Annotated in this window: 57 protein-coding genes (1 of these 57 running past the window's edge); 32 read left to right on the top strand and 25 right to left on the bottom strand. The window is 63.3% G+C overall.

The window, feature by feature from the left end:
- From M2396_RS17130 to M2396_RS17155, 6 genes are all read left to right on the top strand, one after another.
- Window positions 1-4611 (top strand): immunoglobulin-like domain-containing protein (locus M2396_RS17130; protein WP_259076242.1); only part of this gene is annotated, 4611 nt, incomplete at its 5' end.
- Window positions 4612-4777: 166 nt separating this feature from the next.
- Window positions 4778-5119 (top strand): tryptophan synthase subunit beta, encoded by a 342-nt coding sequence (locus tag M2396_RS17135; RefSeq protein ID WP_101323136.1) that lies wholly within the window; start codon window positions 4778-4780, stop codon window positions 5117-5119.
- 183 nt (window positions 5120-5302) lie between these two features.
- Entirely contained in the window at window positions 5303-6202 is a 900-nt protein-coding gene (locus M2396_RS17140; protein WP_409035107.1) for a TauD/TfdA dioxygenase family protein, read from the top strand.
- 18 nt (window positions 6203-6220) lie between these two features.
- Complete coding sequence (locus tag M2396_RS17145) at window positions 6221-7240, top strand: ABC transporter substrate-binding protein (protein WP_150573223.1); 1020 nt, start codon at window positions 6221-6223, stop codon at window positions 7238-7240.
- A gap of 6 nt (window positions 7241-7246) precedes the next feature.
- Window positions 7247-8110 carry an ABC transporter ATP-binding protein gene (locus M2396_RS17150; RefSeq protein ID WP_259076247.1) on the top strand — a complete coding sequence of 288 codons (864 nt, stop codon included), beginning with the start codon at window positions 7247-7249 and terminating at the stop codon, window positions 8108-8110.
- Window positions 8111-8123: 13 nt separating this feature from the next.
- Window positions 8124-8987 carry an ABC transporter permease gene (locus tag M2396_RS17155; RefSeq protein WP_259076249.1) on the top strand — a complete coding sequence of 288 codons (864 nt, stop codon included), beginning with the start codon at window positions 8124-8126 and terminating at the stop codon, window positions 8985-8987.
- Between the two features lie 22 nt (window positions 8988-9009).
- Here M2396_RS17155 and M2396_RS17160 read toward each other — a convergent pair whose 3' ends face one another.
- Window positions 9010-9567: a WYL domain-containing protein gene (locus M2396_RS17160; RefSeq protein WP_101322654.1), complete on the bottom strand. Its 558-nt coding sequence runs from the start codon at window positions 9565-9567 to the stop codon at window positions 9010-9012.
- 205 nt (window positions 9568-9772) lie between these two features.
- On the opposite strand from M2396_RS17160, the gene M2396_RS17165 reads away from it, so the two are divergent.
- From M2396_RS17165 to M2396_RS17190, 6 genes are all read left to right on the top strand, one after another.
- Complete coding sequence (locus tag M2396_RS17165) at window positions 9773-10585, top strand: tetratricopeptide repeat protein (RefSeq protein ID WP_259076253.1); 813 nt, start codon at window positions 9773-9775, stop codon at window positions 10583-10585.
- A gap of 112 nt (window positions 10586-10697) precedes the next feature.
- On the top strand, window positions 10698-11150 hold the full coding sequence (locus M2396_RS17170) for a MarR family winged helix-turn-helix transcriptional regulator (RefSeq protein ID WP_150571430.1): 453 nt from the start codon (window positions 10698-10700) through the stop codon (window positions 11148-11150).
- The gene (locus tag M2396_RS17175; RefSeq protein WP_259076255.1) at window positions 11147-13234 is read left to right on the top strand and encodes an FUSC family protein; all 2088 of its coding nucleotides are present in this window, start codon (window positions 11147-11149) and stop codon (window positions 13232-13234) included. Before M2396_RS17170 ends, M2396_RS17175 begins: the two co-directional genes overlap by 4 nt.
- Entirely contained in the window at window positions 13231-13443 is a 213-nt protein-coding gene (locus M2396_RS17180; protein WP_101322650.1) for a DUF1656 domain-containing protein, read from the top strand. The genes M2396_RS17175 and M2396_RS17180 overlap by 4 nt, the downstream gene beginning before the upstream one ends.
- Window positions 13440-14315: an HlyD family secretion protein gene (locus tag M2396_RS17185; protein ID WP_150571428.1), complete on the top strand. Its 876-nt coding sequence runs from the start codon at window positions 13440-13442 to the stop codon at window positions 14313-14315. The genes M2396_RS17180 and M2396_RS17185 overlap by 4 nt, the downstream gene beginning before the upstream one ends.
- A complete protein-coding gene (locus M2396_RS17190) occupies window positions 14312-15730 on the top strand; it encodes an efflux transporter outer membrane subunit (RefSeq protein ID WP_188036883.1) in 1419 nt (472 codons plus the stop codon). The genes M2396_RS17185 and M2396_RS17190 overlap by 4 nt, the downstream gene beginning before the upstream one ends.
- 20 nt (window positions 15731-15750) lie before the next feature.
- Here M2396_RS17190 and M2396_RS17195 read toward each other — a convergent pair whose 3' ends face one another.
- Complete coding sequence (locus M2396_RS17195) at window positions 15751-17238, bottom strand: YifB family Mg chelatase-like AAA ATPase (protein WP_188036882.1); 1488 nt, start codon at window positions 17236-17238, stop codon at window positions 15751-15753.
- A 110-nt stretch (window positions 17239-17348) separates the two neighbouring features.
- Window positions 17349-17648: an accessory factor UbiK family protein gene (locus M2396_RS17200; protein WP_181109146.1), complete on the bottom strand. Its 300-nt coding sequence runs from the start codon at window positions 17646-17648 to the stop codon at window positions 17349-17351.
- 404 nt (window positions 17649-18052) lie between these two features.
- Here M2396_RS17200 and glnK point away from each other — a divergent pair, with 404 nt between their 5' ends.
- The 3 genes from glnK to sutA all read left to right on the top strand — a co-directional run bounded on the left by glnK (window position 18053) and on the right by sutA (window position 20514).
- On the top strand, window positions 18053-18391 hold the full coding sequence (glnK, locus tag M2396_RS17205) for a P-II family nitrogen regulator (protein WP_002555808.1): 339 nt from the start codon (window positions 18053-18055) through the stop codon (window positions 18389-18391).
- A 48-nt stretch (window positions 18392-18439) separates the two neighbouring features.
- The gene (locus M2396_RS17210) at window positions 18440-19762 is read left to right on the top strand and encodes an ammonium transporter (RefSeq protein ID WP_259076592.1); all 1323 of its coding nucleotides are present in this window, start codon (window positions 18440-18442) and stop codon (window positions 19760-19762) included.
- A gap of 428 nt (window positions 19763-20190) precedes the next feature.
- Entirely contained in the window at window positions 20191-20514 is a 324-nt protein-coding gene (gene sutA, locus M2396_RS17215; RefSeq protein ID WP_101322644.1) for a transcriptional regulator SutA, read from the top strand.
- A gap of 54 nt (window positions 20515-20568) precedes the next feature.
- Here the strand turns inward: sutA and M2396_RS17220 are convergent, their stop codons facing one another.
- From M2396_RS17220 to lptM, 6 genes are read right to left on the bottom strand one after another with little or no spacing between them, the layout of a single operon-like run.
- Entirely contained in the window at window positions 20569-21264 is a 696-nt protein-coding gene (locus tag M2396_RS17220; protein ID WP_188036881.1) for an HAD family hydrolase, read from the bottom strand.
- Complete coding sequence (gene xerC, locus M2396_RS17225; protein ID WP_101322642.1) at window positions 21261-22160, bottom strand: tyrosine recombinase XerC; 900 nt, start codon at window positions 22158-22160, stop codon at window positions 21261-21263. Before xerC ends, M2396_RS17220 begins: the two co-directional genes overlap by 4 nt.
- A complete protein-coding gene (locus tag M2396_RS17230) occupies window positions 22160-22870 on the bottom strand; it encodes a DUF484 family protein (RefSeq protein WP_101322641.1) in 711 nt (236 codons plus the stop codon). Before M2396_RS17230 ends, xerC begins: the two co-directional genes overlap by 1 nt.
- A gap of 13 nt (window positions 22871-22883) precedes the next feature.
- The gene (dapF, locus tag M2396_RS17235) at window positions 22884-23714 is read right to left on the bottom strand and encodes a diaminopimelate epimerase (protein ID WP_101322640.1); all 831 of its coding nucleotides are present in this window, start codon (window positions 23712-23714) and stop codon (window positions 22884-22886) included.
- Between the two features lie 4 nt (window positions 23715-23718).
- Entirely contained in the window at window positions 23719-24966 is a 1248-nt protein-coding gene (gene lysA, locus M2396_RS17240; RefSeq protein WP_150571421.1) for a diaminopimelate decarboxylase, read from the bottom strand.
- A gap of 9 nt (window positions 24967-24975) precedes the next feature.
- Window positions 24976-25179 (bottom strand): LPS translocon maturation chaperone LptM, encoded by a 204-nt coding sequence (gene lptM / locus M2396_RS17245; RefSeq protein WP_103435382.1) that lies wholly within the window; start codon window positions 25177-25179, stop codon window positions 24976-24978.
- A 221-nt stretch (window positions 25180-25400) separates the two neighbouring features.
- Here lptM and cyaY point away from each other — a divergent pair, with 221 nt between their 5' ends.
- From cyaY to rnk, 3 genes are all read left to right on the top strand, one after another.
- Window positions 25401-25733, top strand: a complete 333-nt coding sequence (gene cyaY, locus M2396_RS17250) for an iron donor protein CyaY (RefSeq protein WP_101322637.1) — start codon at window positions 25401-25403, stop codon at window positions 25731-25733.
- Between the two features lies 1 nt (window position 25734).
- Complete coding sequence (locus M2396_RS17255) at window positions 25735-25947, top strand: DUF1289 domain-containing protein (protein ID WP_101322636.1); 213 nt, start codon at window positions 25735-25737, stop codon at window positions 25945-25947.
- Window positions 25948-26082: 135 nt separating this feature from the next.
- A complete protein-coding gene (gene rnk, locus M2396_RS17260; RefSeq protein WP_101322635.1) occupies window positions 26083-26493 on the top strand; it encodes a nucleoside diphosphate kinase regulator in 411 nt (136 codons plus the stop codon).
- A gap of 15 nt (window positions 26494-26508) precedes the next feature.
- Here the strand turns inward: rnk and M2396_RS17265 are convergent, their stop codons facing one another.
- From M2396_RS17265 to M2396_RS17275, 3 genes are all read right to left on the bottom strand, one after another.
- Window positions 26509-29364 (bottom strand): class I adenylate cyclase, encoded by a 2856-nt coding sequence (locus M2396_RS17265; protein WP_259076597.1) that lies wholly within the window; start codon window positions 29362-29364, stop codon window positions 26509-26511.
- A gap of 151 nt (window positions 29365-29515) precedes the next feature.
- On the bottom strand, window positions 29516-29761 hold the full coding sequence (locus M2396_RS17270; RefSeq protein ID WP_101322633.1) for a TIGR02647 family protein: 246 nt from the start codon (window positions 29759-29761) through the stop codon (window positions 29516-29518).
- A 73-nt stretch (window positions 29762-29834) separates the two neighbouring features.
- A complete protein-coding gene (locus M2396_RS17275) occupies window positions 29835-30134 on the bottom strand; it encodes a hypothetical protein (protein ID WP_101322632.1) in 300 nt (99 codons plus the stop codon).
- Window positions 30135-30279: 145 nt separating this feature from the next.
- Here M2396_RS17275 and M2396_RS17280 point away from each other — a divergent pair, with 145 nt between their 5' ends.
- Window positions 30280-30939, top strand: coding sequence for a glutathione S-transferase (locus M2396_RS17280; protein ID WP_150571419.1), 660 nt, complete (start codon window positions 30280-30282; stop codon window positions 30937-30939).
- A gap of 39 nt (window positions 30940-30978) precedes the next feature.
- Here the strand turns inward: M2396_RS17280 and argH are convergent, their stop codons facing one another.
- Entirely contained in the window at window positions 30979-32373 is a 1395-nt protein-coding gene (gene argH, locus M2396_RS17285; protein ID WP_101322630.1) for an argininosuccinate lyase, read from the bottom strand.
- Between the two features lie 313 nt (window positions 32374-32686).
- On the opposite strand from argH, the gene M2396_RS17290 reads away from it, so the two are divergent.
- The 7 genes from M2396_RS17290 (at window position 32687) to rsd (ending at window position 39078) form a co-directional block, all read left to right on the top strand.
- Window positions 32687-33436, top strand: coding sequence for a LytTR family DNA-binding domain-containing protein (locus tag M2396_RS17290; RefSeq protein WP_101322629.1), 750 nt, complete (start codon window positions 32687-32689; stop codon window positions 33434-33436).
- Window positions 33437-33563: 127 nt separating this feature from the next.
- Window positions 33564-34505: a hydroxymethylbilane synthase gene (gene hemC / locus M2396_RS17295; protein ID WP_101322628.1), complete on the top strand. Its 942-nt coding sequence runs from the start codon at window positions 33564-33566 to the stop codon at window positions 34503-34505.
- Window positions 34502-35269: a uroporphyrinogen-III synthase gene (locus M2396_RS17300; protein WP_224785571.1), complete on the top strand. Its 768-nt coding sequence runs from the start codon at window positions 34502-34504 to the stop codon at window positions 35267-35269. The genes hemC and M2396_RS17300 overlap by 4 nt, the downstream gene beginning before the upstream one ends.
- Before the next feature lie 45 nt (window positions 35270-35314).
- Entirely contained in the window at window positions 35315-36415 is a 1101-nt protein-coding gene (locus tag M2396_RS17305) for a uroporphyrinogen-III C-methyltransferase (protein ID WP_224785570.1), read from the top strand.
- Window positions 36412-37650 (top strand): heme biosynthesis protein HemY, encoded by a 1239-nt coding sequence (locus tag M2396_RS17310; RefSeq protein WP_150571418.1) that lies wholly within the window; start codon window positions 36412-36414, stop codon window positions 37648-37650. The genes M2396_RS17305 and M2396_RS17310 overlap by 4 nt, the downstream gene beginning before the upstream one ends.
- Window positions 37651-37872: 222 nt before the next feature.
- The gene (locus tag M2396_RS17315) at window positions 37873-38379 is read left to right on the top strand and encodes a disulfide bond formation protein B (RefSeq protein ID WP_101322626.1); all 507 of its coding nucleotides are present in this window, start codon (window positions 37873-37875) and stop codon (window positions 38377-38379) included.
- Between the two features lie 228 nt (window positions 38380-38607).
- A complete protein-coding gene (rsd, locus tag M2396_RS17320) occupies window positions 38608-39078 on the top strand; it encodes a sigma D regulator (protein ID WP_101322625.1) in 471 nt (156 codons plus the stop codon).
- A gap of 9 nt (window positions 39079-39087) precedes the next feature.
- On the opposite strand, the gene M2396_RS17325 is transcribed toward rsd, so the two are convergent.
- The gene (locus tag M2396_RS17325) at window positions 39088-39726 is read right to left on the bottom strand and encodes an FKBP-type peptidyl-prolyl cis-trans isomerase (protein WP_259076603.1); all 639 of its coding nucleotides are present in this window, start codon (window positions 39724-39726) and stop codon (window positions 39088-39090) included.
- Between the two features lie 188 nt (window positions 39727-39914).
- Here M2396_RS17325 and M2396_RS17330 point away from each other — a divergent pair, with 188 nt between their 5' ends.
- On the top strand, window positions 39915-40916 hold the full coding sequence (locus M2396_RS17330; RefSeq protein WP_259076605.1) for an AlgP family protein: 1002 nt from the start codon (window positions 39915-39917) through the stop codon (window positions 40914-40916).
- Here M2396_RS17330 and M2396_RS17335 read toward each other — a convergent pair.
- Window positions 40892-41374 (bottom strand): TIGR02444 family protein, encoded by a 483-nt coding sequence (locus M2396_RS17335; protein WP_259076607.1) that lies wholly within the window; start codon window positions 41372-41374, stop codon window positions 40892-40894. The two genes, M2396_RS17330 and M2396_RS17335, sit on opposite strands and share 25 nt — an antisense overlap.
- Window positions 41375-41424: 50 nt before the next feature.
- On the opposite strand from M2396_RS17335, the gene M2396_RS17340 reads away from it, so the two are divergent.
- The 5 genes from M2396_RS17340 (at window position 41425) to M2396_RS17360 (ending at window position 45755) form a co-directional block, all read left to right on the top strand.
- A complete protein-coding gene (locus M2396_RS17340) occupies window positions 41425-43335 on the top strand; it encodes an ATP-binding cassette domain-containing protein (protein ID WP_101322621.1) in 1911 nt (636 codons plus the stop codon).
- Window positions 43335-43922: a mechanosensitive ion channel family protein gene (locus M2396_RS17345; protein WP_101322620.1), complete on the top strand. Its 588-nt coding sequence runs from the start codon at window positions 43335-43337 to the stop codon at window positions 43920-43922. The genes M2396_RS17340 and M2396_RS17345 overlap by 1 nt, the downstream gene beginning before the upstream one ends.
- 99 nt (window positions 43923-44021) lie before the next feature.
- Window positions 44022-44654, top strand: coding sequence for a LysE family transporter (locus M2396_RS17350; RefSeq protein WP_150573204.1), 633 nt, complete (start codon window positions 44022-44024; stop codon window positions 44652-44654).
- A gap of 149 nt (window positions 44655-44803) precedes the next feature.
- Window positions 44804-45046, top strand: coding sequence for a DUF2789 domain-containing protein (locus tag M2396_RS17355; RefSeq protein ID WP_101322618.1), 243 nt, complete (start codon window positions 44804-44806; stop codon window positions 45044-45046).
- A gap of 70 nt (window positions 45047-45116) precedes the next feature.
- Window positions 45117-45755, top strand: a complete 639-nt coding sequence (locus M2396_RS17360) for an NADH:ubiquinone oxidoreductase subunit N (RefSeq protein ID WP_188036872.1) — start codon at window positions 45117-45119, stop codon at window positions 45753-45755.
- Window positions 45756-45763: 8 nt separating this feature from the next.
- On the opposite strand, the gene M2396_RS17365 is transcribed toward M2396_RS17360, so the two are convergent.
- The 10 genes from M2396_RS17365 to M2396_RS17410 form a co-directional block, all read right to left on the bottom strand.
- Window positions 45764-46201, bottom strand: a complete 438-nt coding sequence (locus M2396_RS17365; RefSeq protein WP_101322616.1) for a CBS domain-containing protein — start codon at window positions 46199-46201, stop codon at window positions 45764-45766.
- Window positions 46202-46348: 147 nt separating this feature from the next.
- Complete coding sequence (locus M2396_RS17370) at window positions 46349-47632, bottom strand: VWA domain-containing protein (RefSeq protein ID WP_259076614.1); 1284 nt, start codon at window positions 47630-47632, stop codon at window positions 46349-46351.
- Between the two features lie 8 nt (window positions 47633-47640).
- Window positions 47641-48870, bottom strand: a complete 1230-nt coding sequence (locus M2396_RS17375) for a hypothetical protein (RefSeq protein ID WP_259076617.1) — start codon at window positions 48868-48870, stop codon at window positions 47641-47643.
- A gap of 45 nt (window positions 48871-48915) precedes the next feature.
- Window positions 48916-49419, bottom strand: coding sequence for a hypothetical protein (locus tag M2396_RS17380; protein WP_101322613.1), 504 nt, complete (start codon window positions 49417-49419; stop codon window positions 48916-48918).
- Window positions 49420-49429: 10 nt separating this feature from the next.
- Window positions 49430-50170: a hypothetical protein gene (locus M2396_RS17385; RefSeq protein WP_409035108.1), complete on the bottom strand. Its 741-nt coding sequence runs from the start codon at window positions 50168-50170 to the stop codon at window positions 49430-49432.
- 20 nt (window positions 50171-50190) lie between these two features.
- Window positions 50191-51639, bottom strand: coding sequence for a formylglycine-generating enzyme family protein (locus M2396_RS17390; protein WP_262500185.1), 1449 nt, complete (start codon window positions 51637-51639; stop codon window positions 50191-50193).
- A 91-nt stretch (window positions 51640-51730) separates the two neighbouring features.
- The gene (locus tag M2396_RS17395) at window positions 51731-52954 is read right to left on the bottom strand and encodes an ABC transporter permease (RefSeq protein WP_101322610.1); all 1224 of its coding nucleotides are present in this window, start codon (window positions 52952-52954) and stop codon (window positions 51731-51733) included.
- Window positions 52938-53636 carry an ABC transporter ATP-binding protein gene (locus tag M2396_RS17400; RefSeq protein ID WP_103435361.1) on the bottom strand — a complete coding sequence of 233 codons (699 nt, stop codon included), beginning with the start codon at window positions 53634-53636 and terminating at the stop codon, window positions 52938-52940. Before M2396_RS17400 ends, M2396_RS17395 begins: the two co-directional genes overlap by 17 nt.
- Window positions 53637-53642: 6 nt before the next feature.
- Window positions 53643-55601: a vWA domain-containing protein gene (locus M2396_RS17405; protein ID WP_259076623.1), complete on the bottom strand. Its 1959-nt coding sequence runs from the start codon at window positions 55599-55601 to the stop codon at window positions 53643-53645.
- A protein-coding gene (locus tag M2396_RS17410) for a hypothetical protein (protein WP_150573752.1) crosses the window boundary here: on the bottom strand, window positions 55598-55973 show its 3' portion. The gene runs 665 nt beyond the window's last position; only the last 376 of its 1041 coding nucleotides appear in the window; its start codon lies beyond the right edge, outside the window; its stop codon occupies window positions 55598-55600. Before M2396_RS17410 ends, M2396_RS17405 begins: the two co-directional genes overlap by 4 nt.

Raw genomic sequence — 55973 nt, forward strand, 5'->3', positions numbered from 1 at the left:
GATGCGAACCTCACCTTCAACTTCCAGCTGAGCAATCCGCCGCAGGCGGGTACCACTGCTACCTTGACCGTTAACGTCGGTGGCACTGATTACACCGTCACTGTTGGCGCTGATGGCAAGGGCACCTTGTCGGTCCCGAATACCAACGTTGAAGACGTGTACAAAGACGGTAGCGAAGTCACCGCGACTGTAACCGCGGTCAACGGCGGTGACTTCGAAGCCGTCGATCTGACCGGCGCGACCACCACTGTTGCCGTCGAAGACACCATCGATACCACGACTGTGACAGTCACCGGCGTACCGGCGAAAGAAGGCGATGCCAACGTCACCTTCAACTTCGAGCTAAGCGACAAGCCTCAGGCTGGCAGCGATCCGGTCGTCCTGAACGTACGCATCGGCAGCACCGACTACACCGTCAACATCGACAGCAACGGCAAGGGCTCCATCCAGGTCCCGAACCCGAACAGCGAAGACGTGTACAAGGACGCCAGCCAACTGGTCGCCACTGTCACCGGCGGCACTGGCGGCAACTTCGAGAAGATCGCCACTGGCGCGACCGGCACAGCGCAAATCGCTGACACCGAGACCCCAGTCACCGTCAAGGTCACCGGTGTTGCGGCCACCGAAGCAGATGCCAAGGTCACCTTCAACTTCGAGCTAAGCGACAAGCCTCAGGCTGGCAGCGATCCGGTCGTCCTGAACGTACGCATCGGCAGCACCGACTACACCGTCAACATCGATAGCAACGGCAAAGGCTCGATCCAGGTCCCGAACCCGAACAGCGAAGACGTGTACAAGGACGCCAGCCAACTGGTCGCCACTGTCACCGGCGGCACTGGCGGCAACTTCGAGAAGATCGCCACTGGCGCGACCGGCACAGCGCAAATCGCTGACACCGAGACCCCTGTCACCGTCAAGGTCACCGGCGTTCCGGCAACCGAAGCTGATGCCAAGGTCACCTTCAACTTCGAGCTGAGCGACAAGCCTCAGGCCGGCAGCGCGCCAGTCGTACTGAACGTGCGCATCGGCAGCACCGACTACACCGTTAACATCGACAGCAACGGCAAGGGCTCGATCCAGGTCCCGAACCCGAACAGCGAAGACGTGTACAAGGACGCCAGCCAACTGGTCGCCACCGTCACCGGCGGCACCGGCGGTAACTTCGAGAAGATTGCCACTGGCGCGACCGGCACAGCGCAAATCGCTGACACCGAGACCCCAGTCACCGTTAAGGTCACTGGCGTTCCGGCTACCGAGGCTGATGCCAAGGTCACCTTCAACTTCGAGCTGAGCGACAAGCCTCAGGCCGGCAGCGCGCCAGTCGTATTGAACGTGCGCATTGGCAGCACTGACTACACCGTCAACATCGACAGCAACGGCAAGGGCTCCATCCAGGTCCCGAACCCGAACAGCGAAGACGTGTACAAAGACGCTAGCGAGTTGGTCGCCACCGTCACCGGCGGCACCGGCGGTAACTTCGAGAAGATCGAAACCGGCGCGACTGGCACAGCACAAATTGCTGACACCGAAACCCCTGTCAGCGTAATCATCACGCCGCAAGCTGCGACTGAAGCTGACGCCGACGTCATCTTCAACTTCCAGATGAGCAAGCCGCCGCAGGCTGGCAGCGACCCAGTGGTACTGGTCGTCAAAGTCGGCGCCAGCAACTACAACGTCTCGATCAACAGCCAAGGCCAAGGCACGCTGAGCGTACCTAATCCGAACACCGAAGACGTCTTCAAGGACGCCAGCAAGCTGGTTGCGACCGTGGTCAGCGGCACCGGTGGCAACTACGAGAAGATCGAAACCGGCGCAACCGCGATTGCCGATATCGCCGACACCATCGATACCGTCTACGCCAAGATCAGCATGGTCGGTACCGGTTCGGTCAACGAAGGCGGCAACCTGACCTACAAGGTCGAGCTGGTCGACAAGTCGGGCAACTCGATCAGTGTGCCAACCGGCAAGTCGGTTTCGGTCAACCTGGAATGGTCCGGCAATGCTGATGCCAGCGACATTGAAGGTACGCTGCCAACCAGCGTGACCATCAATGGTGGCAAGAGCAGCGTCGAGTTCAACGTCAAGACCTTCGACGACACCAAGATCGAAAGCAGCGAGACGCTGACCGCCACCATCAAGCAGGTCAACGACACCAATCAGGTGTTCGAGAACCTCGCGGTGGGCAGCCAGAACGTCGCCACCGGCACCATCATCGACAACGACAAAGGCCCGGTCATCACCGCGCCTGGCAGCGCTTCGATCATCGAGAGCGGCACCGGGGGTGGCGCTGATGTGGTCCTGGTCCTCGACCGCTCGGGCAGTATGGGGCCGAAGGGCAACGGCGACGGCGGCAGCGACCCGGATGGTAGCGGGCCGTATACCTCGCGCCTGCAGATGCTCAAGGAAGCGGTGAAGAACCTGTTCGACTCCGGTACCGTGCATTCGGTGTTTATCGTGTCGTTCGGCTCCAGTGCCACCTTCCACAGTTCCGGTAAAGATGGCGGCTGGTTCACCAACCTGGATGACGCCTATGCGGCCATCGACGCCCTCAAGGCTGGCACCCAGACCTACTACAACAGTGCCCTGAACACGGTCATCAACAACTACACAGCGCCGCCGCCGGGCGGCAACAAGCTGGTCAACATCTTCATGTCCGACGGCGTGCCTACCAGCGGCCAGGGCGCCAATGAAAACAACTGGATCAACTTCCTTGACCAGAAAGGCTTCAATGACTCCTTCGCTGTGGGCTTCGGCGGGCTGAGCAATACCGACAAGAACTACCTCGAGCCGATCGGCTGGAAGCCAGGTGAAACCGCCGGTTCCATCACTCAAGGTGTGAATGACAACCATGTGCTGGTCGTCGATACCTCGCTCAGCGCCCTGACTCAGGCGCTGGTGGGTAGCGTTGGCGGCAGCGCGGTGTCCGGCAACGTCACCGACAACGCCACCAGCGGTACCGCTGGCTGGGCCAGCAACGGCTGGAAGCTGACGTCGGTTGAGTACAACGGCGTTACTTACTCGTTCACCAGTGCCACCGACTCCAAGACCCTCGACCTGGGCAATGTCGGCAAGGTAGTGATCAAGTCCGATGGCAGTTACACCTTCTCGGGCAAGGACAACTTCGACACGGCCGATTCGCTGTCGGCAGTGGTCAAGTTCACGGTCAAGGATGCTGCTGGCAACACCGCGTCCTCGTCGCTGACCCTGACTGTCAACGACCGCAGCGACCCAATCGCTGGCAACGACGACGTGACCGCCACACTGACCTCGAAAACGGTCATGGGCGCGCCAACCGACGTTACCTTGGCCAGCTTCACAAGCGGCGAGAAGAGCCAGTGGCGGTTCGAGAACGCAGTTGATCGCGACACGCCTAACCCGGCAGCCGACACCGGCCGCTGGCAGGTGAGTTCGGTGGTCGGCACCACGGCGGATGCCAGTGTCAGCAGCGGCAGCAATCCGACCCTCGTGCTGACGGATCGCAACGGTAATAGCAACGGCGATGCCTCGATCCTGACCCCGCTGTACAAAGCGGTGGGCGGCGAGACGATGTCGTTCAAGGCGGTAGCTTCGCTGTCGACAGTGAATTACTGGTTTTCGACCGAGAAAGACACTGCGGCCTGGACGCTGTTCAAGAGCACCGATGGCGTCAACTGGACCGTGGCCGGAGGCGGCTCGATCGCCAACGGTACCTCCACCATCACCACCGATGCGCTGGAAGCGAACGCCCAGTACCGCGTGCAACTGAGCGTGCATGACGACACCAGCAGCTTCTACACGGGTAATGCCTCGGTCAGCTTCGACGACTTCAAAGTCACCGTACCTGGCGCCCCCGTGGTCGAGTGGACTGCCACCCCTGTCACTGGCACTGTGGCTGGCAACGACGTGTGGGGCACTGACGGCGAAGTCTCGACCCTGGCAATCAAGGTCAACGGCGCCTGGGTCGATGTACCAACAGGCGGCACCACCGTCGACGGTCAGTACGGCAGCCTGGTGATCGCCAAAGACGGCTCGTACACCTACACCCCGACTGCGAGCAAAGACGGCGTCGGCCACATGGATCAGTTCGATTACAAGCTGACCCAGCCGGACGGCGATACCGACACCGCGCACCTGTACGTGACCATTCAAGGTACCGGCCCAGGCGCAGCTGGCCTGGCGGCACCGGCGTGGACCAGCGGCAATGACACGCTGCTGGGCGGCGACGGTAACGACAACATCTTCGGCGGTGCCGGCAACGACACGCTGATCGGCGGCAAGGGCAACGACACCCTCACCGGCGGCAGCGGTGCCGACCTGTTCGTCTGGAAAGCGGGCCACACCGGCAACGATGTGATCACCGACTTCAAGGCTTCCGAAGGCGACCGCATCGACCTCAGCGAACTGCTCCAGGGCGAGAAGGGCAGCACCATCGACAACTATCTGAAGATGACCACCGTGCAAGGTGACACCGTTCTGCAGATCAGCAGCGATGGCAAGCTCAACGTTCAAGATGGCACCAATCACGTCGATACCACTATCACCGTGCAGGGCGTCAACTGGTCGAACAGCTCCATCAACTCGCTGATCAGCGGTGCCGATCCGTTGATCAAGGTCGACAACCACAACGGCTGATGTTCACCCGCCAGCAGCAGGCAACTGCTGCTGGCGTTGTGCACTGATTCAATTCCGGCCTCGTCGCAGCTTGCCTGCAACGAGGCCGGATTCGTGTTGGGCTACCTCAAGCGTTATCCTGCCCCTATCGCAACCAGAAGGATTCACCGTGACAACGGATCACAGCCTGTATTACGTGCAGCGCGACGCCGATGGGCGCCTGTCGCGGGTCGACGCCAAGGCTTTTGAAGGCCATACCGAAACCCTGCCGGGTGACCACGTCGAGGTCCTGCATTGGCTGGCCGACGATGTTGTCGGCAACAGCCTCAACCAGCTCAAACAGAGCGATCTGGACATGATCCGGGTGCTCGAGGACTTGATCGAAGTGCTGACCAACAAAGGCGTGCTGAGCATTACCGACCTGCCGGCCGGCGCTCAGGCCAAGCTGCTCAGCCGCTCCAGCGCACGGCGTGCATTGGGTGGACTGAGTAACCTGATCGAAGAAGAGCCTGAAGGCGGTTTGATCTGAGCAGCCGTTCATATGTATATGCACTAACGGTATTTAAAATAATGTTCTTATGACTTTATAGTCACTCCACTGCGTACCTGCCGACCAATCGGCGCGCCGCACGATGTGAATCCACACGGGAGTCCCGCGTGCGTTTCTGATCGTTGCGCGCCTTTTGCATCGCGCACTATGTGGGAGTGACACATGCCAGCCGTCTCCAGCGCCTTGTCGAGCAACGACAGCGCACCCTCGCAACCCTTCGAGGTTCGTCCATTTGCCGGCGCAGTCGGTGCCGAAGTCATCGGCCTGAACCTGGCTCAGCCGGTCAACAGCGAAGACTTCCAGCGTATCCATCGCGCTCACCTCGACCATCACGTGCTGGTTTTCCGTGACCAGCGCATCGTTCCCGAACAACAGATTGCGTTCAGCCGACGCTTCGGCGAGCTACAGATCCATGTGCTCAAACAGTTCCTGCTGCCGGGTCATCCAGAGATACTGATCGTTTCCAACATTGTCGAAAACGGCCAGAACGTTGGCTTGGGCGATGCGGGTAAATTCTGGCACTCCGATCTTTCCTATAAAGAACTGCCCAGCCTCGGTTCGATGCTGCACGCCCAGGAGTTGCCCAGCGAAGGCGGCGATACTCTGTTCGCTGATATGCACAAAGCCTGGGACGCCGTGCCCGATGCCCTGCGCAAGGTCATCTCCGGCCGTGATGCCGCGCATTCGTATACAGCGCGGTATGCCGAGACCAAGTTTGAAGGCAACTGGCGCCCGACCCTTACTGCCGAGCAGCTCGCGCAGGTTCAGGAGGTGATTCACCCGATCGTACGCACCCATCCGGAAAACCACCGCAAGGCGCTGTTCGTCAGCGAAGGCTTCACCACCCGCATCGTTGGCCTGCCGGCAGACGAGAGCCGTGATGTGCTGCAGCAGCTGTACGCCCTGAGTGTTCTTGAACAGAACATCTACCGCCATCAGTGGCAGCCGCATGATCTGGTGTTCTGGGACAACCGCTCGCTGATCCATCTGGCCGCCGGCTGCCCAGCACACCTGCGGCGCAAACTTTTCCGCACCACCATCCAGGGCGATGCCCCGTTCTGACGACCGAGAGAACTCACCATGCGCAAATCCATCAGCCGCCTGGCGGCAAGCATCACCCTGGGCGCGACCCTGGCCGTTGGCACCCTGGCAGCGCCGGTCGCGGCACATGCCGAAGGCAAGATTCGCATCGCCGAGCAGTTCGGTATCGTCTATCTGCTGCTCAACGTAGTGCGTGACCAGCAACTGATCGAAAAGCACGGCAAGGAAGAAGGCCTCGACATCAAGGTCGACTGGGCACAGTTATCAGGGGGCGCGGCGATCAACGACGCATTGCTGTCCGGATCGGTGGATATCGCCGGCGCCGGTGTCGGCCCACTGCTGACGGTCTGGGACCGGACCAAAGGCCGGCAGAACGTCAAGGCCGTGGCATCGCTGGGCAACTTCCCGTACTACCTGGTCAGCAGCAATCCGAATGTCAAAACCATCGCCGACCTCTCCGAGAAAGACCGCATCGCGGTGCCGGCCGTAGGGGTGTCAGTCCAGTCGCGCTTCCTCCAGTACGCTGCCGCCAAGCAGTGGGGTGACAAGGAATACAACCGCCTCGACAAATACACCCTCGCTGTCCCGCATCCCGATGCCACCGCAGCACTGCTGGCCGGCGGCACCGAACTGAACGGGCATTTTTCCAACCCGCCGTTCCAGGACCAGGTGCTGGCCAACAAGAACGTGCACATTGTCCTCAACAGCTATGACTTGCTGGGTCCCAACTCGCCGACCCTGCTGTTTGCCACCGAAAAATTCCGCAACGACAACCCGAAAACCTACAAAGCCTTTGTCGCCGCACTTGCCGAAGCGGCTGATTTTGCTCAGCACGACAAGGCGGCCGCAGCCGATACCTACATCCGCGTGACCAAGGCCAAGATCGACCGTGACGCGCTGATTCGACTGATCGACAACCCGCAGTACGAATTCACCATCACCCCGAAAAACACCTACCCCTTGGCTGAATTCCTCTATCGAGTCGGCGCGATCAAGAACAAACCCGCGTCATGGCAGGACTACTTCTTCGAGGACGCCCGTCCTCTGCAGGGGAGCTGATCGCCGATGAGCGTCCCTTTGCCAGGCCACGCGGCCAGCAAGCTGAGCCGTGTAGCCACGCCGGCGTTGCTGGCTGTGGATAACGTAAGCCTTGAATACCGCACCGCGCAGCAGGTGGTGCGCGCCACTCATCAGGTCAGTTTCGAGATCGACCAGGCTGATCGCTTCGTTCTGCTAGGCCCCTCGGGCTGCGGCAAATCTACCTTGCTCAAGGCAGTTGCCGGCTTCATCGAGCCCAGCGAAGGGCAGATCCGTCTGCAGGGCCAAGCGGTGCAAGGGCCAGGTCCTGATCGTATTGTGGTGTTTCAGGAGTTCGACCAACTGCCGCCCTGGAAGACCGTAAAGCAGAATGTCATGTTCCCGCTGCTGGTGTCCGGCCAGCTCAAACGCAACGAGGCTGAGCAACGTGCCTTGCATTACCTGGAGAAGGTGGGCCTGGCAGCGTTTGCCGACGCCTACCCGCACACGCTGTCAGGTGGCATGAAAGCGCGGGTAGCGATTGCTCGTGCGCTGGCCACCCAGCCGAAGATCCTGTTGATGGACGAACCGTTCGCTGCACTCGATGCCCTGACCCGTCGCAAGATGCAGGAAGAGCTGCTGCTGTTGTGGGAGGAGGTGCGTTTCACCCTCTTGTTCGTCACCCATTCGATCGAAGAAGCACTGATTGTAGGCAACCGCATTCTGCTGTTGTCGCCGCATCCAGGGCGAGTTCGCGCTGAAGTACACAGCCATCAGTACGACCTGGGCAGCCTGGGTGCCAGTGATTTCCAGGCCAGTGCCAAGCGCATCCATCGGCTGCTGTTCGACGAGGCATCAGAGCCTGAACACAGCGCCGAGCTGGGCTTCAACGACATTCGCATCGCCTACTGAGGGGAGACAGGGCATGACCACGACACCTGTTCGCCAGGAATATGAAGTGCAGCTGGAGCCTTTGCTCAGTGTGCCGCTGCAAAGGCAGTTACCGTTAAGCCAACGCTTGTGGCAGCAAGGCTGGCTGCGCAAGACAGTGATTCTGCTGGTGCTGGCAGTCGCCTGGGAGCTGGCTGCGCGCTATACCGACAACGACCTGCTGCTGCCCAGCTTCCTGCAGACGGCTGCGGCACTGTGTGATTCTCTGCTCAGCGGCGAACTGCCTGAAAAGGTCGGCGTCTCGTTGGTGGTACTGCTCAAGGGCTATCTGTTGGGCATCATGCTGGCCTTCGGCCTGACCAGCCTCGCCGTATCGACGCAGTTTGGCCGCGACCTGCTCAGCAGCCTGACCTCGATGTTCAACCCGCTGCCGGCAATCGCTCTGCTGCCATTGGCCCTGCTGTGGTTCGGCCTGGGCGACAACAGCCTGATCTTCGTGCTGGTGCACTCGGTACTGTGGGCACTGGCACTCAATACCTACGCAGGCTTCATGGGTGTATCCGAAACCCTGCGCATGGCCGGGCGCAACTACGGCCTGCGCGGCCTGCGCCTGGTCGTACACATCCTCGTGCCCGCAGCGCTGCCGTCGATCCTGTCTGGCTTGAAGATTGGCTGGGCGTTCGCCTGGCGCACGCTGATCGCTGCCGAGCTGGTATTCGGCGCCAGCAGCGGCAAGGGCGGATTGGGTTGGTATATTTTCCAGAACCGCAACGAGCTGTACACCGACAAGGTGTTTGCCGGGCTGGCGGTGGTGATCTTGATCGGCTTGCTGGTCGAGGGGCTGGTGTTCAACACGCTGGAGCGCGTTACCGTGCGTCGCTGGGGGATGCAACGCTAAGGGCTGCGCCAGGCGCTGTGGCTCAGTCCTGATATTGAGCCGCAGCGCTGCTCAAGGTACGCCCGATTTCCTCACGCAGTGACTGCGGCAGCTCGACCACCAGGCTGTCGCCCTGACTCAGCAGCCACCAGCGCAGCGGCCAGCCGTCGCTGACCGTCGCGCGCAGGCGGTGGCCGTGTTCCAGCGCGGTCAACTGCATGTCCGGGGTCAACGGCGCGTCACGCAACTGTCGAGCGAGCAGATCGCTGATCCACGCCTGCAGCTCAATGCCATCACCCTGCACCGGCTGCAGCGCATCCCCGCGCAGGTACGCCTGCAAATCGAAATTGCCGCGCAGCTCGCTTACCGCTGCCGCTGACCAGTGCCAGCCAAACGGGATGCTCTTGTCATTGCGCTCAAGCGGGAAGATCAACGCAAGCTCGTTGAGGTCGCGCTCGACCGTGCGCTTGCTGACGATAAAGCCGACGTCACGCAACCCCCAGACCAACTCGGCGCTGGTAATGCCGGGCGAGCGGCTAGGCAGCTGACGTAGCAGGGCCCATTGACGGCTGAGGGTGGCGCGAGTAGTGGCGAACGGCAAAGGTAAACGTCCTTGTCTAGGCTTGCCGCACCAGAATGGCGGCACAGGGCGCGCATGGCAATTAGCCACACCTCGCTCAGATCAATGAACCTGCATTTGGTTGCCTGGGTTCGGATCGTTCGCGACAGGTTTCGTCGTAGCATGCCGCAGAATCACGCCTCACCACGGCTGTGGTTGGGTTGTGAAGCGTTCAATGAGGATGAACATGTCTGCTGCCAGCAATATCCATTCGCTGCTCGCGCGTCTTTTACCGGCGCGGATAATCCCTGTGCCGATTCCTCCGCGCCAGCGTCAGCACCTGTTCACCGGTGTCGGTCTACCCAGCTACTGCGGGCAGTTGGGCGAGCGCCCTGGCCTGGTCAATCGCCTGGATGAAGCCGTCGACCTGCAGGCGGTGTATGCCGACCTGCGCCGGCTTGCGCTGGCGGGCAACATCGCTGCACTGAACGACCTTGGCTGGATCTGGCTCAACGGCAAGTACTGGCTGGCAGATACGGTCCTGGCTGGGCATCTGCTGCGCATGGCCGCGCTGCAGGGCAATGCTGCCGCCTGGTTCAATCTTGGCCAGCAGCACTACTTCGGCAAAGGCGTGGCGGTGTGTTACGAGCAAGCCGCCGAATGCTATCGCCAGGCATTCGAGGGCGGCCTGCTGCACGCTGCCGCAGCGTTGGGCGACCTGTTCGAAGAGGAAGTCTGCGACGCTGAGCAGGAATGGATGGTTGACCCGGTCGAGGCGCTGCGCTGGTTCATGCGCGGGGCCAAACTGGGCGAGGCACGCTGTCGGTTTGAGGTCGGCCATCGTTTTCTGCATGGGTTGTATGTCGAGGCCGATATCAAGGCCGCACTGTACTGGCTGGAGCTGGCGGCAGCCGCCGGGGTGATGCAGGCAGCAGAAGAGCTGGCGGTGCATTTCAGCAGCCGCAACATGGCCCGCTACAAGGGTTGGCGTGATCAGGCGATCCAGATGGGCAGCAACCTGGCCTTGACCATGAAGCTTGAAGACCAGGTTCAGCGCTGAAGTGTATGAATAACCTTTCATCCTCGCAGTTCATCGCCGGCGGTTGACGCGGGGGGTGGGGCAGGGCGTATATTGATAGTTAGCAAACTATGAATATATTTCCGGTTACTCCATGACACTCGATTCACTGCACCTGCAAGTCAGCAGCGGCATGGTGGTTGGCGCACGCCACTGGCGGCGTATCTGCCATACAGCCCTGACCAGCTATGGTATTTCCGAAGCCTGCGCGGTGCCGCTGCTGATGATCGTGCGCCTGGGCGATGGCGTGCATCAGGTCGCGGTGGCCAACGCTGCCGGGCTGGAGAGCCCGTCACTGGTGCGCCTGCTCGACCAGCTGTGCCGAGCCGGGCTGGTCTGTCGCAGTGAAGATCCGCTCGATCGCCGGGCCAAGGCGCTGAGCCTGACTGCCGAGGGCCGGGTACTCGCCGAGTCGATCGAAGGCGAGCTGGTGCGTCTGCGGCGTGACATCCTCAAGGGCATCAGCCAGGCTGATCTGGAGGCCTCGCTGCGAGTGATCCGAGCCTTCGAAGCCGCCGCTCAAGAGCCCATTGAGGGCCTGGCATGAACGGCTTCTTCAGCTCGATGCCGCCTGCCCGCGACTGGTTCTACGGCGTGCGCACCTTTGCCGCGTCGATGATCGCCCTGTACATCGCCCTGCTGATGCAGCTGCCGCGCCCGTACTGGGCGATGGCTACGGTGTACATCGTCTCCAGCCCTTTCGTTGGCCCCACCAGCTCCAAGGCCCTGTACCGCGCCCTCGGCACGCTGCTCGGCGCAGGCGGGGCGATCCTGCTGGTACCGCCGCTGGTACAGTCGCCGTTGTTGCTGTCGGGGGCCATCGCCCTGTGGACAGGGACCTTGCTGTTCCTCTCGCTGAACCTGCGCACCGCCAACAACTACGTGCTGATGCTGGCGGGCTATACCTTGCCGATGATTGCTCTGGCGGTAGTCGACGACCCGCTGGCGGTGTTCGACGTCGCCTCGTCGCGGGCCCAGGAGATCTGCCTGGGCATCGTTTGCGCAGCGGTGGTGGGCGCGATCTTCTGGCCGCGGCGGCTGGCGCCGGTGGTGGTCGGTTCGACCGGCAATTGGTTCGCCGAAGCGATCCGCTACAGCGACAGCTACCTGGCCCGTGATGTCGCGGTCGACAATGTCGCCGCCCTGCGCGCCTCGATGGTTGCCACCTTCAACAGCCTTGAGCTGATGATCGGCCAGCTCGGTCACGAAGGCGCCGGCCCGCATACCTTGAAGAATGCCCGCGAACTGCGTGGCCGGATGATCCACCTGCTGCCGGTCATTGATGCCCTCGACGACGCCCTGCGCGCCCTCGAAGGCCGCGCGCCAGCGCAGTTCAACCTGATTCAGCCGCTGCTGGCCGATGCTCGCGATTGGCTGCAAGGCAGCGCCGAGGATGCTTCGGTGCTGCGCTGGCGCACCCTCAGAGACAAACTCGAATCTCGGCAACCAAGCGCTGCCGCGCTCGATCAGCGGCCCGAACTGCTGCTCTCCAACGCGCTTTACCGACTGACCGAATGGGTCGACCTGTGGCAGGACTGCTGCGCCCTGCAACATGCTTTGCGCACCGATGACGCCGCGCCCTGGCGGGCGGTCTACCGGCATTGGCGGCTGGGCCGGCTGACGCCGTTTTTCGACCGTGGGCTGATGCTCTACTCGGTGTTCTCTACGGTTACAGCGATCATCGTCGCCTGCGCATTGTGGATTGGCCTGGGCTGGCACGACGGCGCCAGCGCAGTGATCCTCGCCGCGGTCGCCTGCAGCTTCTTCGCCGCCATGGACGACCCCGCGCCGCAGATCTACCGGTTCTTCTTCTGGACTATGCTGTCGGTGATCTTCTCCAGCCTGTACTTGTTCCTGGTCCTGCCCAACCTGCACGACTTCCCGATGCTGGTGCTGGCCTTCGCCGTGCCGTTCATCTGCGTCGGCACCCTCACCGTGCAGCCGCGCTTCTACCTCGGCACCTTGCTGACCATCGTCAACACCGCGACCTTTGTCAGCATCCAGGGTGCCTACGATGCCGACTTCTTCACCTTCCTCAATGCCAACCTGGCAGGCCCGGTGGGCTTGCTGTTCGCGTTTATCTGGACCTTGCTGATGCGCCCGTTCGGCGTCGAGCTGGCGGCCAAACGGCTGACCCGTTTTGCCTGGCGCGACATCGTCGAAATCACCCAGCCAGCGCCGCTGGCTGAGCAGCGCAAAGTCGGTGTGCAGATGCTCGACCGCCTCATGCAACACCTGCCGCGGCTGTCGCAGACTGGCCAGGACAGCGGCGTGGCCCTGCGTGACCTGCGCGTGGGCCTGAACCTGCTGGACTTGCAGGCCTACCTGCCGCGGACTGGCCTGCAAGCACGCAAGGCACTGCAAACGGTGATCGAAGAAGTCGGCGCCCACTACGCCCAGTGCCTGCGCGCCGGCGAACGCCTGCATGCGCCGCCAGCCCTGCTGCGCAACATGGAACGTGCCCGGCAAAGCCTGGCGCTGGACGATCTGCACGACCGTGGCGATGCCCGCGTGCATTTGCTGCACGCCTTGAGCGGCCTGCGCCTGGCCTTGCTGCCGGGTGTCGAGGTGATGCTTGAGCCCAGTGCCCCCGCGCAACTGCCTGATGGCATCGATGGAGCCCCGCTGTGATTGGTGAACTGGATATCAGCGGGGTGTTCCTGCCCACGCTACTGGTGATGATGATCGGCACCTACCTGCTGTTTCTTGGCGTGCACGCTGTGCTGGTGCGCCTGCATTTCTACCGCCTGGTCTGGCACCGGGCGTTGTTCAACGTTGCCCTGTATGCCGTGCTGCTTGGCGCGGTAGACCACTTTTGCCGAAGCCTGATGCTGCCATGAAAAAACCTTTGTTGACCTTGGGCCGTGTGGTCCTGACCCTGCTGGTAGTGACCTTTGCCGCCGTGCTGATCTGGCAGATGGTGGTGTACTACATGTTCGCCCCGTGGACCCGCGACGGCCACATCCGCGCCGACGTGATCCAGATCGCTCCCGATGTGTCCGGGCTGATCCAGCGCGTCGAGGTGCGCGACAACCAGGTGATCAAGCGCGGCGACGTGCTCTTCAGCATCGACCAGGACCGCTTCAGCCTGGCCCTGCGCCACGCCCAGGCGACCCTGAGCGAGCGTCAGGAAACCCTCGCCCAGGCCACCCGCGAAACCCGGCGCAATAAAAAGCTGGGCAATCTGGTCGCGGCCGAGCAACTGGAAGAAAGCCAATCGCGCGAAGCCCGCGCCCGCTCGGCGGTCAATCAGGCTCAGGTCGCGGTCGACAGCGCGCAACTCAACCTTGATCGCTCGGTAGTGCGCAGCCCGGTCGACGGCTACCTCAACGACCGCGCCCCGCGTGCCCATGAGTTCGTTACCGCCGGCCGCGCAGTGCTGTCGGTGGTCGATAGCGGCTCGTACCACGTCGATGGTTATTTCGAAGAGACCAAGCTCGGCGGCATCCATATCGGCGATGCCGTCGACATCCGCGTGATGGGTGACGACACCCGCCTGCGTGGCCACGTCGAAAGCTTTGCCGCCGGCATCGAAGACCGTGACCGTAGCAGCGGCGCCAACCTGCTGCCCAACGTCAACCCGGCGTTCAGCTGGGTACGCCTGGCCCAGCGCATCCCGGTGCGGATTGCCTTCGATCAGGTGCCAGCCGACTTCCGCATGATCGCCGGCCGCACGGCCACAGTGACTATCCTCGAGGGCCAGCGCCCATGAAACGCCTGTTGCTGCTTGGCCTGAGCCTGTCACTCGGCGCCTGCCAGATGGTCGGCCCCGACTATCAGGTACCAGAGGACGCTGCGGTCCAGCGCAGCGACCTCAACGGCGCCCTGCGCCAGGACGCCGACAGCGTGGTCTCGGCACCGGTGCCGGAGGACTGGTGGCAGCTGTACCAGGACCCGCGTCTGAACCAGCTGGTACGCCAGGCCCTGGCCAGCAACAGCGAACTGCGCGTGGCGGCAGCCAACATCGCCAAGGCCCGCGCCCAGCTTGAGGTCGCTGAATCGCAGGGCGGCTTTGGGGGTTCCGGCAAGCTTGCTGCGCAACGCCTGCAGGAGTCTGGCGAAGCCTTCCTGCAACCGGAAAAAGTCCCGGTCGCAAACATCGGCGAAGCGATCATCAGCGCCTCCTACCAGTTCGACCTGTGGGGCACCTTCAAGCGCGGCACCGAAGCCGCCCAGGCCAACGCCGACGCCGTCCAGGCCGCCGCCGACACTGCCCGCATCACTTTGGTGGCCGACGTGGTCAAGGCTTACACGCAGGTGTGCTCGGCCAACGAAGAGCTGCACATCGCTCGCCAGTCGCTGGACCTGCAACAGCAAGGCGTGCAACTGACTCAGCGCCTGCGTGATGCCGGCCGTGGTGATGAAACCCAGGTCACTCGCTCGCAAACCCAGCTCAAGTCGTTGAGCGCTGAGTTGCCGCGTTTTCAGGCTGAACGCGAGACGGGCTTGTATACCCTGGCGGCGCTGCTGGCGAAACCGGTCGAGCAACTGCCGGCAGGCACTGCCGACTGCGCCGAGCTGCCGCATCTGGGCCAGTTGATCCCGGTGGGTGATGGCGCTGCACTGCTCAAACGCCGGCCTGACGTGCGCCAGGCAGAACGTCAGTTGGCAGCCGCTACAGCGAGCATCGGTGTCGCTACAGGTGCGCTGTATCCGAACATCAGCATCGGCGCTCAGGTCGGCACCATCGGCATCCTCGACAACCTCGGCGAGCCGTCTACCAACCGCTGGGGCTTTGGCCCGCTGGTCAGCTGGACCATCCCCACCAACGGCACCCGTGCTCGCATTCGCGAGGCCGAGGCCTCTACGCAAGCAGCCCTGGCCCATTTCGACGGCGTGGTCCTCAACGCCATCCGCGAAACCCAGACCCGGCTGGCGCAGTACAGCGCACTGCTCGACCGCCGTGATGCGTTGGCCGAGGCCGAACGTTCGGCCCAGCAAGCGGCCGAGCAGACTCACCGCTACTTCCAGGCCGGGCGCGAGTCGTTCCTGGCGGACCTGCAGGCGACCCGCACCTACACCGACATGCGCGGGCAGCTGGCCGCGGCCAACAGCCAGGTGGCGATGGGGCAGATCAGCGTGTTTCTGGCGTTGGGTGGTGGCTGGAAAGACCCAGCCGGCAAGTGATGCCGGCACGCTGAGCTGATCTACGAACCTGGCCGGTACTGCAACGCCTCAGCCAGATGGGCGCGGCCTATGCTGTCCAACTGCTCCAGATCAGCCAAGGTCCGCGCTACCTTGAGCAGCCGATGGGCCGCGCGCAGCGACAAGGTCAGGCGCTCGCAGGCGTTCTCCAGCCAGCTCTGGTCCTCTGCACTCAAACCGCAATAACGGCGCAGGCCATTGAGGTCGAGAAACGCATTGGCACAGCCCTGCCGGCGTTGTTGGCGCTCGCGGGCCTCGGCCACCACAGCAGCGACGCCGGCACTGGTTTCGCCGCTGGGCTGGTTGGTCAGCACCGTGCTTTCCCGCGCCACGGTCAGGTGCAGGTCAATCCGATCGAGTAGCGGCCCAGACAGCTTGTTGCGGTAACGCTGGATCAGTTCGGTGCTGCAGCGACAGCGGCCGGTGGGGTCGCCCAGATAGCCGCAGGGGCACGGGTTCATCGCTGCCACCAACTGAAAGCGGGCAGGGAAGCGCACTTTGTCCTTGGCCCGCGCCACCACGATCTCGCCGCTCTCCAGTGGCTCGCGCAACACCTCCAGTACGCGCCGCTCGAACTCCGGTAGTTCATCAAGAAACAGCACACCGTGGTGGGCGAGGGTGATCTCCCCCGGCTGTGGCCGACTGCCGCCACCGACCAGGGCCGGCCCGGAGGCCGAGTGATGCGGATGTCGGAACGGCCGCTGCGGCCAACTGCTCAACGGCGTGCGCCCGCTCACCGATTGAATCGCCGCCACCTCCAGCGCCTCATGCTCATCCAGCGGCGGCAGCAAGCCAGGCAGGCGGCTCGCAAGCAAGGTCTTGCCGGTGCCTGGCGGGCCGGTGAACAGCAGATTGTGGGCACCCGCCGCCGCCAGCAGCAGCGCCCGTTTGGCCGCCACCTGGCCCTGCACTTCGCTCAAATCCGGGTAAGGCTTGCTCTGCAGCACCAACCCATTGGCCGCGTAAGGCGCCAACGGCACCTGGCCGTTGAGGTGGGCGACCAGCTCCTGTAGATGGGCAACCGCATACACCACCAATCCACTGGCCAGGCTCGCCTCCTCGGCATTGTCCCGCGGCACCACCAGTGCCCGGCCGGCATCGCGTGCCGCCAGCGCTGCAGGCAGTACCCCCTGCACCGCCCGCACGGCACCGGACAAGGCCAACTCGCCCAGGCACTCAATCTCGCTCAGCTGGGCAACCGGCACCTGCGCATCGGCCGCCAGAATGCCCAGGGCAATAGCCAGGTCGTAGCGCCCGCCGTCCTTGGGCAGGTCGGCAGGGGCGAGGCTCTGGGTAATGCGCCTGGCGGGATAGTTCAGGCCCGAGTTGACGATGGCGCTGCGCACCCGGTCCTTGCTCTCTTTGACGGTGGTTTCCGGCAGGCCGACCAGCGTCAGCGTGGGCAAGCCATTGGCGAGATGGGTCTCGACACTGACGGCAGGCGCCTCGACGCCGACCTGGGCGCGGCTGTGAACAAGGGCGAGGGACATGGACACTCCGTAGTCGCTGATGAAAGCCGCGTCCTGCGGCACGTCATCAGCGTAGCGGGGTGTTGTGTGGCTGCTTCGGGAAGAGTGCTTCGGGGTTTTACAGGGGGCCTTTAGGAAGCCGCTTGATCCGCCGCCGGTTCAGCCGCCTGCGCCGCTGGCGCCGCACTCATCCGTGCATCCAGCTCAGCAACCTGCTTCTCCAGCGCCTCAAGCCGCGCACGGGTGCGTGCAAGCACAACCATCTGGCTGTCGAATTCTTCCCGGCTGACCAGGTCGAGTTTGCTGAAGGCGCCCTGCATGAGCACCTTGAACTGGCTTTCCAGTTCAGCGCGGGGCTGGGCAGTGTCACCGTTGAACAGGCGCGAGGCCTGGTCGCTGAGGGCGTCTAGAAATGCTTTGGGCGCGAGCATGGTGGGCTGTCCGCTTGATCGAAAAAAGAGCCCAAGTGTAGCACGCCGGTATAAAGGCCCTTTGCCGCACGCTTTTCGCGCATTCAGGAGATAACCTGCGCACCAAAACCGTGCAGGTTTTCACTGATGGCGACTGGCCCAATCTGAACATTCCACGCAACTCGCTGTTTCCCGAGCATTTCCAGGTTTTGGCAAGGTTTCTGCAATGACCTTTACGAGCCATGCACTGATGCGGGTCCTTGTGACCAGGCAGTGCGCAGGCCGCGCCGCGAGGCGTTTGTTCAGCGTCACTTGCGAGATCGACGCCGAGCCATGCCAACGATGCGTTACAAAGCCGAGCACTGCGCTTAGACTTGAGACGGGTTTGTTTTCCTGGGGCAAGTCCACCAAATCGGGAGAGTTTCATGAAGCTAGTCACTGCCATCATCAAGCCGTTCAAACTGGACGACGTTCGCGAGTCGCTGTCGGAAATCGGCGTGCAGGGCATCACCGTCACTGAAGTCAAAGGCTTCGGTCGGCAGAAGGGCCACACCGAGCTGTATCGCGGTGCTGAATACGTGGTCGACTTCCTGCCCAAAGTGAAGATCGACGTCGCCATCGACGACAAGGATCTGGACCGGGTAATCGAGGCCATCACCAAGGCCGCCAACACCGGCAAGATCGGTGACGGCAAGATTTTCGTAGTCAATCTGGAGCAGGCGATCCGCATCCGTACCGGCGAAACCGATACCGACGCGATCTAAGCGACACAACAAAGCCTCACCAAACCCAACGCCCCAGGAGAAAACAACATGACTCTGCGTCAGATCGCAGGGCTAGGCGCCCTATTGTCCCTCGCAATGCCAGGCCTCGCGCTGGCCGAGGAAGCTGTCCCTACGCTGAACTCCGGCGACACCGCATGGATGCTCACTGCGACGGCGTTGGTACTGTTCATGACCATTCCAGGTCTGGCCCTGTTCTACGGCGGCATGGTCCGCTCCAAGAACGTGCTTTCGGTGATGATGCAGTGCTTCGCCATCACCGGCCTGATCAGCATCCTGTGGATGGTGTACGGCTATAGCCTGGCCTTCGATACCACCGGTATGGAAAAAGGCGTGCTCAACTTCAGCTCGTTCGTAGGCGGCTTCTCCAAAGCCTTCCTCAACGGCGTGACCCCAGCCAGCCTGACGGCGGCCTTCCCGGAAGCAGTGTTCATCACCTTCCAGATGACCTTCGCCATCATCACTCCCGCGCTGATCGTCGGTGCCTTCGCCGAGCGGATGAAGTTTTCGGCGATGCTGATCTTCATGGCAGTGTGGTTCACCCTGGTCTATGCGCCTATCGCGCACATGGTCTGGAGCGGCGACGGCGCACTGATGTGGGACTGGGGCGTACTCGACTTCGCTGGTGGCACCGTGGTGCACATCAACGCCGGTATCGCGGGCCTGGTCTGCTGCCTGGTGCTGGGCAAGCGTAAAGGCTACCCAACCACGCCAATGGCACCGCACAACCTGGGCTACACCCTGATCGGCGCAGCCATGCTGTGGATCGGCTGGTTCGGCTTCAACGCAGGCTCCGCCGCAGCTGCCAACGGCACCGCCGGCATGGCCATGCTGGTCACCCAGATCGCCACCGCCGCTGCGGCGCTGGGCTGGATGTTCGCCGAGTGGATCTTCCACGGCAAACCAAGCGCACTGGGCATCGCTTCGGGTGTAGTGGCAGGCCTGGTGGCAATTACTCCGGCAGCCGGTACCGTGGGCCCGATGGGCGCTCTGGTGATCGGCCTGGCCTCGGGTGTGATCTGCTACTTCTGTGCCACCAGCCTCAAGCGCAAGCTGGGCTATGACGACTCGCTGGATGCATTCGGTGTACACGGTATCGGCGGCATCGTCGGCGCCTTGCTCACCGGTATCTTCGCGGCACCGGCTCTGGGCGGCTTCGGCGCGGTGGACGACATCGGCGCGCAGTTCTGGATTCAGGCCAAGGGCGTGATCTTCACCGTGGTCTACACCGCTATCGTCACCTACATCATCCTCAAGGTACTGGATATGGTGATGGGCCTGCGGGTCACCGAAGAAGAAGAGTCGATCGGCCTCGACCTGGCGCAACACAACGAGCGTGGCTACAACCTGTAATCACGACGAAAAAAATTGCCCGGTTCGCCGGGCATTTTTTTGTCTGAATTTCGCAGTTTCGTGCAGAGCAAACGGTTTATCCGTTACGTTCGCGACGGATGCCAAAAACTTACAACCTGCAGTGCGTTTATGGAGCTTTGCTTTTTCTGCGAGCACGCTAGAATGCGCGCCGGAGAGTGCTGAAGAGTTAATCTCGCGCTTCTTCCAGCCTTTGCTAGGCTTGCCAATATCGTATGGCCAGCACCGGCTCAGGGATTTCGTCAGGCTCTGCCAGCAGCAGGGCCTGCAGGGTAGCGCTGCTCATCCAGCAGCGCATGCTCAAGGGCAGTGGCCAAACCCACGGCCAGTTGAATTTTCACTGGTGGCTGCCGGTCTACGGCAACACTGGTCTATAACCAACCTGCTTTTCGCAAGCCATGAGGTAGAACATGAGCGACGACGATCTGGAAACTGACGACCTCGAAGTAGGCGACGAAGACGAGGCTGATGAAGGTCTTGAGGCTGCTGCCGATGACGGCGTCGAAGACGCTGGCGACGACACCCCGGTACCTGCTGCCAAAGGCAAGTCCAAGGCTGCCGTGACGGTAGACGACATGCCGAGCATGGAGGCCAAGCAGAAAGAGCGCGACGCCCTGGCCCGTGCCATGGAAGAGTTCTTGAATCGCGGTGGCAAGGTGCAGGAAGTGGAGGCCAATGTGGTCGCCGATCCGCCCAAGAAGCCCGACAACAAGTACGGCAGCCGCCCTATCTGAGTGGTTGTCTGCAAAAAAGCCCGCCGTCGCTGCGGGCTTTTTTGTGGCTGCTGTTCAGCGCCAGCGGGCGAGTACGTCAGGCAGCTGCGACAGCCGCTGAATCTGCGCATCAGGCGCTTTATCGCCGGTCCAGGCCTTACCCTGCGGGTTGAACCATACCGCGCGCAGGCCGGCCCGCTGGGCCCCGGCGATATCGTCGCCAGGGTGATCGCCAACGTGCACTGCGGCTTCAGCCGGCGCATCACCGCGCTTCAAGGCCTCAAGAAACGGCGCCGGGTCCGGCTTGCCGATGCCAAGGTCCTCGGCGCACAGGGCAAACTTGAAGTAATCGGCCAGGCCAATGCGGGCGACGTCGGCGTTGCCATTGGTGACCACACCCAGGGTGTAGCGCTGGCGCAGGATCTCCAGCACCGGCTGCACTTCAGGGAACACCTCGACCTGATGACGCGCGTGCAAAAACACCTCGAAGCCTTCGTTGGCCAATTGCTGCGCTTGCTGGTCGCTGTAGCCGACGTCACGCAGGGCGTGGTTGAGTACGCGCCGACGCAGGGCGCTGATGCGGTGCTTCAGGCCGGGCTCGGCTTGCACCAGGCGTTCACGGATGGCGTACAGGTGCTCGACTGCCACGCCGCCCAGGCGCGGGGCGTTGGCTTCGAGCCAGTCGCGCAGCACGGTCTCGGCGCTGAGGATCACTGGCGCGGTGTCCCACAAGGTATCGTCGAGGTCGAAGGTGATCAGCTGGATGCTCATGAGTCGTTGCCCTTGCTGCGTTTGGCCCGGGGATGGGCGCTGTCGTAGACCGCTGCCAGGTGCTGGAAGTCCAGGTGGGTATAGATCTGCGTGGTGCTGATGTCGGCATGGCCGAGCATCTCCTGCACCGCCCGCAGGTCCTGGGACGATTCCAGCATATGGCTGGCGAAGGAATGGCGAAGCATGTGCGGGTGCAGGTGCTGGCCCAGCTCGCGCTCGCCGGCCGCCTTGACCCGTAACTGAATGGCCCGCGGGCCGAGTCGCCGGCCCTGGCGGCTGACAAACACCGCGTTGTCCTGCGGCGCGCTGATGCCGCGTAGCTTGAGCCACTCCTGCAGCGCCTCGCGGGCCTTGCGGCCGACCGGCAGCACGCGGGTCTTGCTGCCCTTGCCCTGCACCTGCACCAGGCCGTCGGCGAGGTCGAGGTGCTCGAGATCGAGGTTGGTCAGCTCGGACAAGCGCAAACCAGAGGAATAGAACAGCTCGAGAATGGCCTGGTCGCGGCGGGCAATGAAGTCGTCGTCGACGCCACCGTCCAGCAGTTGCAAAGCGCGGTCGGCATCCAACGCCTTGGGCAGGCGGCGCTCGCCCTTGGGCGGCGCCAGGCCATTGGCCGGGTCGTGCTCGCAGAGGCCTTCGCGGTTCAGGTAGCGGTACAGCCCGCGCACCGCCGAGAGCAGCCGGGCGATGCTGCGCGAGGACTGCCCGTGATGATGCTGGCGGGCAACCAACTGGCGCAGTTGCTGGATGTGCAGTGCGCCCCAGTTGGTAATGCCTTGGGCACCGCAGTATTCGAGGACTTTCTCCAGGTCGCGACGGTACGCTTGCTGGGTGTGCGGCGATACCTGGCGCTCATTGCGCAGATGCGCGCAATAAGCCTCCAGCTGGCGCTCCATCAGCGCACCGGTCGCAGGGTCTGGGTGAGCCGTGGAACCACCCGGCCAAGCACTTCAGCGATGTAGCTGAGGAACAACGTACCGACGCTGCTCTTGTAGTGCTGCGGGTCGTGGCTGCCGATCGCCAGCACGCCATGCAGGCCCTGATATTCCAGGGTGGCCACCGCGCTGGAGCCGACGTCCTTGCGTTGCTCTTCGCCAAACAGGAACGCCAGCTCGTGCTCACGCAGGTTGCCGCTGACCGTCTTGCCGCTGCCCAGCAGGGCGCCGATGGCCTGTTGCGCCTCGGCATTGCTGACCCAGCGGCCGACCGGTGTGGCGTTTTCACCAAACAGGATCAGGCTGACGAAGGGCACCTTGAATTCCTGGCGCAGGCTGTCTTCGACGGCCATCACCACTTCTTCCAGGCTGCTGGCATCGAGCAGGTCGAGGATCAGCCGGCGGGTCTTGTCGAACAGCCGGTCGTTGTCGCGGGCGACGTCCATCAGTTGCGACAAGCGATGGCGCATCTCGATATTACGGTCGCGCAACAGCTTCAGCTGGCGCTCCACCAGCGACACGCTGTCGCCGCGCTGGTGCGGGATCTGCTGTTCGAGCAGCAGTTCGTCGTGCTCGGCAAAAAACGCCGGGTGCGCACGCAGGTAGGCAACCACCGCCTCGGCATCGAGGTCGGTGGCCTGTTCGGGTAAAACCTGTGGCTGATCGGTCATGGCGCTTACTCGGTTAGAGGCGAACCTGTCCTTCATAGACGCGCACGGCAGGGCCGGTCATCAATACCGGTTGGCCGGGGCCTGCCCACTCGATGCTCAGGCGCCCGCCTGGCAGGTCGATGGACACGGGCGAATCCATCCAGCCCTGGCTGATAGCGGCCACGGCAGCGGCACAGGCGCCGGTACCGCAGGCTTGGGTTTCACCGGCGCCACGTTCCCATACCCGCAGGTTGGCGCGGTGGCGGTCGACAATCTGGATAAAGCCGGCGTTGACCCGCTGCGGGAAGCGCGGGTGGTGTTCGATCTTCGGCCCCAGCTCGTGCACCGGTGCGGTCAGGACATCGTCGACGCGCAGCACGGAGTGAGGGTTGCCCATCGAAACGGCGGCAATCGAGTAGTTCTGGCCGTCGACTTCCAGCGCGTAGCTCAGCGCCTGCTCGGCAGCCTGGAACGGGATCTGCTCCGGGTCCAGCCGCGGCGGGCCCATGTCCACGCAGATCTGGCCGTCGTTGCGCACGTCCAGCTCGATGATGCCGCCTTTGGTTTCGACGCGGATGAGCTTTTTCGCGGTCAGACGCTTGTCCAGCACGAAGCGCGCAAAGCAGCGCGCACCGTTGCCGCACTGCTCGACCTCGGAGCCATCGGCATTGAAGATCCGGTAGCGGAAGTCCACGTCCGGATTGTTCGGTGCTTCGACGATCAGCAACTGGTCGAAACCGATACCGGTGTGCCGATCACCCCATTGCTTGGCGTGCTTGGGCTGGATGTGCGCGTGCTGGCTGACCAGGTCGAGGACCATGAAGTCGTTGCCCAGGCCGTGCATTTTGGTAAAACGCAGCAGCATGGGTTCACTCCGGCAGCAGGCTTTCGCCGGCGAACAGTTCGGCGACGGTCTCGCGACGGCGCACTTCGAAGGCCTGGTCAGCGTCGACCAGCACCTCGGCGCAACGACCGCGGGTGTTGTAGTTCGAGCTCATGACAAAACCATAGGCGCCCGCCGACTCGACGGCCAGCAGATCGCCCTCGGCCAGGTTCAGCGTGCGGTCCTTGGCGAGGAAGTCGCCGGTCTCGCAGATCGGCCCGACGATATCGTAGGCACGACCATCACCGGCACGCGGCTGCACGGCACTGACACCCATCCAGGCCTGGTACAGGGCCGGGCGGATCAGGTCGTTCATGGCTGCATCGACCACAGCGAAGTCTTTGTGCTCGGTGTGCTTGAGGTACTCGACGCGGGTCAGCAGGACGCCGGCGTTGGCCACGATGTAGCGGCCGGGCTCGAACACCAGGGCCAGGTCGCGATCGCCAACGCGCTCGCGGATGGCCTTGACGTATTCACCGGCCGATGGCGGCTGTTCGTCGCAGTAACGCACACCGATACCGCCGCCCAGGTCCAGGTGGCGCAACAGGATGCCACACTCGCCGAGGCGGTCGACCAGTACCAGCAGGCGGTCAAGGGCATCGAGGAACGGCTCCAGCGTGGTCAGCTGCGAGCCGATATGGCAGTCGACGCCGACCACTTCCAGGTTCGGCAACTGTGCGGCGCGCACATAGACTTCTTCGGCATCGGCAATGGCGATACCGAACTTGTTTTCCTTGAGGCCGGTGGAGATGTACGGGTGGGTGCCAGCATCGACATCCGGGTTGACCCGCAGCGACACCGGCGCCACTTTGCCCATCTCGGCAGCCACGACCTGCAGGCGCTCGAGCTCATCGGTGGACTCGACGTTGAAGCAGTGCACGCCCACTTCCAGCGCACGGCGCATGTCTTCGCGGGTTTTGCCGACGCCGGAGAAGACCACGCGGTCGGCGCGCCCGCCAGCGGCCAGCACGCGCTCCAGCTCGCCGCCGGAGACGATGTCGAAACCTGCGCCCAGACGGGCCAGCACATTCAGCACACCAATGTTGGAGTTGGCCTTGACCGCAAAGCACACCAGGTGCTCGACGCCTTGCAGGGCATCGGCATAGCTGCGGTACTGCGCCTCGATGTGGGCACGCGAGTAGACGTAGGTCGGGGTGCCGAACTGTTCAGCAATGGCCGACAGGGCCACGCCTTCCGCGAACAGTTGGCCGTCGCGGTAGTTGAAAGCGTCCATTGGATTTCCTTACTGCGCTGGCTGCTGCTCTGGGTCTTGCTCTTGCTGCGGCGCTGGCTGCGGCGAGGGCTGAGCGTGCTGGTGCTGGTGCGACTTGTTGGCCTTGCCGTCCTTGCCGTCTTCAGGCAGGAACAGGGGGCCTTTCTGACCGCAGGCCGAAACGAGGCAGGCAACCGCGACCAGCGCCGCGAGGGAGGAAATCAGGCGCTTCATTGGTGAAATCCTTGAAATAAGCAGTATTGCGCCCGAGTATACCCAGCGCCTGCCTGATTGCCTATGCAAGGGCCGGTCCGCCTGGCGGTAAGCAACGCTGGCGGGGCCGCTGCTGCGTTATCCTTGCAACATTGGCAGATGGTCTGAGGCTTTGCATTCTTGCGCCAGCGTCCGTATCTTCCCCGGCTTGCCTGTATGCAGCCAATTTCGAGGTTCTTGCAATGAGTTTGAGCGAAGCGCGTTTTCACGACCTGGTCGATGCCACCCAACAGGCGCTGGAAGACCTGTTCGATGAAGCCGATCTTGATCTGGACATGGAAAACTCCGCCGGCGTACTCACCATCAAGTTCGAAAACGGCAGCCAGCTGATCTTCAGCCGGCAGGAGCCGCTGCGCCAGTTGTGGCTGGCAGACAAGTCTGGCGGTTTCCACTTCGACTATGACGAAGAAAGCGGTAAATGGACCTGCGAAAAGACTGAGGAGCTGCTCGGCGAGATGCTTGAGCGCATCGTCTGGGGGCACGTTGGCGAGAAGCTGGACTTCGACGAGATCTGACATGAGCGAGCAGCCGCGGCCGCCCAAGCCGCTTTACAGTAACGTCAGCCCAGCGGTGAAATCGCCCTGCATCAATGTTTGCCGACTGGATGCCGAACGGGTCTGCACCGGTTGCCAGCGCCATGTCGAGCACATCCGCGAGTGGCGCTCTGCCGACGACGAACGCCGCCGGCAGATCTGCCGGGAAGCCGAGGCCCTGCGCGCCCGGGCTTGAGTATTCGCCCGGCTGTGATACTGTCGGACTCTGCGTCGGCGCTGCCGAATGCCTGCACAAACCCCGCCCTTGGGCGGGGTTTTGCTTTATTCGTGCGCCGCAAATTGTCTGTTGAACATGGAGTCTGACTGGAACATGAGCCGCAAACCTTCCCTCATCCTCACCCGCCTGGACGTGCAACGTCTCGAGCGCCTGATCGATAGCCTCGATGAGAACGCGCCGGGTGTCGCCGCCTTGCAGGACGAGCTCGACCGCGCCGAGAAGGTAGTCGGTCACGAGGAGGTCCCGGCCGGTGTGGTGACCATGAATTCGCGGGTGCACTGCCGCGAAGAGGCCAGCGGCAAGGACTACCACCTGACTCTGGTCTATCCGAAAGACGTCAGCGGTGAAGGCAAGGTATCGATCCTGGCGCCGATTGGCTGCGCTTTGCTCGGCCTGTCGGTAGGTGACCAGATCGACTGGCCGGCGCCGGGTGGCAAGACCCTCAAGCTGACCTTGCTGGCGGTCGAGTATCAGCCAGAAGCTGCAGGCGACTTCGACCTCTGAGAGGTCACGCGGGCCTCACTGCAGTGAGGCCTGCAACTGCTCGACGCCGTCATTCAGCGCCTGCTCCAGCTCGCGCTTGTACCTCAGATGCAGGCATGTCGAGCCCTGCTCATCGGTGAGCAGATCGGACAAATCCAGATCGGTGATATAGCAGCGATAACGCCCGGCACTGCGCCGCTGGCCGAGGATCTGCCGCGCCACCACGGCGTACAGCTGATCGCCGTATTCAAGCTGCGAATATTCCTGCTGATCGCAGTACAGGGTGATGTGCACCTCATCGCCGATCCCGCTCTGTACGATCGCCTGCACCTCGTAATAGGGCTGGCTGCCGTTGTCGCTCGGTGCCTGGCGTGGCTCCAGGCTGCGCACCTTGCCCAGGCCAGCAGGCAGCAGTTGGTAGTAGAGAATATCCAATGAGCCCTGTTGCAGACTGGTCAGCGGCAGCCGGGCATCGCGGCGCATGCCCAGCGATTGCAGAAAACGCTGCAACGGCAGCAACAGGTGCGCCTCATCTTCCAGCGGCAGGCGCTGCTGCCACAGGGCATTGAATTCATCCAGCACGTACAGGTCGGCCCAGCCGTCGAGCAGGCGGTAGAACACCTGGATGCACTGCGGCTGGCCTTGGGGCAGAACCCATACCAGATCTTCATCGTCCAGCGCGTTGTCGTCCAGGTGCAGCGGGCTGTACTCGCTGCGCTCCTCGCCCAGATAAGCCAGCAGTTGCTCGTGGTTGGTCAAGGTGACCAGGTTGACTTCACCAGGCTGTAGCTCAAGCACATGGGTGTCCTGTGCGATCTGCACCAGGTATCGGTAGTTCAGCCGCTGCTGGAGCAACGCACGAGCCGTGGCGAACACATCCTCGACCCGCTGCGCAATGGCCTGGGCGCGGTTGTGACAGAAGCTGCGCACCTGCAGCCGTGGCGGTTGCTGGCGCTGGCCTGGGGTGTTGAGAAAGTCACGCAGGCAACGCATCAGCGCATGCTCGCCGTCGTAACGCTGGACCAGCACCTCGTTCCAGCTGTTCAAGGTGATCTGATCGAGGGTCAGCACCAGGTTCTCGCGCACGCCGGCGTAACTCAGCGAGTCGGTGCGGGCGGTGGTCATGAGGATGTTCAGTTCACGCTGATGGCGTAGCGGGTCGACGCCGACATTGACCAGCAGCAGGACCTCGTCCGCCACACTTGGCTGCAGCAGACGCAACTCGCTGACGGGCTCCAAGGGCAGGGCAATACTCTGTTGCAGGCTGCCGAGCAGGTTGAACAGCTCGAACTCGCTCAGGTCGCTGGCGCCCGGATGCAGGGCCAGCCGTGTGCTGCTGTCGATCACGCCGTTGCGGTGCGCCCAGGTCAGCAGCTCGAGCAGTTCGCGGCAGCGCTTGAGCGGGCTGGAGTGGTCCAGCTCATCCACGCTCAGGTTGCCCTGATACAGGCTCCAGTGGAACGCGCCGGGCTCCTTGCGATTGCTGGCATGGACCAACGTCAGTGTGTCTTCGGCAAGGTCCGGGGCAATCCCCGGGTTGATCACTTCGATCTTGCCGGCACGGCGCTCGAAGGCGGCGTAAAGGCGTCGGCCGAGCACGTTCAGGTCGCGTTGGTCGGCGCGGCTGCTGGCCTGCTGTTCACGAGCGAACTGATTGAGGAAGCGATAGCTGTGATTGAGCTCGGCCACCAGCGCCCGGCGCTCGAGCGCGACCTGGCGCACCTTCCACTGGCTGCGGCTGTCGAGCAGCGCCAGCTGGCGCTCGTCCCAGGCCCATTCGCGAACCAGGCGAGCCAATAGCTGGCGTTGCCAGCCGCCGTTGCGCGAGCGGCCGCTGAGCTTTTTATTGACCTTCAGATACAAGCTGCGCCGTACCAGCTCCAGCCGCGCGACATCGCCGCGGCGTAGCAAATACTGCTCGATGCGCCGATAGACCATCACGTACGGGTCCAGCGCATCGAGGTCGAGCTGGTTGGCAAACACCGCCTGCTTGAACTCCAGACTCAGGCAGCGCACCTGTGGATGCTCGCTGGCGTAGGCTTCGGTCAACAGCAGCTTGAGCAGCGATTTGTAAGGTGAGTCGATGCCTTTGAACAACTGCCACAGGCCGGCGCCGACAAACTCGCCGACCGGGATATGCGCCAGGTGGCCGAGGTCGAGGTCATGATCGGTGCGGATAAAGCGCTTGCTCAGCAGGGTTTGCGTGTAGGCCTGATAGTTGTGCTCTTCATACACCGGCACCAGCCACCACAGTGGCGTGCGCCCGGCCAGCCAGATCGCGGTGCGGTAGAACTCGTCGAGCAGCAGGTAGTGCTGGGTAGTACCGCAGTCGTCTGAGCTGAGCTGGCCATCGCGCTCACCGAAAGTAAAGGCCTGCGGTTCGATCAGAAAGAAATGCGCCTCGGCGCCGAGGCTCGCCGCCCACGCTTCGAGCAACTGGCATTTGCGCCTGAGCTCGGCCAGCGCCCACTCGGCCAGGCCGGCGGCGTGGCAGACCCACACATCCATGTCGCTCTGTTCGGCCTGGGCCAGGGTGCCCAGGCTGCCCATCAGGTACAGGCCCTGAATCGGTAGCGGCGCATTGCCCAGCCGCGGTTTGTAGCTGAACGAGCGCGCCAGGCGCTGGCCCTCGGCAATCAGCTCGGCATCCGGCTCATACCTGCACACCCCGGCTGGAGTGGTGCCGGAGACATACCCGGGCAACAGCGGGTGATTGACATGAAACAACAGCGGCAACAGCGTCAGCACCTGCTGCTGGCGCGTTGACAAGCCCTCCCGTGCACGCCCGAGGCGGCCCTGATTGATCTGCATGAAGCGCGCGCGCAGCGTGGCCAGGACTTTGCGGTCGATACCGTCGTCCAGGTCTGGGCGGATTTCATGAGGGTGGTTCATTGCGCACTCAGGGGCAGGCCAGGGCAGTGCCGAGTTTAGCCTGAGCAGGGGGCAATAGCGGGTAATTTATGGTTTTTTGACGCCAAATTAACAGCAAGGCGGTTGGCCTGTTCGCGACCAGCAACCTGGCCCGCGAACAGGCGCGAAGGCTTCAGGCGGTTTCTGGGGCTTTGAGAATGTTCAGCACAATCTGCACGCTCTGCGCCGCGTCACGGCCCAGGCTGGTCAGATAACCACCATCGGGCTGGTCGGTCAGTTGCTTGTCAAAGAGGCGCTTGGCAGCAGCGACTTTATCTGGCGAAGCGGATTGGTGGACCTGGATGCCTTCCTGGCTGCTATCGAGATTGAACAGCGCAAGAACTTCCAGCTCGGCGATCAGTTCGGGGGTAAGCGACATGGCAACTCCTGACTTCCAGACAAGGATTTAGGCACCACTGCGGGTGCTTGATCATGGAGTGTAGACAGACTTTTCAAGCGTTGCCTTGATCCGCCTCAGGTGGCAGCTCCGGCAGGGCGCGCAGTGCCGTTTCATACCACTCGGTATCGAACGGGCGGTCGGCATCGAGCATGGCGTCAATCTCGAAGGCCAGTACATGGGCCATCAGGTTGAGAATATCTTCGCGCTCATAGCCAACCAGCTTCAGCTTGTTGAAAGTCGCCAGGGCCGCCGGCGGCTCGCCGCTTTCGATCTGGTTTTCGATGGCCTGGGTCAGGGTAGCTTCGGCGAAGGCTTCTTCATCTTCGTTGTCGATGTCTTGGGGTTCGCTCATGGCAGTGCTCCTGTAGTGAGGGGGCTAGTTTGCCATGCCCGCGCCGGCAATGCCTGGCCATCTATGCCATGCATGACGCTGGTCATGGCGTAAGGGAGTGGTTATAACAGCCGGGCCATCCCCTCACGGCCTGGAGGCTGTCGCAATGCTCAAGCTCTACGGATTCCCTGTCAGCAACTACTACAACATGGTCAAGCTGGCGTTGCTGGAAAAAGCCCTGCCGTTCGAAGAGGTGCCGTTCGTTTCCGGCCAGACCCCACAAGTGCTGGCCATCAGCCCGCGCGGCAAGGTGCCGGTGCTGGAGACCGAGCATGGCTTTATCAGCGAAACCAGCGTGATGCTCGACTACATCGAGCAGACTCAGCCGGGCAAAGCCCTGCTGCCGGCTGATGCCTTCGGCCAGGCCAAGGTGCGCGAGCTGGTCAAGGAAATCGAGCTGTACATCGAGTTGCCGGCGCGTACCTGCTACGCCGAAGCGTTCTTCGGCCAGGCCGTCGAGCCGCTGATCAAGGAGCGCGCCCGCACCGAGCTGCTGGCAGGCTTTGCCACGCTCAAGCGCAATGGCAAGTTCGCGCCGTACGTTGCCGGTGAGCAGATGACCCTGGCTGACTTGATGTTCGTGTTTTCGGTCGACCTTGCCTGCGCGGTCGGCAAGAAGGTATTGAACCTGGACTTTCTCGAGGACTTCCCGCAGGCGAGGGCGCTGCTGGAGTTGCTTGGCGAGAACCCGCACATGGCGAAAATTCGTGCAGACAAGGAAGCGGCGATGCCGGCATTCCTGGAGATGATCAGCAAACGCAAATGAGGGTGAAAAGGCGGGCTGCCGGGCAGCCCGCCATGACGCTTAGCGCGAAGCCAACAACGCCTGACCACGGACCACGGCCGCACGCACCTGGGCAGGTGCAGTCCCACCAATGTGATTACGTGCATTTACCGAGCCTTCCAGGGTCAGCACGGCAAACACATCCTGTTCGATCTGATCGCTGAAGCGGCGCAGCTCTTCAAGGCTCATTTCGGCCAGGTCTTTGCCGCTGTCGACGCCGTACTTCACGGCATGGCCGACGATCTCGTGGCAATCACGGAACGGCAGGCCACGGCGTACCAGGTAATCGGCCAGGTCGGTCGCGGTGGAGAAACCGCGCAGGGCTGCTTCGCGCATGATCGCGTGACGCGGTTTGATTGCCGGGATCATGTCGGCAAACGCCCGCAGCGAATCGCGCAGGGTGTCGGCGGCGTCGAACAACGGCTCCTTGTCTTCCTGGTTGTCCTTGTTGTAGGCCAGTGGCTGGCCTTTCATCAAGGTCAGCAGGCCCATCAGGGCGCCGAACACACGGCCGCTCTTGCCACGCACCAGCTCAGGTACGTCGGGGTTTTTCTTTTGCGGCATGATCGAGCTGCCGGTGCAGAAGCGATCCGGCAGATCAATGAACTGGAACTGGGCGCTGGTCCACAGCACCAGCTCTTCGGAGAAGCGCGACAGGTGCATCATCGCCACGCTGGCCGCGGCGCAGAATTCGATGGCGAAGTCGCGATCGGAAACGCCGTCCAGCGAGTTGCCGGCAACCGCTTCGAAGCCCAGCAGCTTGCAGGTCAGCTCGCGGTCGATCGGGTAGGTGGTGCCAGCCAGCGCGGCGCTGCCCAGAGGCATGCGGTTGGTGCGCTTGCGGCAGTCGACCAGGCGCTCGTAGTCACGGCTGAGCATTTCGAACCAGGCCAGCAGGTGGTGGCCGAAGGTCACTGGCTGCGCGGTCTGCAGGTGGGTGAAGCCGGGCATGATGGTCTCGGCTTCACGCTCTGCCTGCTCCAGCAGGCCCTTCTGCAGGCGTGTGATTTCGCCTAGGATCAGGTCGATTTCGTCACGCAGCCACAGGCGGATGTCGGTGGCGACCTGGTCGTTGCGGCTGCGCCCGGTGTGCAGTTTTTTGCCGGTGACACCGATGCGATCAGTCAGGCGCGCTTCGATGTTCATGTGCACGTCTTCAAGGTCGACGCGCCAGTCGAAGTTGCCGGCCTCGATCTCGGTCTGAATGGTCTTCAGGCCGTCGATGATGGTGTCGCGCTCGGCGTCGCTGAGTACGCCGACCTGCGCCAGCATGGTCGCGTGGGCAATCGAACCCATGATGTCGTGGCGGTACAGGCGCTTGTCGAAGTCGACCGAAGCGGTGAAGCGGGCGACGAAGGCGTCGACGGGTTCACTGAAGCGGCCGCCCCAGGACTGATTGGTCTTGTCAGTGCTCATGGATTCACTCGTTGAAGGCGTGAACGATAAAAAGTGGCGCCGATAATAACAGGGTTGCACTGCCCGCCGCAGGGCATCGGTCGCTAGAAACAGCCGGAAATCAACTGGCGAAGTTACTGCAAAGGATATTTACCGATTGAACGGCAGCGTTCCACGAAGCGTCTACAGTTTGACAATAGGCTGGCGCTGAATCTGTCAGACCAGTGAATCTTTGGCCATTGCATGGGTCTAGAGCGTGACTGCGGCGTCGGACTACCGAGCCCGGTTTACGCTTATTACTTGTGCGAGACTCATTCAGGAATCCAGCGCAACTATGAATGTCCTGATCGTTGATGACGAACCCAAAGCCCGCGAAGACCTCAGCCGCTTGCTCGGCGGGCAGGAGGGCTACACGGTACTGGAGCCCAGCGCCACCAATGGCGAGGAAGCTCTTGCCTTGATCGACAGCCTCAAGCCTGACGTGGTCCTGCTTGATATCGGCATGCCCGGCCTGGACGGCCTGCAGGTGGCTGCTCGCCTGTGCGAGCGCGAAGCGCCGCCAGCGGTGGTGTTCTGCACCGGTGATGACGAATACGGCAGCGAAGCGTTCAAGGACAGCACCCTCAGCCATGTCAGCAAGCCGGTGCAGCCGCAGGCCCTGCGCGATGCCCTGCGCAAGGCAGAAAAACCCAACCGCGCGCTGCTGGCGGCGCTGACCCGGCCAGCCACTGAAGACGGCGGCAACCCGCGCAACCACATCAGTGCGCGCACCCGCAAAGGCATCGAGCTGATCCCGCTGTCACAGGTGATCTACTTCATTGCCGACCACAAATACGTGACCTTGCGCCATGAGGCCGGTGAAGTGCTGCTGGATGAGCCGCTCAAAGCGCTGGAAGACGAGTTCGGCGAACGTTTCGTGCGCATCCACCGCAACGCGCTGGTTGCCCGGGAACGTATCGAGAAGCTGCAGCGTACGCCGCTGGGGCATTTCCAGCTCTACCTCAAGGGCATGGGCGAGGATGCATTGATCGTCAGCCGCCGCCATGTAGCAGGCGTGCGCAAGATGATGCAGGGCTTGCACTGATCGCTCGCCCTCGGCGCCGCTGCGCTCGCGCGCACTGGCGCGGCACCACCGATTGCTGACCTGAGTCTGCAGGCAGGCCCCGAGTAGCTGTTATCATCGGCAGCATTTCTCTGCATCGGGGCGTTTCATGTCCACTCGCGAAATCCGCATTGCCACCCGTAAAAGTGCCCTTGCCCTGTGGCAGGCCGAGTACGTCAAAGCACGTCTGGAGCAGGCTCATCCAGGCCTGATCGTCAGCCTGGTGCCGATGGTCAGCCGTGGCGACAAGCTGCTCGACGCGCCGCTGGCGAAGATCGGCGGCAAGGGCCTGTTCGTCAAAGAGCTGGAAACCGCCCTGCTCGAGAACGAAGCCGACATCGCCGTGCATTCGATGAAAGACGTGCCCATGGACTTTCCTGAAGGCCTGGGCCTGTACTGCATCTGTGAGCGTGAAGACCCGCGCGATGCCTTCGTTTCCAATACCTACGCAAGCCTTGACGCATTGCCTGCAGGCAGCATCGTCGGCACCTCCAGCCTGCGCCGCCAGGCGCAGTTGCTGGCGCGCCGACCGGATCTGCAAATTCGCTTCCTGCGCGGTAACGTCAATACCCGTCTGGCCAAGCTTGATGCCGGTGAATATGACGCGATCATTCTGGCCGCGGCGGGCCTGATCCGCCTCGGCTTCGAAGACCGCATAAGCGCCAGCATCAGTGTCGACGACAGCCTGCCGGCCGGTGGCCAGGGCGCAGTCGGCATCGAGTGCCGCAGCGCCGACAGCGAAATCCACGCCCTGCTGGCGCCGCTGCACCATGTCGACACCGCCGACCGAGTGGTGGCCGAACGTGCCTTGAACAAGCACCTCAACGGCGGTTGCCAGGTGCCGATCGCCTGCTACGCCGTGCTTGAAGGCGAGCAGTTGTGGCTGCGCGGGCTGGTTGGCCAACCCAGCGGCGGGCTGCTGCTGGCAGCCGAAGCACGGGCGCCGCGGCTGCATGCCGAAGCGCTTGGCGTTCAGGTTGCCAAAGACCTGCTTGAGCAGGGCGCCGAGGCGATCCTCAAGGAAGTCTATGGCGAGGCCGGCCATCCGTGAGCGGCTGGCGCCTGCTGCTGACCCGGCCTGAAGAGGACTGTGCGGCACTGGCGCAGACCTTGGCGGCCGCCGGCATCGCCAGCAGCAGCCTGCCCTTGCTGGCGATCGAGCCGGTCACTGTGGATGACGCGCAACGCCAGCTGCTGAGCCAGCTGGCGAATTACCAGGCATTCATCGTGGTGAGCAAGCCCGCTGCGCGCTTGCTGCTGGCCAACTTGGCCAAAGCCGGCCTGGTGCCGCCGTCCAACGCCTGGTTCAGCGTCGGTGAGGCGACCGCGCAGGTATTGCAGAACGCCGGGCTTTTGGTGACATTCCCTTCCCAGGGAGACGACAGTGAGGCCTTGCTTGGCTTGCCCGAGTTGCGCAAGGCTGTCGCCGTTCCTACGCCGCGTGTCCTGATTGTCCGCGGGGTAGGGGGTCGTGAACTGCTGGCAGAGCGTCTTGCCGAGCTAGGTGCTAGTGTCGATTATCTGCAACTGTATCGTCGCTGCCTGCCGGATTACCCGCCCGATACCCTGCGCGAGCGGGTCGATCGGGAACGCTTAAACGGCTTGGTGGTCAGCAGTGGGCAGGGTCTTGAACATTTGCGCCAGTTGGCAGACGCCGATTGGCCGCGCCTGGCGCGCTTGCCGTTGTTCGTGCCGAGCCCGCGCGTAGCCGAGCAGGCCCGCGCGCTGGGTGCACAACAGATTGTGGATTGCCGTGGCGCCAGTGCCGCGGCCTTGCTGGCAGCTGTGCAGCGCAGCGCTGCACCTGCCTCTTAAGGCGCTAAGCTCAGAGCGACGCGCCCCCATGCAAAGGATGGATACGTGAGCGAAACTGTCTTGTCGCAGAATGAACAGCCTTCGGTGCTCGACGCGCCGCAAACCCCTGTCAGCCCGCCGGCCAAGCGCTCAGGCAATGGCATTGCCGTCGTTGCCCTGCTGCTCGGCGCAGCCGGTGTTGCGGTAGGCGGCTGGGGTGTCTGGCAAGTGCGCCAACTGCAGGGCAATGAGCTGGGTCAAAGCCAGCGCATGGAAACCTTCAGCGAGCAGACCGCAGCGTTGCAACAGCGCGATCAGCAGATCAGCGCACAACTTGCCAGCTTGCCGCCGGCCAGCGAGCTGGAAGACCGCCGGCGCCTGGTGGCGCAGTTGCAGGGCGACCAGCAGCGCTTGAGCCAGCGGCTCGATACGGTAATGGGCGAAAGCCGCAAGGAATGGCGCCTGGCCGAAGCCGAGCACCTGCTGCGCCTGGCGACCTTGCGCTTGTCTGCACTGCAGGATGTGACCAGCGCCAAAGCGCTGGTAGAAGGTGCCGACGAGATTCTCCGCGAACAGAGCGACCCAGGTTCATTCGCCGCCCGCGAGCAGCTGGCCCGCAGCCTGGCCACACTCAACAGCACCCAGCAGCCAGACCGCACTGGCCTGTTCCTCAAGCTGGCGGCGCAGCGTGAGCAGGTGCAGCAGCTCAGTGCCCAGTCGCCTGAATTCGACAGCAGCGCAGACGCCATGGGCGCGCTGACTGCGGATGGCGATGCCAGCAGTCGCTGGTCGCGCTGGTGGGCCGAGATCTCCAAGTACTTCCAGATCGAATTCGATGCCGACAACAATGTTCGCCCACTGCTGGCTGGGCAGTCGCTGAATCAACTGCGCTTGGCCCTGAGCCTGACCATCGAGCAGGCCCAATGGGCGGCCCTGAATGGCGAAGCCAAGGTTTATACCCAGGCGCTGGATGATGCTCGCAGCGTACTGCTGGCCAACTTCAACGCCGACAACCCGCAAAGCAAGGCCATGCTCGACAGCCTCAACGCCCTGGCCGAGCAGCCAGTGTCGGTGGTCACCCCTGACCTCAGCGAAAGCCTGGCGGCGGTACAGGCCTACATTCAGCGCCGCCACCTGCCGGCCAACGCCGAAGGGGGCAAGCCATGAAGCGAGTCTATCTGCTCGCGGTGCTGGCAATCGTGGTTGCCGCAGCGCTGGGCATCGCCGTGGCCAAGCACAGCGGCTACGTGATGGTGTCCTACGGCAGCTTCCGCTATCAGTCCGGTCTGTGGGCCGCCTTGGGTGGCTTGATCGGCCTGATCGTAGTGCTGTGGCTGTTGCGCTACGTGCTTGGCCTGATCCTGAGTTCGACCGGGGTGGTCAACCCATGGTCGCGGCGCAATCGCCGCCGGCGCACGCGCATCGCCATCGAACAGGGCCAACTGGATCTGGCCGAAGGTCGTTGGGCCAGCGCGCAGCGTCACCTGCACCGCGCCGCTGAAGCCGAGCGCCAGCCGCTGTTGTATTACCTCGGCGCCGCCCGCGCGGCGAACGAGCTGGGCCGCACTGAAGAAAGCGACAACCTGCTGGAGCGCGCGCTCGAGCGTCAGCCCCAGGCCGAACTGGCGGTGGCATTGACCCACGCCCAACTGCAGATGGATCGCGGCGACAGCGACGGTGCCCTCGAAACCCTGCTGGCGATGCAACAGCGCCACCCGCATAACGGCCAGGTGCTGCGCCTGCTGCAGCAATTACACCTGCAGCGTGGCGACTGGCCGGCGCTGATTCGGCTGCTGCCTGACTTGCGCAAGGGCAAGGTATTGCCAGCCACTGAGTTGGCTGCGCTGGAGCAGCGTGCCTGGGGCCAGAACCTGAGCATCGCCGCGACACGTGGTGATGATGCGGTAGCCGCCCGGCAGGCGCTGGAACGCGCCTGGCAGCAGCTGACCGCCGCGCAGCGCCAGGAGCCGCAGTTGGTGCTCGCCTACGCTGAACAGCTGCGTCAGGTCGGCGCCCAGGGCGAAGCCGAGCAGGTCTTGCGTGCGGCACTCAAACGCCAGTACGAAAGCCATCTGGCCCGGCTGTACGGGCTGATCCGTGGTGATGACCCAGCGCGCCAGCTGCAAACCGCCGAAGGCTGGCTCAAAGAGCACGCTCAGGACCCGAGCCTGCTGTTGACCCTAGGCCGCTTGAGCCTGCAGAACCGCCTGTGGGGCAAGGCGCGCGATTATCTTGAGAGCAGCCTGCGTTTTGAGCGCAACCCGGAAACCTGTGCCGAGCTGGCGCGGTTGCTGGCGAGCCTGGGTGAAACCGAACGCAGCAACCAATTGTTCCAGGAAGGCCTTGGCCTGCTCGACGAGCGCCTGCTGGCGCTGCCGTTGCCAGACGGCGCCCGAGCTTGACCGACCCTTGGGTCTGCGCAAGCCGCGCAGGCCCAAGGGCTGGTATCTAATCTGAAGCGGTGAAGTCAATTTGCGATGACCCCCTTCGGAAATTTCCCACAGCAATCGGTAAACTTTCCTCAGCAATCAGAGACTTGTCCCGACTGTATTGCCTTGAAACAAAGTACCCATTTCCTCTACCGTCTCAAGCCACGTCATTGACTCCTCCGGGACCCCATCGCCATGCCGCTGGCCCGTTTTCGTACTCTATTTTTCCCAGGCTTGCTGGCCTCGCTGGCGATCCTGTTTGCCGCTTTCGCCCTCGAAAGAAACCTGGGGTTGCTGCCTTGCTCGCTGTGTTCCGGCCAGCGCCTGCTGCTGGGCCTGTATGCGCTGGTCTGCCTGGTTGCGCTGGTGCATGCCCCGCAGCGTCTCGGTTGGCTGGTCTACACGATGCTGGCATTGGCCTGCTCGGCCAGCGGCGCGCTGTTGGCGGCGCGGCAGGTCTGGCTGCAGGGCTCGGAGTTTGCTCATGGCGCCTGCCTGCAGCCGCTGCCGACGGTGTTTGAGCAGCCGTGGCGGCAAGCGTTGGAAACCCTGCTCAAGGGTGGCCCTGACTGCGGCGCGTTGTCCTGGAGCTTTCTCGACCTGACCTTGCCCGAGTGGAGCCTGCTGGCCTTCCTGCTGCTGGCAGCGCTGCCGCTGTCGCGGCTGGTGGCTGATCGTTTGCGCCGCCTCGCCCAACATTGATCCAGCGCAAGCTTGGCGCATGGTTCGACCGGCGGCGCGCTATCAAGGGATGAAACGCTTGTATGAACTTTGTCCGATGCGTACCTTGATGGGTAGCACGTGCGGGAATAATCTCCCAGCACGGACACTGAAAACACAACTGCTCGATGCCGTACTGCTGACGTCCCTTTGTCGCGCACCTTTGCGCAACGAGGTGCAGCGGCATCTACCCAGAAGGGAAGAACTGCCATGCTCGATAGTTGCCAGAATGCCCAGGAACGCTGGGGCGGGGTCCACAAGCTGATCGATCGCTGGCTGCTGGAACGCCAGGAGCTGGTGGTGGCTTTCCGCGCACTGCGCGACGCCAAGCCAGCCTTCGCTGACAAGGCGCAGAGCCGTGATTTCTGTGGCGTGTTGGTCGACTATGTATCGGCTTGGCATTTCGAAGTGTTCGAGCAGCTGCTCAGCGAGGCCAAGGCCTTCGACGACAAGCGCGCCCTGGCGCTGGCCGAAGACATGACCCCACGCATCACCGACATCACCCAGATCGCGCTGGACTTCAACGATCACTGTGACAAGGCCGAGTGCAACGACCCTGAGCGCTTCGCTCAGACCCTGCAAGCACTGGGCGGCCATCTGCGCGAACGCTTCGAGCTGGAAGACTGCCTGATCGAAGTGCTGCACACCGCACACAAACAGGAAGCTGCACTGCAGGCCTGATCGCCTCGATCAGTCGGCCACTGCCAGCAATTCGATTTCAAATACCAACGGGGTGTAGGGTGCGATCAGGTCGCCCGCCCCGTCGGCGCCGTAAGCCTGCGCCGAAGGGATCACCAAACGCCATTTGGCTCCCGCCTTCATTTTTGGCAGCGCCGCCTGCCAGCCTTCGATCACCGAGTCCAGACTGAACCACTGCGGTTGCTGGTTCTGGTCGAACACCGAGCCATCCGGCAGACGTCCTACGTAGCGCACTTGCACCTTGCCGCCGGGCTTGGGCTGCGCGCCAGTGCCTGCCTGTAACTCGCTGTAAAGAATTCCTTCAGGTAACTCATGGGTGCCGACTCGGCCGCGTTCATTGGCCATGAAGCGGATTTCAGCCGCTTGTGCCTGGCTGCCCTGGGCCTCGGTTTCATGCTGCTCGAGCAAGCTTTGCATCTGTGCTTGATCGAGCCGCAGCGGCTTGCCTTGGTAGGCCTGGCGCAGGCCTTCGACCAGGGCTTCCAGTTGCAGGTCAGGGACCTCCTCACGCAGCCGCTCACCGAGGCTCGCGCCCAGGCTGTAGGCCATATCCTGATCGGTATTGCTGGCCGGCGCGGCAACACTCAATGGCGCGAGCAGGCAGAGGCTGAGCAGAAGATAACGGGACACGATCGACTCCGGACGCGATGGCCAAGTAGCAACAGCCGAACAAGGGCCAACTACACTTGCTCGAGCTGCACCATAACAACTTTGCCCAGGCATGCAACGCGGCCCCAGCAATACTGTCAAGATGCCCTAGCGGCGGTAGCAGCAGAAGCATAGTATGAGCCGCAATCTCATCAGCCAGGAGGTAAACCATGTCGGCCAAGAAGAAGCCAGTAAGTACGCCGTTGCACCTGCTCCAGCAACTTTCCGGTAGCCTGCTCGAACATCTGGAAGATGCCTGCTCGCAAGCGCTGGCGGATGCAGAGAAACTGTTGGCAAAGTTGGAAAAACAACGCGGCAAGGCGCAGGAAAAACTGCACGGTTCGCGGCTGAAACTGCAAGACGCTGCCCAGGCTGGCAAAGCCAAGGCGCAGAACAAGGCGCACAAGGCTGCCAGCGAACTTGAAGAAGTGCTCGACTCGCTCAAAGAGCGTCAATCGCAGACCCGCATCTACATCCAGCAGCTCAAGCGCGATGCGCAGCAGAGCCTGAAAATCGCTCAAGGCGTAGGCAAGGTCCGTGAAGCAGCCGCCAAGGCCCTCGAGCAACGCACTGTTGCCGAACCTGCTGCCAGCAAGGCGCCAGCCAAGGCAGCCGGCAAGACCACTGCCAGCAAAGCTCCAGCCAAAGTCGCTGCGGTCAAACCCGCCGCCAAGCCAGCTGCTGCCAAAGCGCCTGTTAAAGCTGTCGCCAAGCCGGCTGCCAGCAAAGCACCAGCCAAGGCCGCTGCAGCCAAGCCTGCCGTTGCCAAAGCACCGGCCAAAGCACCGGCCAAAGTAGCTGCCAAGCCCACTGCCAGCAAAGCCCCAGCGAGGACTGCCGCTGCCAAACCGGCGGCTGCCAAAGCGCCAGCCAAACCTGCCGCTGCCAAACCCGTTGCCGCCAAGGCTGCAGCCAAACCTGCTGCTGCCAAGCCTGCAGCCAGCAAGGCGCCAGCTAAAGCCGCTGCAGGCAAACCCGCCGTTGCCAAAGCACCGGCCAAGGCCGCAGCAACCAAACCGGCTGCCAAGCCAGCTGCCGCCAAGCCAGCCGCTGCGAAAACAGACGACGCCAAAGCCAGCACCGCAGCAACCAGCACCAACTCGGCAGCACCAGCGGCAACGCCTGCTGTAGCGGCCAACACCCCAGCTCAGTCGCCGTCTTCGGCGTCCTGAAGGGCTGACGCTGCGGCGCGCAATTGATCCAGCGCGCCGTGGTCGCGGCACAGGTCCGGCGCCACCCGGACCAGCCAATCGTCCGCGGTCTCGTCCGAGCCTGCGGGCCATTGCTGCGAGCACGCCTGCAAACGCTCGAGCAAGGTTTTTTCAGCCTGTAGTTCCAAGCCCTTCAACTGCTCCCGTAACAGTGCCAGCGCGGCATCGCCCTGCGCTGCCATACGCCATTGCTGACGCAGCGTGCGCAGTGGTTGGACAACCTCGATTCGCCACGGCTCAGCTAACGCCAGCAGGGCGCACACGCGCTCATCGCTGACGCGTGCCCGGCGCGCTTGCAGCCAGCTTGCGCAGAGCAGCAGGCACACGTCGGCGCCGTCCTCCTGCAGTTGCAGGCAAGCCGCTTCAAGTCCGGGCCGGGCGTACAGGGCCAGGGCGTAATTCCACAGGTCGGTGTGCATGGTTCCACTCGCGCTAGCGGCCGAGGAAGCTGGTAGACTCCGCGACCATCATGATCAGACTAACCAACCTCACTTTACAGCGTGGTCCGCAGCGCCTGCTAGATAGCGCCGAGATGACGCTGCACGCCGGTCATAAAGCCGGCCTCATCGGTGCCAACGGCGCCGGCAAATCCAGCCTGTTCGCCTTGCTGCGCGGCGAGCTCACGCCCGACGGCGGCGACTGCCAGCTGCCCGGCGACTGGCGCATCGCGCACATGCGTCAGGAGGTCGATACCCTCGAGCGCGTGGCAGTCGACTATGTGCTCGATGGCGACCTGCGCCTGCGTCAGGTCCAGGCCGAGCTGGCAGTGGCCGAGCAAGCCCACGACGGCACTGCGCTGGCCCGCTTGCACAGCGAGCTGGAGGGCGCCGACGGTTATACCGCCGATGCCCGTGCACGCAAGTTGCTGGCCGGCCTTGGCTTCAGCAACGAGCAGATGGACCGCCGCGTCGGCGACTTCTCCGGTGGCTGGCGGATGCGCCTGAACCTGGCGCAGGCCCTGATGTGCCCGTCCGACCTGCTGCTGCTCGACGAGCCGACCAACCACTTGGACCTGGACGCCATCCTCTGGCTGGAAGACTGGCTCAAGGGCTACCCGGGCACGCTGCTGCTGATCTCCCACGATCGCGACTTCCTCGATTCGGTGGTCGACCACGTGCTCCACGTCGAGCAGCGCAAGCTGACCCTGTACAAGGGTGGCTACAGCGCCTTCGAACGCACCCGCGCCGAACGTCTGGCCCAGCAGCAACAGGCCTACGAGAAGCAGCAGGCGCAGCGCGCGCACATGGAAAAGTACATCGCCCGCTTCAAGGCGCAAGCGACCAAGGCCCGTCAGGCGCAGAGCCGGATCAAGGCCCTGGAACGCATGGAAGAGCTGTCGGCAGCGCACGTCGACTCGCCGTTCGACTTCGTCTTCCGCGAATCGCAAAAAATCTCCAGCCCCTTGCTCGACCTTTCCGAAGGCCGTCTGGGTTACGGCGACACCGCCGTGCTGGAGAAGGTCAAGCTGCAGCTTACGCCGGGTGCGCGGATCGGCCTGCTCGGGCCCAACGGCGCCGGCAAGTCGACCCTGATCAAGAACCTTGCCGGCGAACTGCAGCCGCTGGGCGGGCGCCTGGTGCGCGGTGAGAACCTTTCGGTTGGCTATTTCGCCCAGCATCAGCTGGACTCGCTGGACGACAAGGCCAGCCCGCTGCTGCACCTGCAGCGGATTGCCCCGACCGAGCGCGAGCAAACCCTGCGCGACTTCCTTGGCGGCTTCGACTTCCACGGCCCGCGTGCCGAGGAGCCGGTGGTGAACTTCTCCGGTGGTGAAAAAGCCCGGCTGGCCCTGGCCCTGATCGCCTGGGAACGGCCCAACCTGCTGCTGCTCGACGAACCGACCAACCACCTCGACCTGGAAATGCGCCTGGCGCTGACCATGGCTTTGCAGGAGTTCAGCGGGGCAGTGGTGGTGGTCTCTCACGATCGTCACCTGCTCAAGAGCACCACCGACGACTTCCTGCTGGTTGCCGACGGCAAGGTCGACACCTTCGACGGTGACCTCGATGACTACAGCCGCTGGCTGATCGACTACCGCCAGCGCAACGCGCCGGTCAGCAGCACCCCGGTCAACCCGGACAAGACCGACAAAAAGGCCCAGCGTCAGGCCGCCGCTGCCCTGCGCCAGCAACTGGCGCCGCACAAGCGCGCTGCCGACAAGCTCGAAGCCGAGCTGGGCCAGGTGCACAGTCAGCTGGCCGAGATCGACACGGCCCTGGCCGATAGCGGCCTCTACGAGCAATCGCGCAAGGATGCTCTGCGGGACCTGCTCGGCCGTCAGAGCAAACTCAAGCAGCGCGAAGCCGAGCTTGAAGAAGCCTGGATGGAGGCACTTGAGCTGCTCGAAAGCATGCAGGCCGAACTTGAGGCGTTGTCCTGATGGAAGACCTGCACGGCCTGCTGCCGGGGCAATGGATGGATTCACTGTGGCTAGGCGCGCAGATTCTGCTGATCCTCGCCGCAGCGTTCATCCTGCAACGTTTTGTCGGCCGTTGCCTGAGCCGGCTGGGCGAACGCTATCCACTGCCACCAGAATTGCTGGTACCGGTACGTGGCGGCTTGCGCTGGCTGATCATGGGCAGTGCTCTGCTGTTTGTGCTGGAGCGTCTTGGCGTCTCGGCCACCGTGCTCTGGACCGCGCTTTCAGGCTTTGTCGCCGTAGCGGCGGTGGCGTTCTTTGCCATGTGGAGCGTGTTGTCCAACCTGCTCTGCGCCGTGCTGATCTTTACTGTCGGCCCGTTTCGTATCGGTGACGTCGTCGAGTTGGTGGAAACCCTCGACAAGCCGGGCGTGAAGGGCCGAGTGATTGCGATCAACCTGCTGTTCACCACCCTGATGGAAATGCCCGATGCCGGCGGCGCGCTGGTGCAGGTGCCGAATAGCCAGTTCTTCCAGAAGTGCGTACGGCGCTGGCGTGGCAGCGAGGTGCCGGGTGTGGCCAAGGATGTTGCGGTCCAGGCTGACTGACGTTAGCCGCACCTGCTGCAAACCCACAAAAAACGCTGGTGATTTCGCCGCCAACCTCTTAGCTTAATGTTTTGCAACATATCCGCTATGAGGTGCTACATGTCGATGGAAACGTGGTTGGCGTTCTTTGCCGCGTGCTGGGTGATCAGCCTGTCGCCGGGGGCGGGGGCGATTGCCTCGATGTCCAGCGGCCTGCAGTACGGTTTCTGGCGCGGTTACTGGAACGCCCTGGGCCTGCAACTCGGTCTGTTGCTGCAGATCGCGATCATTGCAGCCGGCGTCGGCGCCATCCTCGCTGCCTCGTCTACGGCGTTTCAGGTGATCAAGTGGTTCGGCGTGTTCTACCTCGTGTACCTCGCCTACAAGCAATGGCGCGCGCTGCCCATGGATATGAGCGCCGAGTCGCCGATACGGCCGATCGGCAAGCCGCTGAGCCTGGTGTTCCGTGGTTTGCTGGTCAATGTCAGCAACCCCAAGGCGCTGGTGTTCATGCTCGCCGTGCTGCCGCAGTTCATCGACCCGCATCAGGCGCTGCTGCCGCAGTATCTGACGATTGCCGCGACCATGGTCTGCGTCGACCTGCTGGTGATGGCTGGTTACACCGGGCTGGCCTCGCGGGTGCTGCGGATGCTGCGCACGCCTAAACAGCAGAAGCGCCTGAACCGTACCTTTGCCGGGTTGTTTGTCGGCGCTGCAGCTTTCCTCGCCACCCTGCGCCGGGCGCCGCTGTGACGCTTGTCGGATAAAAAGTGCAAATTGCTTCGACCTTGAGTGGCCTGGCTGGTGTCTATCTTTGAGCAAGGTGGCTGCGGCCACCTCATCTCTCACTCAACCAGCGCCGGGCCGGCGTCGTCGACGGCCAGCTTGGCGAGGAGGCACCCATGGAAGCACCGACTCATCAGTTTGCCGAACTGTTCATGCAACTGGGGCTGGACCACGATGCGCAGAGCATCGATCAGTTCATCACCTCGCACTCGCCGCTGAAAAACGAAATCAAGCTGGTCGATGCGCCGTTCTGGAGCGACTCGCAGCGCGCATTCCTCAAAGAAGCGGTGCTTGAGGACGCCGACTGGGCAATCCCCTTTGATCAACTCAACGAAGCCCTGCGTCGCCCCCGCAAATAAAGCGCCGAGCGGCACCTGATGGGTGAAGTGGCGTTGCTATGCTGAGGTAAAACAACAAGGGGATAGCGTGATGAAAGATCCCTATGCAGCCGGTTTCTGGTGCATCGTGGCAATCCTCGGCACCCTGACCACCGGCTACTTCTACGGTATCCGGCACACCCATCAGCTGAACCAGGCCGTGCAGTTTCTGTACGCCGCTGCTGCGGTCACCGCGGCAGCGGCGCTCTGCGGGCTGGCCTGGATCGCCTGGCAGCACTTGCAGCTGAACAGGCGCGAACTCAGCCAGGGCCATACCCTGGTCACCATCTGGAACACCAAAGTTGCCCTGCGCCGGGTCGAAACCGTGTTCGACCGCTATTTCTGGGGCAGTTACTGGCACTCCGGGCGCACCTTCGAAGAGGTCATGGGCGAGCTCAAGGGCACGCCGCTTGAACAAAGCCTGGATGCGCTGAAGTGCCAATGCCGCGAGCTCGACCGTGAAATCCACGACCCTCACCAGCACTGGCTGGCATTTGCCCGCGACCTTTCCAGCGTGGCTACGGCCATGGCCCGTGAGCGCTACCAGCTGGATCTGGGCGACGGGCCGGTGGCCGGCAAGGGCGGCACGGCAGTGCTCAACCGTGATCTGGAAGTGCTGGTGTACACCTGGTCAGCGCGCCTGCGCAGCTTCGACCATCAGCTGGACGAGCTGGAAAGCGCCTATCACTGAAACAACCTTCACTCGCCGCGAATGTACTGTTGCAGCTGGCTGATCAGGTTGGCCTGCTCGGTAATGGTTTCCTTGACCAGGTCGCCGATCGACAGCAAGCCGAGTAGCTTGCCCTCGCTGACCACCGGCAGGTGGCGCAGATGGCGGTCGGTCATCAGTTGCATGCACTCATCGAGCTTGGTTTTGGGCTCAACCGTGATCACCGCTGCGGTCATGATCTCGGCCACTGTAGTGAACGGCGAAGAGCGGCCTTTGAGCATCAGCTTGCGCGCATAGTCACGTTCGCTGACGATGCCCACCACGCGCCCGTCTTCAACCACCGGCAAGGCGCCGATGTTTTTTTCCGCGAGCAGCTTCAGCGCCGCCAGCACCGACTCGGTTGGGCCGATGGTGTAGACGGTCTGGTGTTGTGCCTTGCTCTTGAGGATTTCGTCGACGGTTTTCATGCAGGCCTCGGTGCGCGAATGGGGGGGATGCTCAGGTAAATAAAGCATCCGCCAAGGCGCCTTGCACGGCAACGCGGAAAACGGCATGGAGTCGATTGAAAAACGTCATGGCTGCAAACGGGCGCACGGCGTGCGCCCGTTTGCGCTTCAGCAGCCGTTGCCCTGCGAGACTTCGCGGCTGGCTTGTTCCAACGCGGCGGCCACCGCAGCTGCATCATCAGCGGTATACACCCGGCCACCGGTATTGCTGGCGGCGCAGTTGGAGCCGGTGCTGGCACTGATGTTGACGATGTTGATCCGCAGCCGTGGCTGGTTCTGGGCGATCTGCTCGGAGACCTTGCAGATGCTGGTGCCACAGCTGTCGCGGCCGTCGACGAACATCACGATGACGCCGTCGCGCTCACGCCCGTCCATGCTGGCCGCTGCCGCCTCCAGGCTGACCCCGAGCGCCGTGCCGCCGCGTGCGTTGAGCGTGGCGATACGGTCGATCAGATCTGCGCGCTGGTCACGTGCGAACACGCCATGATCGACGGGCGACTTGCAGCCATTGAAGGTCACCAGGCGCATCGCCACCTTCGGGTCGAGGTCTTCGATGACCGCGCCCAGGGCCGTCTTGGCCACGTTCAGGCGGGTCGTCGGCGGCGCCTTGCCCGACGGCAGAAACTGCTCGACCACCGGGATCTTCGCCAGCAGGCTGATGTACCACGGGTCGTCTGCGCGCTTGACGCGGATGCGTTCGTTCATCGAGCCGGAGGTGTCCAGCACCACGGCGAACTCCGAAGCCTGAAAGCCAGCGCCCGGCGTGCACATGGCGCTGTGATCGGCCTGCCAGCGCGCCCACAGCATTGGCCAGTTCAACCACAGCGCATAGAGCAACGCCAGCAGCAGGCCGAACAGCAGCCATGGCCACAGCCGCAGGCGCCGCGCAGGTACGGCCCTGGGCGGTGGCGCAGGCCTGGGTTGCGGTGCCGGCCTGGCTGCGGGCGGCGCCGGCTTGGGTGCTGGTGCAGGCGGTGGCGGCGGCGGTGGCGCGGCCACCGGCACGGTCTGCCCCCAGCGGATCACCAGCGGTTCGCCGTTGATGCTGTAGAGGTTGCCCAGATCAGGCGGCGCGATCAGGCTGCGCAAGGCGCCTGCTGCCTGGGTCTGACCACGCTGCTGCAGCTCGTTGGCCAACTGACCGACTGCGGCCTGGCGCTCTTCATAGCGTTGTAGCAGCGCTGCCTGCTGGTCGCGGCCCAGCTCGGCATACACATGCGGCTGGCCTTCCAGCGGCGACCACCACTCCAGCACACCATCACGCCCCTGGCGGGGAATGGCATATAGGTGAGCAATGGCCGGCGGGAAGTGCTGGCGGATCAACGCTACCCGCTGCTCGAGTGCAGCGGCGGCGTCCTGGCTGGCGTGGCTGTCGCGGATTACCCGTTGCATCGATCGTCCTAGTTGCAGTTGTTGCTGCTGGAAACTTCCTGGCTCGCCTGTTTCAGCGCGGCCGCCACTTGCACGGCGTTATCGCCGCTGTAGACCCGGCCGCCGGTGCTGTCGGCAATGCAGTTGGCCAGGCTGTTGTTGCTGATATTGACCAGATTGACCCGCAGCCGCGGCTGCTCCTGGGCGATGCGCTGAGCGACTGCACAGACATCCTCGCCACAGCCATCGGCGCCGTCGACGAACATCACGATCACGCCATCGCGGTCGCGGCCGTTCATGCTTTTTGCGGCAAGGTCGAGGCTGGCGCTCAAGGCGGTGCCGTCGTTCGGCACCAGGCCCTCTATGCCGCTGATCAGCGCCGGGCGCTGGGCCGGGGTGAACAGGCCATGGTCGAGCGGCGCTCGGCAGCCGTCGAAGGTGATGAAGCGCGTGTCGATGGCCGGGTGCAGATCATCGACCATCTGCTTGAGGCTCTGCTTGGCGACATCGATGCGTACCGGCGCGCGGGTAACCTCGGCGACTCGCGCCTGGTCGATGGCGGGGTCGGCGATGTTCTGGAAGAACCACTGCTCGTCCTCCGCCGTCGCTGCGACGCTCAGTAGCATCGAACCGGAGGTATCCAGCACCACCGAGAACTCCGGGGGCAGCGCCTGATCATCTTTCATGCAGGCAAATTTGGCCGGCTCGCGCTGTTCATACCAGCGTTGCAGGTACGGCCAGCCAAACCACAAGGCCAGGGCCAGCAGCAACAGGCCAAGCAGGGGCAGCAGGAACCACGGCAACCAGATCCAGCTGCGCGGGCGCGGTGCGGGCACTGGCGCTGCCGCCACCGGTGCTGGCTTGACCGGCGCCGGCTGTGCCCAGCGCACCAGCAGTGGCTCGCCATTGACGCTGTACAGGTGCTCAAGGTTGGCCGGGCCGATCAGCGCGCGCAGCACGCTCGCCTCCTGCTCCTGGCCGCGTTCCTTCAGCTCGCCGACCAACTGGCGCAGGGCGTCCTGGCGCTGGTCATAGACGCGCAGCAAGGTCGCCTGCTGTTCGCCTGTGAGGTCGTGATAGCGCTGCGGCTGGCCTTCCAGCGGCGACCACCACTCACGCACACCGTCCTGGCCGGTGCGCGGGGTGGCGTAGAGATGAGCGATGCTGGCCGGGAAGTGCCTGACGATGATCGCCATGGCCTGTTCCAACACCCGCGGATCGTCCTGCGCGGGTCGGGTATCGCGGGTGACCCGCTGCATGTGGATATCCTGAAAAAGGATCGGCAGCCGTAGCTGCCGAAGGGCTTACTCGTAACCCAGGCTCAGCTGCAAACGGCTGACCTGTTGCTGCAGGGCCTTGAGCTCCTGCTTGCGCGCTTCGACCTGCGCGCTGCTGGCGTTCTGCATTGGCGCTGCCTGGCGGTTCTTCAGCTGTTGCTCGAGGCTGGCAATCTGCTGCTGCACCTCCTGCTTGTTGCCATGGCGGCTCTTGAGCGTGGCCAGCAGCCCGTTCAGGGATTTCTCCAGGTTGGCCTGCTGGCGTTGCTGGCCGGCCAGGTCCTGGCGAGTCGAGCTTTGCAGGGCGCTGAGCTCGCTGAACACCTGATTGAACTGGCGGTTCTGCTCCTGCGCGGTGACCAACTGCTGCTCGCTGTTGCGCACGCCTTCGGCATAGCCGCCGCCGTAGTCGCAATTGAGCTTGCTGACCAGGCTGGCGCTATTGTCGGTAGCGTTGCACTGCGAGGCAGTGGTGGCGCAACCGCCGAGGCTGGCGAGCAGGGCAAGGCCCAGGCAATGACGAAGTGACATGGGCTGTTCCTTAACCGAGGGTGATCGCGGAGCGCTGGTTGTAGAGGCCGTCGACTTCCTGCTGCAGGGCGACGACTTTGTTGTTCATCTTGGCGATCTCGGCCTCGACCTTTTGCACTTCGGCCGGGCTGGCACCACCGTCACGCTCGAGTTTGGCGACCTTCTCGAACTCGGTGACGCGGCTTTTCATATTGCCCAGGTCTTTGCGCATCAGGCCGATGTTGGTATCGACATTGGCGATCTCCTGCTGCGCCTTGGCCTTGTCGACAGTCTTGGCCTTGATGCTCTTCTGGATGTCGGCAATCTGCTGTTTGTCGTCGGCAATCACCCGCTGCAGGGTGTTGCTGCGCTCGACCACCTTGGCGTTTTCTTTCTGCACTTCGCCGGTCATCGCGTTCAGCCGCTGGGTAGTGTCGGCGTACTGCGTGCGGCGCTGGTCGAGGTAGTAGTTGGCGCCCATGGCCACACCGCAAGCGGCAACCCCGGCGATCACCGCGCAGGCAGCCTTGTTGCCCGAGTTGGACAGTACGCAGGCGAGCACGCCGGCACCGGCGGCCATGGCGCAGGCCTGGTATCCCGAAGTGCTGAAGAACTTGGCGTCGGCGCCCGAGGTCAGGCGCGGGTCGGCCTTGCCGCCGCCGCTGTCGCCAAGCATCGAGCTGCCGGTGCTGGCGCAGCCGGTCAGGACCAGGCAGGCGGCCATCATCAGGCTCATCCAGGAGCTGCTACGAGCGGTTTTGCTGTGCATCACGATTACGCTTCCTTGTGGTGTCAGTGGGCGACGGCTTTGCAGCTGTTCAGCCAGGCGTTGGTATCAATTTTCTGCGACTTGAGGAACGACACCTGGTTGGCCCAATGGGCGCGCAGGTACGGCGTCAGTTCCTTGAGATTGTTGTTGGCGGTAAGCACCCCTTCGAGCACCGGCACCTGCGCTTCGAGCAGGCTCTTGCCATACAGCGAGCCGGATTCGACCAGCGAGCTTGCGTAGTAACGGCTGAGCTTGTGCAGGCGCGCGCTTTGCTCGTCGAGCTTGCTCTTGCGCATGCCGCAGGTTGGGTCTTCTTCGCCGGCCTTGCAGTTGGCGGCGTAGTTTTTCTGCAGGAAGTCCAGGTACTGGCCGTCGTCGAGCATCTTGGTGCAAAGGAACGCACCCAGGTTGAGGCTGGCGCGGATGGCCTGGTCGCGGGCTTCCTGTTGCTGCTGGTTGCTCGCGCGCAGCTGGTTTTCGACGGTTTTCAACTGACCCTTGAGGGCCTCGTCCTGCACGCTGGAGGCCAGCGCTTCGAGGGCCTTGACCGTGCCTTTGTCCTTGCTGTCGGCGGCCGGCTGGTCGTTACCCAGGCTGCTCCAGCTCTTCTCGATGGCCTTGACCCGTTCGCGTGAGGTCAGGGTCGGCGACACCAGCGCCAGGCGCATGCCGTTGGTTTTCTTGGTCACCGCGCCTTCGGCGTTGTAGTAGGGCTCTTCCTGACGCAGGGCAGTGCGCAGCTCGGCTTCGCTGGTCAGGTAGTTGCCGCCACGCACGACATAGCCGCCGGCCTGGCCGTGCTGGCGGTCGAGTTTGTTCAGGCGGAACGGTTCGAACATCATCTCGCTGGCGTTGCCGAGCATGTCATGCAGGCCCAGTGGATTGGGCTTGAGCAGGCCGCTCAACTGCAACTGGCCGTTGGCCGATTGCGCACCGGCAAACCATTCGTGGGCGTTCAGGCCGTCAGCCATCGGGTAGCGAATGTCGCGGAATTCGGCAGTGCTGACCTGCAACCCGCCGCGTGCGGCGAACTCCCACTCGACTTCGGTCGGCAGGCGCACGAAGCCCTGCGCGCCGTCTTCGCGGGGCAGCTTGTCGGCAGCATTGGCGCGCAACCAGCGGTTGTACTTGTCGGCGGCCTGCAAGGCGTCCAGCCAGCTGATCGAAACCACCGGCAGGCGCTGTTTGTTGGATGGCGTCGGGCAGGTTTCGTCGGTCAGGGCGCGGTATTGCAGCTGGGTCATTTCGTACTTGGCCAGCAGGTAATAGCGCGACTTGTCGCCTTTGGCGCTGGTGAAGCTGCCGGCGATGAAGGCTGGTCGGGTCTGCTCGACATAGCCGTACTCGGCACTGTCGGCGCCGATGTTGATCGGGTAGTCGTCGAGCGGCCCGACCACCGGGATCAGCACCTTGCGAAACACCATCGCGCCGTCACACGGCATCGGTAGCACGACATCGTCGGCATCGGCCATGGGGTTGTAGAATTTTTCGTCCCAGCTCGCTGCCGCGGCGTCCAGGGCGAAGCCAAGCGCGAGGGGCGCCAGGGCCAGGCGAGCAAAGGTTTTACAGTTCACGCAGACTCTCCGCAGGTTGGATCCGTATCGCCCGCACGGCGCCGATCAAGGCAACCAGGCCAGCGACCAGCAAGGCCAGCAGCAGGGCCACCAGGCCATGCCAGACAGTGATATGGCAAATAAAGGCGCCGGTCGCCTGGCTGCTGCCGAGCAACTGGTCGAACAGCAGACTGCCCAGGTAATAACAGGCCAGCCCGCCGACAAACCCGGTCAGGCTCAGCAGCAGCGCTTGCAGCACCACGTAGACGGCCACCGCGCTGCTGGTGAAACCGAGCAGGCGCAGCACCGCCAGGTCGCGGCGTTTGCGGTCTATGTTGGCCAGAAACGCCCCCACCAACGAGGCAATGCAGCCGATCAGGGCAGCGCCGGCGATGACTCCGAAGATCAGCCCCAGCACATGGTTGATGGCTTTGACACTGTCGATTTCAGCCAGCCGGCTGCTGGTCTCGATGCGCTGTTGATTGAGCCACTGCTCCAGCGGCGCGACGCTGTCGATATCGCGTGCATAGACCCGCGCACGGGCATAGCCGACTCCGACCGCCTCCAGCGACTGGCCGCTGCCGGCGCCCAACGCAGGCACCAGGTAACCGTCACGATAGTGTTCAAGGTCCAGCAGCAGCTCAGGGCTGACGAACGCCGCCGGGCGGGCAAAGCGCACAGCGGCGACAATCGCCTGCACGCGCAGAGTGCGCTCGCCACGTTCATTGACTTCGTTGAGGCGGCGACTGACGCGCAGGCGCACGCTGTCGCCGACCTTGGCTTCGAGGCGCTGTGCCGCGCGCTCGCTGAGGATCAGTTGATCGGCTTGCAGTGCGCTGAATTCGCTGGCCAGCAGCGGGTCGTTGGCCGCGGTCGGGATCACTTCGACGTTGTCGACAAAGCGCCCACGCTCGCCAAGCAGGTCGGCCTGGGTATTCAGCGAGCGGGTCTGGCCAATCGCAAAGCCAACCTCAGGCCGTTGTTGCAGGCGTTGCAGCCAGGCCTGGTCGTAATGGCCGCTGCTGAGCATCTTCACTTCGAGGTTGCGCGGGTCGCTGAGCAGCTCCTGCTGCAATTGGCTGACTACCCCATGCTTGAGGCCGAACAGCAACAGCAACGGCGCGATCACCGCCACCAGCGACGCGGCCATGCACAGCGACACGTTGCGGTCATGCCAGAGGTCGGCCAGCGACAGCCTGACCAGCAGCGCCAGGCGCTTATACCAAGGGTTCAAAACGGGTCTCCCCCTGGCCATTGATCGCGCCCAGACGCGGCAGGCCAAAGCGCTCGACCAGCGCCCAGTCGTGCGACACCAGCAAGGCGCTCAGGCCCAGTTCGGCAACCAGCTCCAGCAGCAACTCGAACAGCCGCTGCGCGTTGTGTGGGTCAAGCGCGGCGGTTGGTTCGTCGGCCAGCAGCACCCGCGGTTCGTGGGCGATGGCGCGCACGCAGGCGACCCGCTGGCGCTCACCGATCGACAGTGCCTGCGGCAGTTTGTCCAGCAATGGCGTCAGGCTCAGCGCTGCGACGGCTTTGTCGACCGCATGGCTGTGCGCGTCCAGACCGAGCAGACGGCGCGGCAAGAGGATGTTGTCGCGCACGCTGAGAAACGGCAGCAAGCCGCCGCTCTGCAGGACGAAACCCAGCTCGCGCGAGCGCAGTGCAGCCAAGGCCGCGTGCTGCTCGCCGGCCAGCAGCCGGGCAACGTCGTGCTGCTCGCTGCCGAGGAGGTAACAGTCCAGTCGCTCAGGCTTGAGCAGCAGGCCGATGGCTTCGAGCAGCGTGCTCTTGCCGCAGCCGCTCTCGCCGGTTACCGCCCACACCTCGCCCGCGCGCAACTGCAGCGCATCCAGGCGCACGGCGTGTGACTGTGGTCCCTGGCCGCGGACCACACGCAATCCCTTGATCTCGAGCATAAGTGGTCAGGGCATCATTTCCAGAGGAACCGGGTAGACGTTGTCGCGGCTGTCGGCGCCCGGGGCCAGCGCCACCCAGCGGTCAACATCGGCGTTGTAACGCTGGTAGTGGCGCAGCTTGGTGCTCAGGTTGCGGATGAATTTCTCCTGGGCCAGGCCGTCCCAGCCTTTCCAGGTTTCTTCATCGAGGTTGAGCACTTCGCTCTGGTACGGCAGGCCATCGAGGTACTCACCGAGCACACCGAGGTCGGCCACGCGGGCGTCTTGCTTGAGCTGGTTAGGGTCGGCGCCCATGGTTGCGGCCACGGCGCGCAGGCGGGTGAACATCTCGCTGGGCGAGATCATGCCTTCGTTGGCGGCGTCGAGGATCTGCTTGAGCACGTCGCTGAGGTCGCTCAGCTGCGCCTTGGTCAGCAGCACCCGCACATCGGTGGTGGGCACGTTCTGCTTGATCGGGTCACGGTCGCTGATCCACGCCTCGAACACCGGCGGCGCCTGGGTGCCGCTGGCCTTGCCCAGGTACGCCAGCTGCATCGCGTGGCCAATCAGCGCGGCGTCTTCGAGCATTTTCTGCTCGGCGGGGCTGGCCTTGGCATTGGTGGCGCTGCCAACGGCGTCTTCGCCCATGTACGCCGAACGGACCTGCTGGGTGATGGCGCCAGCGAGGCTGTCGACCTTGCGGCCGAACTCGTCGACATCACCGGCATTGACCGGGTAGTACAGCGAGGTGTTGGTACCGGGGTAGGTCGACAGGGCGCGGTACTGCGCTTCGGCGCTGCCGTGGTTCTTGGCCCCGCTTGGGGTCTTCAGGTGCAAGGTGTACAGAGCAACGCCAGGGTTGCTGGCTTCGATCTTGACCTGCTCGGCGCCAAGGCCGGTGCTGGACAGTTTGTCGCCGCCATCCAGCGCGCCGGCATCGGTGATCAGCACCACGTAGCGCGCGCCAAACTGGCTCCAGTCGACCTTGTCGACCGCATGCATGACCCCGGCATAGGCGTCTTCATCGAAGACCTTGCTGGAGACCTTGGCCTGCTTCAGGTCCGCCACCTTGCTGAGGAAGTCGGCACCGTCCTTGACCGTGTTGGGGGCGGCGTACATCTTGCTGACGTACTCCAGGCCCGGCACTGCCTGGGTGCTGGAACGGTAGGCGATCAGGCCGAACTTGACCTGCTGGCCGAGGTTCTCCTTCTCGATCTGGGCGTAGACACGCTTGATCGCTTCGCGGGTGCGGTCGATGTACGGGTCCATCGAAATGGTCGAGTCGATGACGAATACTACCGCCGCGCTGAACGCTTTCATCTGGGTGTTGGCGGCAGCCTGGCTGGCGGCACTGCCGGCCGCAGGTGCCGAGCTGCTGGCCGCGTCGGCCTTGCTCACCGAGGCGACGTTGAGGATGCGCGTGCGGAAGCCTTCTTCAGTCATCACTTCTTCGCCGCTCAGGACCGGCAGCAGGTAGAAGTTTTTCTGCAGGTCGACGAAGTACTCCGGCTCCTGGGCCAATACCCCAGGCGCTTCCTTGCCGTTCTTGAGCTGGGCGCGCAATGGCGCGACCTTGCTGACCGGGTCGGGCGCATCGAGGATGCCTTCGAGCTGGCTGCGGTCTTTGAAGAACATCAGCCGGTCGCGGTTGGCCGGGTTGGTGAAGGCCAGGGTCAGCTGCATTTTCCATTCGACAGTGCAGTCACCCGGCAGCCAGCCGATGCTCTTGCCCTGGGTATCCGGGCCGACGCGCAGCCACTGGCGGTTGTCCACCGCCGCGCGCTCGTACACATAAAAGCGGCTGAAGGTCGGCTGGGCCTTGCCCGGCGCAGCGCCTGCAGCGTCGCTGAGCTTGCAGCCGGGGGTGGTCAGCACGCGCTGGAACAGGGTTTTCTTGCCCTCTTGCAGCAGCGGCTTGTCGGCCGCGTGCAGCACCGGGCTCAGGCTCAAGGCCAGCAGGGCGGCGCCAAGGCTGCGCAGGCTCATGGTTTGAGCTCCTCGAAGCGTTGCTTGGCTTCGGCGTTGTTCTCATCGAAACCGAGAATGGTCTCGTACCAGTAGGCTGCGGTGGCGTTGTCTGGCGCCTTGAAGCATTCGCTGGGCTGGTGGTACTTGGGGTCGTACTCGCGGGCATAGGCACTGGCGATTTCGATGTCGCCGCCCTGGGCGCGGTTGGCGTACAGCCGCTGGGCAACGCCGCAGTGGTTGCTGGCCTTGGCCTGGTTGATCACTTCCAGCAGCGCGGCCGAGCCTGGGGCGTTCTGGATGCAGGCCTGGACGAACGGGATCTCGCCTTCGCTCTGCATGCTTTCCAGGGTGCAGGGCAGGGCGGCAGTGGGCTCAGGGGGCGCTGGCTGT

It is taken from the genome of Pseudomonas sp. BIGb0278, from assembly GCF_024809895.1.
In the GTDB taxonomy this organism is placed as follows: domain Bacteria; phylum Pseudomonadota; class Gammaproteobacteria; order Pseudomonadales; family Pseudomonadaceae; genus Aquipseudomonas; species Aquipseudomonas shirazensis.

Bases quoted from the DNA above. Each gene is read 5' to 3' on its own strand.
- M2396_RS17140 (WP_409035107.1), top strand. From the start codon at position 5,303: ATGCCAGCCGTCTCCAGCGCCTTGTCGAGCAACGACAGCGCACCCTCG.
- M2396_RS17145 (WP_150573223.1), top strand. From the start codon at position 6,221: ATGCGCAAATCCATCAGCCGCCTGGCGGCAAGCATCACCCTGGGCGCG.
- M2396_RS17150 (WP_259076247.1), top strand. From the start codon at position 7,247: ATGAGCGTCCCTTTGCCAGGCCACGCGGCCAGCAAGCTGAGCCGTGTA.
- M2396_RS17155 (WP_259076249.1), top strand. From the start codon at position 8,124: ATGACCACGACACCTGTTCGCCAGGAATATGAAGTGCAGCTGGAGCCT.
- M2396_RS17165 (WP_259076253.1), top strand. From the start codon at position 9,773: ATGTCTGCTGCCAGCAATATCCATTCGCTGCTCGCGCGTCTTTTACCG.
- M2396_RS17170 (WP_150571430.1), top strand. From the start codon at position 10,698: ATGACACTCGATTCACTGCACCTGCAAGTCAGCAGCGGCATGGTGGTT.
- M2396_RS17175 (WP_259076255.1), top strand. From the start codon at position 11,147: ATGAACGGCTTCTTCAGCTCGATGCCGCCTGCCCGCGACTGGTTCTAC.
- M2396_RS17185 (WP_150571428.1), top strand. From the start codon at position 13,440: ATGAAAAAACCTTTGTTGACCTTGGGCCGTGTGGTCCTGACCCTGCTG.
- M2396_RS17190 (WP_188036883.1), top strand. From the start codon at position 14,312: ATGAAACGCCTGTTGCTGCTTGGCCTGAGCCTGTCACTCGGCGCCTGC.
- M2396_RS17195 (WP_188036882.1), bottom strand. From the start codon at position 17,238: ATGTCCCTCGCCCTTGTTCACAGCCGCGCCCAGGTCGGCGTCGAGGCG.
- M2396_RS17200 (WP_181109146.1), bottom strand. From the start codon at position 17,648: ATGCTCGCGCCCAAAGCATTTCTAGACGCCCTCAGCGACCAGGCCTCG.
- glnK (WP_002555808.1), top strand. From the start codon at position 18,053: ATGAAGCTAGTCACTGCCATCATCAAGCCGTTCAAACTGGACGACGTT.
- M2396_RS17210 (WP_259076592.1), top strand. From the start codon at position 18,440: ATGACTCTGCGTCAGATCGCAGGGCTAGGCGCCCTATTGTCCCTCGCA.
- sutA (WP_101322644.1), top strand. From the start codon at position 20,191: ATGAGCGACGACGATCTGGAAACTGACGACCTCGAAGTAGGCGACGAA.
- M2396_RS17220 (WP_188036881.1), bottom strand. From the start codon at position 21,264: ATGAGCATCCAGCTGATCACCTTCGACCTCGACGATACCTTGTGGGAC.
- xerC (WP_101322642.1), bottom strand. From the start codon at position 22,160: ATGGAGCGCCAGCTGGAGGCTTATTGCGCGCATCTGCGCAATGAGCGC.
- M2396_RS17230 (WP_101322641.1), bottom strand. From the start codon at position 22,870: ATGACCGATCAGCCACAGGTTTTACCCGAACAGGCCACCGACCTCGAT.
- dapF (WP_101322640.1), bottom strand. From the start codon at position 23,714: ATGCTGCTGCGTTTTACCAAAATGCACGGCCTGGGCAACGACTTCATG.
- lysA (WP_150571421.1), bottom strand. From the start codon at position 24,966: ATGGACGCTTTCAACTACCGCGACGGCCAACTGTTCGCGGAAGGCGTG.
- lptM (WP_103435382.1), bottom strand. From the start codon at position 25,179: ATGAAGCGCCTGATTTCCTCCCTCGCGGCGCTGGTCGCGGTTGCCTGC.
- cyaY (WP_101322637.1), top strand. From the start codon at position 25,401: ATGAGTTTGAGCGAAGCGCGTTTTCACGACCTGGTCGATGCCACCCAA.
- M2396_RS17255 (WP_101322636.1), top strand. From the start codon at position 25,735: ATGAGCGAGCAGCCGCGGCCGCCCAAGCCGCTTTACAGTAACGTCAGC.
- rnk (WP_101322635.1), top strand. From the start codon at position 26,083: ATGAGCCGCAAACCTTCCCTCATCCTCACCCGCCTGGACGTGCAACGT.
- M2396_RS17265 (WP_259076597.1), bottom strand. From the start codon at position 29,364: ATGAACCACCCTCATGAAATCCGCCCAGACCTGGACGACGGTATCGAC.
- M2396_RS17270 (WP_101322633.1), bottom strand. From the start codon at position 29,761: ATGTCGCTTACCCCCGAACTGATCGCCGAGCTGGAAGTTCTTGCGCTG.
- M2396_RS17275 (WP_101322632.1), bottom strand. From the start codon at position 30,134: ATGAGCGAACCCCAAGACATCGACAACGAAGATGAAGAAGCCTTCGCC.
- M2396_RS17280 (WP_150571419.1), top strand. From the start codon at position 30,280: ATGCTCAAGCTCTACGGATTCCCTGTCAGCAACTACTACAACATGGTC.
- argH (WP_101322630.1), bottom strand. From the start codon at position 32,373: ATGAGCACTGACAAGACCAATCAGTCCTGGGGCGGCCGCTTCAGTGAA.
- M2396_RS17290 (WP_101322629.1), top strand. From the start codon at position 32,687: ATGAATGTCCTGATCGTTGATGACGAACCCAAAGCCCGCGAAGACCTC.
- hemC (WP_101322628.1), top strand. From the start codon at position 33,564: ATGTCCACTCGCGAAATCCGCATTGCCACCCGTAAAAGTGCCCTTGCC.
- M2396_RS17310 (WP_150571418.1), top strand. From the start codon at position 36,412: ATGAAGCGAGTCTATCTGCTCGCGGTGCTGGCAATCGTGGTTGCCGCA.
- M2396_RS17315 (WP_101322626.1), top strand. From the start codon at position 37,873: ATGCCGCTGGCCCGTTTTCGTACTCTATTTTTCCCAGGCTTGCTGGCC.
- rsd (WP_101322625.1), top strand. From the start codon at position 38,608: ATGCTCGATAGTTGCCAGAATGCCCAGGAACGCTGGGGCGGGGTCCAC.
- M2396_RS17330 (WP_259076605.1), top strand. From the start codon at position 39,915: ATGTCGGCCAAGAAGAAGCCAGTAAGTACGCCGTTGCACCTGCTCCAG.
- M2396_RS17335 (WP_259076607.1), bottom strand. From the start codon at position 41,374: ATGCACACCGACCTGTGGAATTACGCCCTGGCCCTGTACGCCCGGCCC.
- M2396_RS17340 (WP_101322621.1), top strand. From the start codon at position 41,425: ATGATCAGACTAACCAACCTCACTTTACAGCGTGGTCCGCAGCGCCTG.
- M2396_RS17345 (WP_101322620.1), top strand. From the start codon at position 43,335: ATGGAAGACCTGCACGGCCTGCTGCCGGGGCAATGGATGGATTCACTG.
- M2396_RS17350 (WP_150573204.1), top strand. From the start codon at position 44,022: ATGTCGATGGAAACGTGGTTGGCGTTCTTTGCCGCGTGCTGGGTGATC.
- M2396_RS17355 (WP_101322618.1), top strand. From the start codon at position 44,804: ATGGAAGCACCGACTCATCAGTTTGCCGAACTGTTCATGCAACTGGGG.
- M2396_RS17360 (WP_188036872.1), top strand. From the start codon at position 45,117: ATGAAAGATCCCTATGCAGCCGGTTTCTGGTGCATCGTGGCAATCCTC.
- M2396_RS17365 (WP_101322616.1), bottom strand. From the start codon at position 46,201: ATGAAAACCGTCGACGAAATCCTCAAGAGCAAGGCACAACACCAGACC.
- M2396_RS17370 (WP_259076614.1), bottom strand. From the start codon at position 47,632: ATGCAACGGGTAATCCGCGACAGCCACGCCAGCCAGGACGCCGCCGCT.
- M2396_RS17375 (WP_259076617.1), bottom strand. From the start codon at position 48,870: ATGCAGCGGGTCACCCGCGATACCCGACCCGCGCAGGACGATCCGCGG.
- M2396_RS17380 (WP_101322613.1), bottom strand. From the start codon at position 49,419: ATGTCACTTCGTCATTGCCTGGGCCTTGCCCTGCTCGCCAGCCTCGGC.
- M2396_RS17390 (WP_262500185.1), bottom strand. From the start codon at position 51,639: ATGGCCGATGCCGACGATGTCGTGCTACCGATGCCGTGTGACGGCGCG.
- M2396_RS17400 (WP_103435361.1), bottom strand. From the start codon at position 53,636: ATGCTCGAGATCAAGGGATTGCGTGTGGTCCGCGGCCAGGGACCACAG.
- M2396_RS17405 (WP_259076623.1), bottom strand. From the start codon at position 55,601: ATGAGCCTGCGCAGCCTTGGCGCCGCCCTGCTGGCCTTGAGCCTGAGC.